Origin of the sequence: Yoonia sp. 67-2 (assembly GCF_035117555.1) — a bacterium.
Classification (GTDB): domain Bacteria; phylum Pseudomonadota; class Alphaproteobacteria; order Rhodobacterales; family Rhodobacteraceae; genus Yoonia.
Genome location: NZ_JAYKPK010000002.1, coordinates 352,364 through 408,791 on the forward strand (window position 1 = coordinate 352,364; position 56,428 = coordinate 408,791).

Annotated in this window: 57 protein-coding genes and 1 tRNA gene (2 of these 58 cut by a window edge); 31 read left to right on the forward strand and 27 right to left on the reverse strand. The window is 59.5% G+C overall.

Annotated features, from left to right (window positions below):
- On the forward strand, positions 1-442 hold the 3' portion of the coding sequence (locus VOY09_RS04975) for a heme biosynthesis protein HemY (protein ID WP_322893285.1). The gene continues 1,001 nt to the left of window position 1, outside the view; the window shows 442 of its 1,443 coding nt (coding positions 1,002-1,443); the start codon falls outside the window, past its left edge; the stop codon is at positions 440-442.
- Positions 443-486: 44 nt separating this feature from the next.
- A tRNA-Thr gene (locus tag VOY09_RS04980) sits at positions 487-562 on the forward strand.
- Between the two features lie 248 nt (positions 563-810).
- On the opposite strand, the gene clpA is transcribed toward VOY09_RS04980, so the two are convergent.
- Positions 811-3,132, reverse strand: coding sequence for an ATP-dependent Clp protease ATP-binding subunit ClpA (gene clpA, locus VOY09_RS04985; protein ID WP_322893286.1), 2,322 nt, complete (start codon positions 3,130-3,132; stop codon positions 811-813).
- A 180-nt stretch (positions 3,133-3,312) separates the two neighbouring features.
- On the reverse strand, positions 3,313-4,089 hold the full coding sequence (gloB, locus tag VOY09_RS04990; protein WP_322893287.1) for a hydroxyacylglutathione hydrolase: 777 nt from the start codon (positions 4,087-4,089) through the stop codon (positions 3,313-3,315).
- 61 nt (positions 4,090-4,150) lie between these two features.
- On the opposite strand from gloB, the gene VOY09_RS04995 reads away from it, so the two are divergent.
- Genes VOY09_RS04995 through VOY09_RS05005 form a run of 3 tightly spaced genes read left to right on the forward strand, consistent with a single transcriptional unit; the run spans position 4,151 to position 6,517 of the window.
- Positions 4,151-4,915, forward strand: coding sequence for a class I SAM-dependent methyltransferase (locus VOY09_RS04995; RefSeq protein WP_322893288.1), 765 nt, complete (start codon positions 4,151-4,153; stop codon positions 4,913-4,915).
- Between the two features lie 32 nt (positions 4,916-4,947).
- A complete protein-coding gene (locus tag VOY09_RS05000) occupies positions 4,948-6,051 on the forward strand; it encodes a class I SAM-dependent RNA methyltransferase (protein ID WP_322893289.1) in 1,104 nt (367 codons plus the stop codon).
- 19 nt (positions 6,052-6,070) lie between these two features.
- Positions 6,071-6,517, forward strand: a complete 447-nt coding sequence (locus tag VOY09_RS05005; protein WP_322893290.1) for a GNAT family N-acetyltransferase — start codon at positions 6,071-6,073, stop codon at positions 6,515-6,517.
- Between the two features lie 104 nt (positions 6,518-6,621).
- On the opposite strand, the gene VOY09_RS05010 is transcribed toward VOY09_RS05005, so the two are convergent.
- The 8 genes from VOY09_RS05010 to VOY09_RS05045 form a co-directional block, all read right to left on the reverse strand.
- Positions 6,622-7,638, reverse strand: a complete 1,017-nt coding sequence (locus VOY09_RS05010; RefSeq protein WP_322893291.1) for a P1 family peptidase — start codon at positions 7,636-7,638, stop codon at positions 6,622-6,624.
- On the reverse strand, positions 7,622-8,359 hold the full coding sequence (locus VOY09_RS05015; protein ID WP_322893292.1) for an SDR family oxidoreductase: 738 nt from the start codon (positions 8,357-8,359) through the stop codon (positions 7,622-7,624). Before VOY09_RS05015 ends, VOY09_RS05010 begins: the two co-directional genes overlap by 17 nt.
- Before the next feature lie 4 nt (positions 8,360-8,363).
- Complete coding sequence (locus VOY09_RS05020; protein ID WP_322893293.1) at positions 8,364-9,806, reverse strand: aldehyde dehydrogenase family protein; 1,443 nt, start codon at positions 9,804-9,806, stop codon at positions 8,364-8,366.
- Complete coding sequence (locus tag VOY09_RS05025; RefSeq protein WP_322893294.1) at positions 9,787-11,382, reverse strand: dipeptide ABC transporter ATP-binding protein; 1,596 nt, start codon at positions 11,380-11,382, stop codon at positions 9,787-9,789. The genes VOY09_RS05020 and VOY09_RS05025 overlap by 20 nt, the downstream gene beginning before the upstream one ends.
- A complete protein-coding gene (locus VOY09_RS05030) occupies positions 11,379-12,194 on the reverse strand; it encodes an ABC transporter permease (protein ID WP_322893295.1) in 816 nt (271 codons plus the stop codon). The genes VOY09_RS05025 and VOY09_RS05030 overlap by 4 nt, the downstream gene beginning before the upstream one ends.
- Complete coding sequence (locus VOY09_RS05035; RefSeq protein WP_322893296.1) at positions 12,194-13,138, reverse strand: ABC transporter permease; 945 nt, start codon at positions 13,136-13,138, stop codon at positions 12,194-12,196. The genes VOY09_RS05030 and VOY09_RS05035 overlap by 1 nt, the downstream gene beginning before the upstream one ends.
- Before the next feature lie 7 nt (positions 13,139-13,145).
- Positions 13,146-14,621: an ABC transporter substrate-binding protein gene (locus tag VOY09_RS05040; RefSeq protein ID WP_322893297.1), complete on the reverse strand. Its 1,476-nt coding sequence runs from the start codon at positions 14,619-14,621 to the stop codon at positions 13,146-13,148.
- A gap of 80 nt (positions 14,622-14,701) precedes the next feature.
- The gene (locus tag VOY09_RS05045; protein ID WP_322893298.1) at positions 14,702-15,982 is read right to left on the reverse strand and encodes an acetylornithine deacetylase/succinyl-diaminopimelate desuccinylase family protein; all 1,281 of its coding nucleotides are present in this window, start codon (positions 15,980-15,982) and stop codon (positions 14,702-14,704) included.
- Positions 15,983-16,222: 240 nt separating this feature from the next.
- Between VOY09_RS05045 and VOY09_RS05050 the strand changes: the two genes are divergently transcribed.
- The 4 genes from VOY09_RS05050 to VOY09_RS05065 are packed head-to-tail and all read left to right on the forward strand — an operon-like array spanning position 16,223 to position 20,370.
- Positions 16,223-16,831, forward strand: a complete 609-nt coding sequence (locus VOY09_RS05050) for a CDP-alcohol phosphatidyltransferase family protein (RefSeq protein WP_322893299.1) — start codon at positions 16,223-16,225, stop codon at positions 16,829-16,831.
- A 12-nt stretch (positions 16,832-16,843) separates the two neighbouring features.
- On the forward strand, positions 16,844-18,043 hold the full coding sequence (locus tag VOY09_RS05055) for an ABC transporter substrate-binding protein (protein ID WP_322893300.1): 1,200 nt from the start codon (positions 16,844-16,846) through the stop codon (positions 18,041-18,043).
- A gap of 4 nt (positions 18,044-18,047) precedes the next feature.
- On the forward strand, positions 18,048-19,742 hold the full coding sequence (locus VOY09_RS05060; RefSeq protein WP_322893377.1) for an ABC transporter permease: 1,695 nt from the start codon (positions 18,048-18,050) through the stop codon (positions 19,740-19,742).
- The gene (locus VOY09_RS05065; protein ID WP_322893301.1) at positions 19,735-20,370 is read left to right on the forward strand and encodes an ATP-binding cassette domain-containing protein; all 636 of its coding nucleotides are present in this window, start codon (positions 19,735-19,737) and stop codon (positions 20,368-20,370) included. The genes VOY09_RS05060 and VOY09_RS05065 overlap by 8 nt, the downstream gene beginning before the upstream one ends.
- A 9-nt stretch (positions 20,371-20,379) precedes the next feature.
- Here the strand turns inward: VOY09_RS05065 and VOY09_RS05070 are convergent, their stop codons facing one another.
- From VOY09_RS05070 to crtD, 3 genes are read right to left on the reverse strand one after another with little or no spacing between them, the layout of a single operon-like run.
- Positions 20,380-20,715 (reverse strand): VOC family protein, encoded by a 336-nt coding sequence (locus tag VOY09_RS05070; RefSeq protein ID WP_322893302.1) that lies wholly within the window; start codon positions 20,713-20,715, stop codon positions 20,380-20,382.
- Between the two features lie 60 nt (positions 20,716-20,775).
- The gene (gene crtC, locus VOY09_RS05075; RefSeq protein ID WP_416236731.1) at positions 20,776-21,645 is read right to left on the reverse strand and encodes a carotenoid 1,2-hydratase; all 870 of its coding nucleotides are present in this window, start codon (positions 21,643-21,645) and stop codon (positions 20,776-20,778) included.
- The gene (gene crtD / locus VOY09_RS05080; RefSeq protein ID WP_322893304.1) at positions 21,600-23,162 is read right to left on the reverse strand and encodes a 1-hydroxycarotenoid 3,4-desaturase CrtD; all 1,563 of its coding nucleotides are present in this window, start codon (positions 23,160-23,162) and stop codon (positions 21,600-21,602) included. The genes crtC and crtD overlap by 46 nt, the downstream gene beginning before the upstream one ends.
- An 89-nt stretch (positions 23,163-23,251) precedes the next feature.
- Between crtD and VOY09_RS05085 the strand changes: the two genes are divergently transcribed.
- From VOY09_RS05085 to VOY09_RS05155, 15 genes are all read left to right on the forward strand, one after another.
- Complete coding sequence (locus tag VOY09_RS05085) at positions 23,252-24,133, forward strand: polyprenyl synthetase family protein (protein WP_322893305.1); 882 nt, start codon at positions 23,252-23,254, stop codon at positions 24,131-24,133.
- Positions 24,133-25,272 (forward strand): methyltransferase, encoded by a 1,140-nt coding sequence (locus VOY09_RS05090; protein ID WP_322893306.1) that lies wholly within the window; start codon positions 24,133-24,135, stop codon positions 25,270-25,272. Before VOY09_RS05085 ends, VOY09_RS05090 begins: the two co-directional genes overlap by 1 nt.
- Positions 25,273-25,390: 118 nt before the next feature.
- Positions 25,391-26,329, forward strand: coding sequence for a chlorophyll synthesis pathway protein BchC (bchC, locus tag VOY09_RS05095; RefSeq protein WP_322893307.1), 939 nt, complete (start codon positions 25,391-25,393; stop codon positions 26,327-26,329).
- Entirely contained in the window at positions 26,326-27,330 is a 1,005-nt protein-coding gene (locus VOY09_RS05100) for a chlorophyllide a reductase iron protein subunit X (protein ID WP_322893308.1), read from the forward strand. The genes bchC and VOY09_RS05100 overlap by 4 nt, the downstream gene beginning before the upstream one ends.
- Positions 27,317-27,457 carry a hypothetical protein gene (locus VOY09_RS05105; RefSeq protein ID WP_322893309.1) on the forward strand — a complete coding sequence of 47 codons (141 nt, stop codon included), beginning with the start codon at positions 27,317-27,319 and terminating at the stop codon, positions 27,455-27,457. Before VOY09_RS05100 ends, VOY09_RS05105 begins: the two co-directional genes overlap by 14 nt.
- Entirely contained in the window at positions 27,447-29,033 is a 1,587-nt protein-coding gene (gene bchY, locus VOY09_RS05110; RefSeq protein WP_322893310.1) for a chlorophyllide a reductase subunit Y, read from the forward strand. Before VOY09_RS05105 ends, bchY begins: the two co-directional genes overlap by 11 nt.
- A gap of 82 nt (positions 29,034-29,115) precedes the next feature.
- On the forward strand, positions 29,116-30,576 hold the full coding sequence (bchZ, locus tag VOY09_RS05115) for a chlorophyllide a reductase subunit Z (RefSeq protein ID WP_322893311.1): 1,461 nt from the start codon (positions 29,116-29,118) through the stop codon (positions 30,574-30,576).
- Positions 30,573-30,797 carry a cytochrome PufQ gene (pufQ, locus tag VOY09_RS05120; RefSeq protein ID WP_322893312.1) on the forward strand — a complete coding sequence of 75 codons (225 nt, stop codon included), beginning with the start codon at positions 30,573-30,575 and terminating at the stop codon, positions 30,795-30,797. The genes bchZ and pufQ overlap by 4 nt, the downstream gene beginning before the upstream one ends.
- 144 nt (positions 30,798-30,941) lie before the next feature.
- The gene (pufB, locus tag VOY09_RS05125; RefSeq protein ID WP_322893313.1) at positions 30,942-31,097 is read left to right on the forward strand and encodes a light-harvesting antenna LH1, beta subunit; all 156 of its coding nucleotides are present in this window, start codon (positions 30,942-30,944) and stop codon (positions 31,095-31,097) included.
- 17 nt (positions 31,098-31,114) lie between these two features.
- Positions 31,115-31,267 carry a light-harvesting antenna LH1, alpha subunit gene (gene pufA / locus VOY09_RS05130; RefSeq protein WP_322893314.1) on the forward strand — a complete coding sequence of 51 codons (153 nt, stop codon included), beginning with the start codon at positions 31,115-31,117 and terminating at the stop codon, positions 31,265-31,267.
- 125 nt (positions 31,268-31,392) lie between these two features.
- Positions 31,393-32,226 (forward strand): photosynthetic reaction center subunit L, encoded by an 834-nt coding sequence (gene pufL / locus VOY09_RS05135; RefSeq protein ID WP_322893315.1) that lies wholly within the window; start codon positions 31,393-31,395, stop codon positions 32,224-32,226.
- A 13-nt stretch (positions 32,227-32,239) separates the two neighbouring features.
- Entirely contained in the window at positions 32,240-33,166 is a 927-nt protein-coding gene (pufM, locus tag VOY09_RS05140; protein ID WP_322893316.1) for a photosynthetic reaction center subunit M, read from the forward strand.
- A gap of 11 nt (positions 33,167-33,177) precedes the next feature.
- Complete coding sequence (pufX, locus tag VOY09_RS05145) at positions 33,178-33,417, forward strand: RC-LH1 core complex protein PufX (protein WP_322893317.1); 240 nt, start codon at positions 33,178-33,180, stop codon at positions 33,415-33,417.
- 181 nt (positions 33,418-33,598) lie between these two features.
- Positions 33,599-35,533: a 1-deoxy-D-xylulose-5-phosphate synthase gene (gene dxs / locus VOY09_RS05150; RefSeq protein WP_322893318.1), complete on the forward strand. Its 1,935-nt coding sequence runs from the start codon at positions 33,599-33,601 to the stop codon at positions 35,531-35,533.
- Between the two features lie 112 nt (positions 35,534-35,645).
- On the forward strand, positions 35,646-35,903 hold the full coding sequence (locus VOY09_RS05155; RefSeq protein ID WP_322893319.1) for a PepSY domain-containing protein: 258 nt from the start codon (positions 35,646-35,648) through the stop codon (positions 35,901-35,903).
- 85 nt (positions 35,904-35,988) lie between these two features.
- On the opposite strand, the gene VOY09_RS05160 is transcribed toward VOY09_RS05155, so the two are convergent.
- From VOY09_RS05160 to VOY09_RS05215, 12 genes are all read right to left on the reverse strand, one after another.
- The gene (locus VOY09_RS05160) at positions 35,989-36,288 is read right to left on the reverse strand and encodes a hypothetical protein (RefSeq protein ID WP_322893320.1); all 300 of its coding nucleotides are present in this window, start codon (positions 36,286-36,288) and stop codon (positions 35,989-35,991) included.
- A complete protein-coding gene (ctaD, locus tag VOY09_RS05165) occupies positions 36,285-38,816 on the reverse strand; it encodes a cytochrome c oxidase subunit I (protein WP_322893321.1) in 2,532 nt (843 codons plus the stop codon). Before ctaD ends, VOY09_RS05160 begins: the two co-directional genes overlap by 4 nt.
- On the reverse strand, positions 38,813-39,469 hold the full coding sequence (locus VOY09_RS05170; protein ID WP_322893322.1) for a cytochrome B: 657 nt from the start codon (positions 39,467-39,469) through the stop codon (positions 38,813-38,815). The genes ctaD and VOY09_RS05170 overlap by 4 nt, the downstream gene beginning before the upstream one ends.
- Positions 39,466-39,972 carry a CopD family protein gene (locus tag VOY09_RS05175; RefSeq protein WP_322893323.1) on the reverse strand — a complete coding sequence of 169 codons (507 nt, stop codon included), beginning with the start codon at positions 39,970-39,972 and terminating at the stop codon, positions 39,466-39,468. The genes VOY09_RS05170 and VOY09_RS05175 overlap by 4 nt, the downstream gene beginning before the upstream one ends.
- Complete coding sequence (locus tag VOY09_RS05180) at positions 39,969-40,685, reverse strand: cytochrome c oxidase assembly protein (protein ID WP_322893324.1); 717 nt, start codon at positions 40,683-40,685, stop codon at positions 39,969-39,971. Before VOY09_RS05180 ends, VOY09_RS05175 begins: the two co-directional genes overlap by 4 nt.
- Before the next feature lie 358 nt (positions 40,686-41,043).
- Entirely contained in the window at positions 41,044-42,003 is a 960-nt protein-coding gene (locus tag VOY09_RS05185; RefSeq protein ID WP_322893325.1) for a PRC-barrel domain-containing protein, read from the reverse strand.
- 205 nt (positions 42,004-42,208) lie between these two features.
- The gene (locus VOY09_RS05190; RefSeq protein ID WP_322893326.1) at positions 42,209-42,388 is read right to left on the reverse strand and encodes a PLD nuclease N-terminal domain-containing protein; all 180 of its coding nucleotides are present in this window, start codon (positions 42,386-42,388) and stop codon (positions 42,209-42,211) included.
- Positions 42,389-42,462: 74 nt separating this feature from the next.
- Positions 42,463-43,815: an NADP-specific glutamate dehydrogenase gene (gdhA, locus tag VOY09_RS05195; RefSeq protein ID WP_322893327.1), complete on the reverse strand. Its 1,353-nt coding sequence runs from the start codon at positions 43,813-43,815 to the stop codon at positions 42,463-42,465.
- Between the two features lie 116 nt (positions 43,816-43,931).
- Positions 43,932-45,308 (reverse strand): ferric reductase-like transmembrane domain-containing protein, encoded by a 1,377-nt coding sequence (locus VOY09_RS05200; RefSeq protein ID WP_322893328.1) that lies wholly within the window; start codon positions 45,306-45,308, stop codon positions 43,932-43,934.
- A 47-nt stretch (positions 45,309-45,355) separates the two neighbouring features.
- Positions 45,356-45,856, reverse strand: a complete 501-nt coding sequence (locus tag VOY09_RS05205) for a DUF2231 domain-containing protein (RefSeq protein WP_322893329.1) — start codon at positions 45,854-45,856, stop codon at positions 45,356-45,358.
- Between the two features lie 4 nt (positions 45,857-45,860).
- A complete protein-coding gene (locus VOY09_RS05210) occupies positions 45,861-47,609 on the reverse strand; it encodes a sensor histidine kinase (protein ID WP_322893330.1) in 1,749 nt (582 codons plus the stop codon).
- Positions 47,610-47,654: 45 nt separating this feature from the next.
- Complete coding sequence (locus tag VOY09_RS05215; RefSeq protein WP_322893331.1) at positions 47,655-47,828, reverse strand: NepR family anti-sigma factor; 174 nt, start codon at positions 47,826-47,828, stop codon at positions 47,655-47,657.
- Between the two features lie 176 nt (positions 47,829-48,004).
- Here VOY09_RS05215 and VOY09_RS05220 point away from each other — a divergent pair, with 176 nt between their 5' ends.
- The 3 genes from VOY09_RS05220 (at position 48,005) to VOY09_RS05230 (ending at position 49,665) form a co-directional block, all read left to right on the forward strand.
- A complete protein-coding gene (locus VOY09_RS05220; protein WP_323811266.1) occupies positions 48,005-48,823 on the forward strand; it encodes a response regulator in 819 nt (272 codons plus the stop codon).
- A 144-nt stretch (positions 48,824-48,967) separates the two neighbouring features.
- On the forward strand, positions 48,968-49,141 hold the full coding sequence (locus tag VOY09_RS05225) for a DUF1328 domain-containing protein (protein ID WP_322893333.1): 174 nt from the start codon (positions 48,968-48,970) through the stop codon (positions 49,139-49,141).
- A 26-nt stretch (positions 49,142-49,167) separates the two neighbouring features.
- Complete coding sequence (locus tag VOY09_RS05230; protein ID WP_322893334.1) at positions 49,168-49,665, forward strand: DUF2383 domain-containing protein; 498 nt, start codon at positions 49,168-49,170, stop codon at positions 49,663-49,665.
- 57 nt (positions 49,666-49,722) lie between these two features.
- Here VOY09_RS05230 and VOY09_RS05235 read toward each other — a convergent pair whose 3' ends face one another.
- Positions 49,723-51,105, reverse strand: a complete 1,383-nt coding sequence (locus VOY09_RS05235) for a PAS domain S-box protein (RefSeq protein ID WP_322893335.1) — start codon at positions 51,103-51,105, stop codon at positions 49,723-49,725.
- Between the two features lie 80 nt (positions 51,106-51,185).
- On the opposite strand from VOY09_RS05235, the gene VOY09_RS05240 reads away from it, so the two are divergent.
- Complete coding sequence (locus tag VOY09_RS05240) at positions 51,186-51,467, forward strand: hypothetical protein (protein WP_322893336.1); 282 nt, start codon at positions 51,186-51,188, stop codon at positions 51,465-51,467.
- Positions 51,398-52,531 carry an AI-2E family transporter gene (locus VOY09_RS05245; RefSeq protein WP_322893337.1) on the forward strand — a complete coding sequence of 378 codons (1,134 nt, stop codon included), beginning with the start codon at positions 51,398-51,400 and terminating at the stop codon, positions 52,529-52,531. The genes VOY09_RS05240 and VOY09_RS05245 overlap by 70 nt, the downstream gene beginning before the upstream one ends.
- A 224-nt stretch (positions 52,532-52,755) precedes the next feature.
- On the opposite strand, the gene VOY09_RS05250 is transcribed toward VOY09_RS05245, so the two are convergent.
- Positions 52,756-54,048 carry a DUF2254 domain-containing protein gene (locus VOY09_RS05250; RefSeq protein ID WP_322893338.1) on the reverse strand — a complete coding sequence of 431 codons (1,293 nt, stop codon included), beginning with the start codon at positions 54,046-54,048 and terminating at the stop codon, positions 52,756-52,758.
- Between the two features lie 331 nt (positions 54,049-54,379).
- Between VOY09_RS05250 and VOY09_RS05255 the strand changes: the two genes are divergently transcribed.
- The gene (locus tag VOY09_RS05255; RefSeq protein WP_322893339.1) at positions 54,380-55,000 is read left to right on the forward strand and encodes a hypothetical protein; all 621 of its coding nucleotides are present in this window, start codon (positions 54,380-54,382) and stop codon (positions 54,998-55,000) included.
- Between the two features lie 326 nt (positions 55,001-55,326).
- Positions 55,327-56,428 carry the 5' portion of an ABC transporter ATP-binding protein gene (locus tag VOY09_RS05260; protein WP_322893340.1) on the forward strand. It continues 656 nt past the right edge of the window, so 1,102 of the gene's 1,758 nt are visible here — the first part of the coding sequence; it begins with the start codon at positions 55,327-55,329; its stop codon lies beyond the right edge, outside the window.

The following is a 56,428-nucleotide window of genomic DNA, read 5'->3' on the forward strand; positions in this document are numbered from 1 at the left end:
CACACCTGACGATCCTGAAACCAAGATGCTGATGGCCGAATTACATATCGCGGCAGAGGATTTTCCCGCCGCACGCCGCGACATTGCGGATCTGGTTGAAAGCGATCCGACCGCGCGCAGCCTGACCTTGATGGCCGCGATTGAACGGGGTGCCGGGGCAGATGATTTCACCGTGCGCGGCTGGCTGACCCGTGCTTTGGGCGCGCCACGTGGCCCGCAATGGATTTGTGACAATTGCCAGCATATCCACGCCAATTGGGGGCCCACCTGCCAGAATTGCGCATCTTTCGACACGCTGTCCTGGAAAAGACCGCCTGCCGGCGAAACCTCCATGCCTGCGGGTGCTGAAATGCTGCCGCTGATTGTCGGGCCAGCCCCTGTCGCAGCTGAAGACACCATGATTGCTGATGCCGAAACGGTCACGCCAAGCGACGAAAAATAGCACTTTCCGGGACGGAATGACGGTGCTATCACCCGCCCCGGTACGCCGCTGTAGCTCAGCTGGTAGAGCACGTCATTCGTAATGATGGGGTCGGGGGTTCGAGTCCCTTCAGCGGCACCAGATCACTTTTCGGAAAAGTAAAAAATGACAGCCCGGACTGAATGGCGCTGATGCCATTTCGCGCTGTGATGTCCAACTGCTGGATAAAGCGTGGGCACAGTCGCCTTGCCCATAATCGGGGCGACGCCCTCGGTCAAAAGCCACCAATCCATTGTGTCACGATAAAATCTTAGACCGTTTGCACATGAAATTGATGTCTGAAGCTTCATGCCCCCGCCACGGCATAGCGTGGCGGGGGCAAAAGACGTTTATTCCGCTGTCAGCAACGGTGGTTTGTTGCTGCCGGTGATGCGACCTTGTTGTGGGGCCTCGAACGTGAGGTCCAGTTCGCCGTTCTTCACGCCGACCTTGACCAGCCCGCCTTTGACCAGCTTGCCGAACAGCAATTCTTCGGCCAGCGGCTTTTTGATATGTTCCTGGATCACGCGGCCCAGCGGGCGCGCGCCCATTTTCGCATCATAGCCTTTGTCGGCCAGCCATTCGGACGCCGCTGCCGTCAGTTCGATATGAACATTACGGTCGATCAACTGCGCCTCAAGCTGAAGCACGAATTTTTCGACAACCCGCATGATCACCTCTTTCGGCAGGGCGCCAAAGCTGATGATCGCATCCAGACGGTTACGGAATTCCGGCGTGAAGATCCGCTCAATCGCCGCTGTATCTTCACCCGTGCGCGAGTCCCGGCCAAAGCCAAGCGCGTTCTTCGACATTTCCGAAGCACCGGCGTTGGAGGTCATGATCAGGATCACATTGCGGAAATCCGTGGTCCGGCCATTGTGATCGGTCAGTTTGCCGTGATCCATCACCTGCAACAGGATGTTATAGACATCCGGATGCGCCTTTTCCATTTCATCGAGCAACAACACGCAGTGCGGGTTCTGATCGACACCATCGGTCAGCATGCCGCCCTGATCAAACCCGACATAGCCCGGAGGCGCGCCGATCAGCCGTGAAACGGCATGCTTTTCCATATATTCGGACATATCGAACCGCAGCAGTTCAACACCCAGCGAATCCGCCAGTTGCTTTGCCACTTCGGTTTTGCCGACACCGGTTGGCCCGGCAAACAGGTAATTGCCGATCGGCTTTTCCGGTTCACGCAGACCAGCGCGCGCCAGTTTGATCGCCGAGGCCAGCGCCGTAATCGCCTGATCCTGCCCGAAAACCACGCGTTTGAGCGTTTTTTCCAGATCTTTCAGCACTTCGGCATCGTCCTTGGACACGTTCTTCGGCGGGATGCGGGCGATTTTGGCGACCACAGCCTCAATTTCCTTGGTGCCGATGGTTTTGCGGCGTTTGCTTTCGGCGACCAGATGCTGGGCGGCACCGGCCTCGTCAATCACGTCAATCGCCTTGTCAGGCAATTTGCGGTCGTTGATATAACGCGCCGACAGTTCCACTGCAGTCTTGATCGCCTCTGCAGTGTATTTGATGTTGTGGTGTTCTTCAAAATACGGCTTCAGCCCTTGCAGTATCTTGATCGAATCCGGCACGGAAGGTTCATTTACGTCGATTTTCTGGAACCGCCGCGACAGCGCGCGGTCCTTTTCGAAATGCTGACGGAATTCCTTGTAAGTCGTGGACCCCATGCAGCGCAGCTTGCCGCCCTGCAGTGCAGGTTTCAGCAGGTTCGACGCGTCCATCGCACCGCCAGATGTGGCACCGGCGCCGATGACCGTGTGGATTTCATCAATGAACAACACGGCATCCTTGTGGTTTTCCATCTCGGTCATCACGGCTTTCAGCCGTTCTTCGAAATCGCCACGATAGCGGGTGCCAGCCAGCAATGCGCCCATGTCCAGCGAATAGATCGTCGCACCGGCCAGCACCTCTGGCACCTCTTTGTTGACGATCTTATAGGCCAGACCTTCGGCAATGGCGGTCTTACCCACGCCCGGATCACCCACCAGCAGCGGGTTATTCTTGCGGCGGCGGCACAGGACTTGGATGCAGCGTTCGACCTCATGCGCGCGACCGATCAGGGGATCGACATCGCCCTTTTTCGATTTTGCGTTCAGATCGACGCAATATTTGGCCAAGGCGCTTTCTTTTTCCGGGTCAGCGCCGGTTTTCTGTTCGGTTTCTTCCGCCGCAGCACCGGTCACGGGGCGCGTTTCACCAAAGGCGGGGTCTTTCGCCACGCCATGGGCGATGAAATTCACCGCATCATAACGGGTCATATCCTGCTCTTGCAGGAAATAGGCGGCATTGCTTTCGCGTTCGGCAAAGATCGCGACCAGCACATTGGCACCGGTCACTTCGGACCGGCCGGAAGATTGCACATGGATCGCGGCGCGCTGGATCACCCGCTGGAAGGCCGCCGTTGGCACCGCTTCGGAGCCTTCGACATCGGTCACAAGGGTGGACAGGTCATCGTCGATGAAATCTTCCAGATCCTTGCGCAGATCGTCCAGATCAACCGAACAGGCGCGCATGACGCGCGCGGCATCGGGTTCATCAATCAGGGCCAGCAAAAGATGTTCCAATGTGGCCAGTTCATGCTTGCGTTCATTGGCCAGCGCCAAGGCGCCGTGAATGGACTGCTCGAGTGTCGTTGAAAATGATGGCACGTCTGTGCTCCTTCACATCGGGGGTCGGCCAGCGTTTCAAGCTGATCCCACCGTGGCCTCTATCTCTTAAAGTTTGGTTTTCTTTTCCAACCTTCAAGGACTTTTTTGGTTTTGGTCTTCACAAATGATGTGAAGATCGAAATATCGCCTGCTTCTTGTCAAAGCGCTGCAAGTTCGTGATTAAAAGTTGTCTTTGCTTGCGCGGATCTGCGCAAACACCTGTTCGTCGGGCGCCTGCTGCATGTCCATATGCGCCTTGAGGCCCGCATCATCGGCACGCAGAAAGGGGTTGGTTTGCCGTTCTTCATCAAGACCGGATGGCACTGTCGGTTTCCCCGCCGCACGTGCCGCGTCAATTGCCCTGACACGTAACTTAAGCGCTGCATTCTCCGGGTCAAGGGAGGTGGCGAAACGCGCGTTCGATTCTGTGTATTCGTGACCGGAACAGATCAATGTGTCACCCGGCAGGGCGCGCAGTTTCAGCAGGCTTTGCCACATCTGCGTGGGCGTGCCTTCAAACAACCGACCGCAACCCAAAGCCATCAGGCTGTCGCCGGTAAAGGCCAGCCCCGCATCGGGCATGTGAAAGGCGATATGGCCGATGGTATGCCCCGATACGTCGATGACATGCGTCGTTTGCCCGCAGATATGCAGCAGATCGCCTTCGGACACGGCCAGATCCAAGGGCGGCAGGCGGTGTTCATCCGCCTTGGCGCCGATCACCCTCGCCGCGCCGCGCAGGGTTGCCAGACCGCCGACATGGTCATCATGATGGTGTGTGATCAGGATATCACTCAGCCGCCAGTTCCGCCGTGCCAGTTCCGCCGCGATGGGTGACGCTTCGGGCGCGTCGATCAACGCGGTGTCGCCAGTGGCATGGTTATGCACCAGAAAGGCATAATTGTCGCGCAAACAGGGCACAGTGACCAGTTCGACAGGGGATGATGTGTTTGTCATGGCAATGCTGCCTTTCCTTGATATGGTTTGCAAAGTCTCGTCCAAGGAGGACTGAACCGCAATGCACCTTGATGTGCTGGACCTGCGAAATTTCTACTACCGCAGCACGCTGGGTCGCGCCGCGCAAAAGGTGATCCGCGACGAACTGACTTTGCTTTGGCCAGAGGCAAAGGGGCAAAACGTCGCCGGTTTCGGTTTTGCCGTGCCCTTGCTGCGCCCCTATCTGAAAGACGCGCGCCGGGTGATTGGCCTGATGCCCGGCCCGCAAGGTGTGATGCCATGGCCGCCAGAGGGGCGCAATGTCAGTGTGCTGTGCGAAGACACGCTTTGGCCTCTGGAAACCGGGCATCTGGACAAACTGGTGGTGATGCATGGGCTGGAAACCTCGGAACATCCTACCGCACTATTGGATGAAATCTGGCGCGTGCTTGGCCCCGGCGGGCGGGCGGTGTTTGTGGTGCCTAATCGTGCTGGCCTCTGGTCGCGGACCGACAGCACGCCTTTTGGCTATGGTCGGCCCTATTCGCTGTCGCAGCTTGACGCGCAATTGCGCAAACATCGCTTTGTCACTGAACGCACGCTGTCCACCTTGTTCCAGCCGCCTTTGCGCAACCGTTTCTGGCGCAAATCCGCGGGCATGTTTGAACGGATCGGTCATAAGATCCCGGTGGTGGCCGCAGGCGGTGTGTTAATGGTGGAAGTGACCAAACAATCCGCAGCACCGACCCGTCCGGGCTTGAAAGAGGCAGTGCGCCGTCCGCTGAAAGCGCTCGAAGGCATCGCCAAACCGGTGCCGCAACCCGATACGGCGCGTCAAGCCACCTAGCCAGCGCCCCGCAAAATGCCTAAGCCATCTGGATGACACAGACATTTGAAATTTTCCTGACCGGGACCCCGGGTTTTGAGGCTGCCTTGCTGGCCGAGGCGCAGGCGAACGGCTTTACTGGTGCGGGCATGACCCAAGGCGGCGTGACCCTGACGGGCGGCTGGCCTGACGTCTGGCGCGCCAATCTGGTCTTGCGGGGTGCGACCCGCGTGCTGGTGCGGATCGGCAGCTTCATGGCGTTCCATCTGGCACAATTGGACAAGCGCGCGCATAAATTCCCGTGGAGCGAGATTTTGCGCCCCGATGTCCCGCTGCGCGTCGAAGTGACGACGAACCGCAAATCCAAGATATATCACGCCGGTGCAGCGACCCAACGGATCGAAACTGCACTCAAGGCCAATGGCTATCAGATCAGCGCCGAGGCGGAACTGGTCCTGAAACTGCGCATCGACGACAACCGCGTGACGATCAGTATCGATACATCTGGCGAAAGCCTGCACAAACGCGGCCATAAACAAGGCGTCGGCAAAGCGCCGATGCGCGAAACGCTGGCCTCCCTGTTTCTGCGCGACTGCGGCTATCAGGGCACGGAACCCGTGCTGGACCCGATGTGCGGATCGGGTACTTTTGTGATCGAGGCCGCCGAGATTGCCGCAGGGCTTCACCCCGGTCGCAGCCGCAGCTTTGCCTTTGAACGGCTCGCCAGTTTCGATCCTGCGGCTTGGGACGCGATGCGTCATCATAAAGCCCAACCCACCGACCTGCATTTTTACGGCAGCGACCGTGATGCTGGCGCGATCCGCATGAGCCGCGATAATGCGGATCGCGCCGGTGTGACGGACCTGACGACGTTCGACACCTTGCCCGTCGATGCGCTGACCCGGCCTGATGGCCCGCCCGGTCTGGTGATCTGCAACCCGCCCTATGGTGACCGGATCGGCAATCCAAAACTGTTGTTCGGGCTCTATGCGTCTTTGGGCGAGACCCTGAAAGCCCAGTTCGCAGGCTGGCGCGTCGGCATCGTCACAAGTGACGCAGCCCTTGCCAATGCAACCAAGTTGCCATTCAAACCCAAAGGCGCGCCGGTGCCACATGGCGGGCTGAAAGTCTGGCTGTTCCAGACCGGCAAGTTGTAACATTTGGTCCCATAGGAGCATGCCGATGCAAGTCACAATCCGCCCGCTGCGCGCCACAGACAAGGCCGAATGGTCGGAACTCTGGCGCGCCTATCTCGCCTTCTACGAAACGGACCTGTCGGATCAGATCTACGACACCACCTTCGCCCGGTTGACTGACCCCGCACACAAAGCCCAATTCGCCTTTGTCGCAGAGCAGGATGGAAAGCTGACTGGCCTCGTCCATGCGATCCTGCATCCACATAACTGGCGGATCGAGGATGTCTGCTATCTGCAAGACCTGTTTGTCGCACCCGTTGCCCGTGGCACCGGAACCGGACGCGCCTTGATAGAGGCAGTATATGCCGCCGCCGATGCCAATGGCACCCCAAGCGTCTATTGGATGACGCAGGATTTCAACGCCACGGCGCGGCAGCTATATGACCGGATCGCCAAGGTGACACCGTTCATCAAGTACCAGCGCTAGAGCATGCCACCTCTACGGCGTTTCAATAAACCATGAAACGACTTAGTGCTTTGATATAAAACAAAATAATGCCGAGTTGCCAATTGGCAATCGCGGCCCGCTTGTCACGGCGCGCGATAGGTCGGCAGAATATCCCCGTTCGCCGGTGTCGCCTCATAGACCGCACGCGCAATTGCGCGGCTCAGGCAGACAGCGGCAGCGGCGTTGATGTCGCGCAGGATTTGCGGAGTGGGCGCATGGCCTGTCCCCGTCGCAACGCCAAACACCAGATCGCCATCCAGCGGTGTATGTGACGGCACAATCGCGCGGGCCATGCCGTCATGCGCAGTGACGGCCAGACGGTGGCATTGCACCTTGGTCAGCGCTGCATCTGTCGCAACAATCGCGATGGTTGTGTTGGCCCCATCTGTCGCCTGCATCTGCATCGCCTGTTCCTTACGGCTAGGCTCCGGGCTGACCAGCCTGCCGCGTGGGTCAGGCCCTGCGCCGCCGAATTCGCCGTCGATCTCGAACGGGGCGGCCCAGAAATGCCGGTCGCCCGGTGTCGTGACGCTGCCCAAAGCATTGACCACAACCAGCGCGCCTACGGTGGTGCCATCCGGCAGCACCAAGGAGGCCGACCCAAGCCCGCCCTTTTGCATCGCCGCAAGCGCACCGGTGCCTGCACCTGCCGTGCCGAGCACGAAATCAGAGGTCGCTGCCTCTAGCGCCGCACGGCCCAAGGCGCGATAAGGATTATCGTCCCAATCCTTGGCCCCACCATTGATCAGATCAAAGATGATCGCCCCCGGCACGATCGGTATCCGCATCGGCCCTACGGCAAAACCGCGCCCCTGCGCGCGCAACCCGTCCATCACGCCGGAACAGGCATCCAGCCCGAACGCCGACCCGCCAGACAAAGCCAAAGCATCGACTTGCTGCACGGTCTTGTCGGGCGCGAGCAGATCCGTCTCTTTCGTCCCAGGTGCGCCGCCCATGACATGGACGCTGGCGGTAAAGGGGGCGTCGGCGACCAACACCGTGGTTCCGGTCTTGATGTGGTCGTCCTGCGCATTGCCAACGCGCAGCCCCGCGATATCGGTGATCAGATTGCGGGGACCCGGCTTAAATGCAGCGGCCACCGTCCACCTCCATCGCGACACCGGTGATCATGCTGGCCTCATCTGAACACAGAAAACAGGCGGCATTGCCCATATCCTCTGGCGTGGAAAACCGGCCCAAGGGGATCGAGCCGAGAAACTTCGCCCGCACTTCCGGCGTATCCTCGCCCATGAAGGACTTGAGCAAAGGCGTCTCCCCCGCCACCGGATTGATTGCATTGACCCTGATGCCATGCGGCGCCAGTTCCACCGCCATGGTCTTGGTTGCCGTGATCATCCAGCCTTTCGAGGCGTTGTACCAATTCAGCCGCGGCCTTGGTGATACCCCAGCGGTCGAGGCGACGTTCAGCACCACCCCGGCCTGACGCGCCTTGAAATGCGGCACAAAGGCGCGGGCGGTCAGATAGACCGATTTCATATTCACCCGGAACACGCGGTCGAAATCATCTTCGCTGACATCTTCCAGCCCGCAGGGCAGGTGGGTGATGCCTGCGTTATTGACGAGAATGTCCAGTGGCCCGGCGGACAGGATCATTTCTGCCATATCCGTGACCGATGCCCCGTCGCCGACATCGCAAATGACACCAACCCCGCCGATCTCTGCCGCGATCAGTTGCGCGGCTTCTCCATTGATATCAGCGCAGAACACCCGCGCACCTTCGGCTGCGAATTTGCGCGCGATCCCTGCGCCAAAGCCGGACCCGGCCCCTGTCACCAATGCTGTCTTGCCTTGCAGTCTCATCCCATCACCCATGCCATGCGGCCACGGTTTTCAGGGTTGAGAAGCTATAAAGCGCCTCAAACCCCTTTTCGCGACCGTGCCCCGATTTGCCGACACCGCCGAAGGGCAATTCGACCCCGCCGCCAGCACCGTAATTGTTGATAAACACCTGCCCCGCATGCAAGGCGCGCGCCAGCCGCATTTGCCGCGCGCCATCCCGCGTCCAGATTGCGGCGACCAGCCCATAGGCGGTGCCATTGGCGATGCGCAGCGCCTCGGCATCGTCCTCGAACGGGATCAAAACCTGCACGGGGCCAAAGATTTCATCCTGCGCCAGCACATGATCCGGTGGGACTTCTGCGAATAATGTGGGCACGACGTAATGGCCCGCAGCATCCGTGACGATCTGCCCTTGTGCCGCCACAGTCAGGTCAGCGCCTCGCGCGATGAAGCCGGTCACAATGTCCTTTTGCCGGGCCGAGATCAGCGGGCCAAGGTTCAGATCATCCAACGCCGGACCAACGCGCAGCGCGTTATAGGCTTCCACCATCCGGTCGCGCACCTGATCATAAACCCCGCGCTGCACCAGAATACGGCTCGACGCCGAACAGGTTTGCCCGGCGTTCTGTACCCCGGCATTCACCAGAAACGGCAGTGCGCGGTCCAGATCGGCATCGTCGAACACGATCTGGGGTGACTTGCCGCCCAGCTCTAGGGTCACCGGGATCACGTTTTTCGCTGTTGCGGCCTGTATTGCCTCGCCCGTCCGGACCGATCCGGTAAAGGACATATGCTGCACGCCCGGATGGCTGGCCAGCGCCGCGCCGGCCTCGGACCCCAAGCCTGTCACGACATTCAGCGCGCCCGCTGGCAAGCCCGCTTTCTGCGCAATCGCGGCAAAGGCGAGGGCGGTCAGACAGGCATCTTCCGCCGGTTTCAGCACGCAGGCATTGCCCATGGCGAGCGCCGCCCCGACCGAGCGACCGATGATCTGCATCGGGTAATTCCATGGGATGATATGGCCGGTGACACCATGCGGTTCGCGCAGCGTGTAAACCGTGTAGCCATCCAAATAGGGGATGGTTTCCCCCATGATCTTGTCGGCGGCACCGCCGTAAAATTCCATATACCGCGCCAAGGCGACGGCATCGGCGCGCGCTTGGGTGAGGGGTTTGCCAACGTCCTGTGCCTCAACCCGGGCAAGCGTTTCGGTATGATCCAGCACAGCCTGCCCGATGCGGGCGAGGATGCGGCCACGTTCAGTCGCCGTCATCCGCCCCCAGTCACCCGCGCGGGCGACCTGCGCCGCGGCTACAGCCGCATCGATATCCGCCGCCGTGCCGCGCGCGATCTGGGTCAGTGGCTGGCCGGTGGACGGGTCTGTCACCTCTATCGTGGCATCGCTGCGAATCCAGTCCCCGCCGATCAGATTGCTCGCGGGCGGGATATCAAAGGGCGTCAGCGGCATGGGCAAGCTCCGGCAATTTGGGGGCGGCGGCGATCAGGCTTTTTGTATAAGGATGCTGCGGATTGGCAAAAACAGCCTCGGTTTCACCTTGTTCCACGATTTTCCCCGCCTGCATGACCATCACCCTGTCAGTGATAGACCGCACAACCGACAGGTCATGGCTGATGAACAGATAGGCCAGCGGACGCTTGCGACAGAGGTCTGCGATCAGATCCAGCACCTGCGCGCGCACAGAGACGTCCAGCGCCGAGACCGCCTCATCAAAGATGATCAGATCAGGTTCCACGATCAGCGCGCGGGCAATCGCAAGTCGCTGGCGCTGACCGCCAGAAAATTCGTGGATATATTTGCCCGCCGCCTCTGCCGGCAGGCCGACATCGGTCAAGGCCTTGGCGATGGCCTGATCCCGCGCGGCACCCTTGGGCGGATTGTCCAGCAGGAAGAACGGTTCGGTGATCAACCGGTCCACCCGGTGGCGCGGGTTGAAACTGCCATAGGGGTCCTGAAACACCACCTGCATCTTGCGGCGCAGCGCGAGGTCGGCCTTGCCGCCTTGCAAGACAGGCGCGCCGTCCAGCGAGATGCTGCCACCTTGCACCTGCTCAAGGCCCAATATCGCCCGTGTGAGGGTCGATTTTCCACAACCGCTCTCGCCGACCAGACCAATGCGTTCGCCACGCCCGACGGTGAAGCTGACATCATCTAGGGCGCGAAACAGAGGGCGCGGGCCGAACAGGGAAACACGTTTGACCGGATAATCCCGCACCACGTTCTGCACCTGCAACAGCGGCTCATCCACCTGCGCCTCGGGCAATTGGACCGCATGGGTCGAGGCCGCGAACAGCGCCTTTGTATAGGGATGGCGCATATTGCGCAAAAGGTCCGCCGTGGCACCGGTTTCCACGATCCTGCCATGCTGCATCACGGCGATCTGGTCGGCGACATCGGCAACGACCGCCAGATCATGGGTGATCAGCAGCAGCCCCATGCCGAATTCATCCACCAGCCCTTGCAGCAGCTCCAATATCCGCGCCTGCGTAGTGACATCCAGCGCCGTTGTCGGTTCATCCGCAATCAGCAGCTTGGGCCGCATCGCAATCGCCATGGCGATCACCACGCGCTGACGCTGACCGCCGGACAGTTCATGCGGATAGCGGTGCGGGCCAACCTGCAGCCCGACACGTTCCAGCATGGCGCTTGCACGGGCGCGGGCCTCTGTCTTGGCTACTTTCTCATGAATCAGGATCGTTTCGGCCACCTGTGCGCCGATGGTTTGCACCGGGTTCAGCGTTGTCATCGGTTCCTGAAACACCATGCCCATCGCATTGCCGCGCATCCGGCAAAGGGCCGCCTCTGGCGTTTGCAGAATATCGGTGCCGTCCAGCACGATCTGGCCCTGCGCCACAGCGCCTTGTGGCAGCAGGCCCATCACCGCCAAGGCGGTCATCGATTTGCCCGACCCACTTTCCCCGGTGATCGCGGTGATCTGACCTGCGGCGATCTCCAGATCAATGCCTTGCAAGACGGGCGTGCCGCCGATCTGCACCGACAGGTCTTTGATCGATAGCAGGCTCATGTCCGCACCACCCGGATCCTTGGATCAAGCCAGTCGCGCAAGCCGTCGCCCAGCAGGTTCAGCCCCAACACGGTGAGCAGAATCGCGAAGCCGGGGATCAGGGCCACATGCGGCGCAAGGCTGACCAAGGTCTGCGCATCCGCCAGCATTCGCCCCCAACTTGCGGTGGGTGGCTGTGCGCCAAGACCGATGTAGGACAGCGCAGCCTCAGCCAGGATTCCGAGGCTGAACTGGATCGTTCCCTGCACGATCATCAGATTGGTGATATTGGGCAGGATATGTTCAGCCGAGATCCGCGTGGATGATTTGCCACAGACACGCGCCGCGCGGATGAAGTCACGCTCCCACAAAGGCAGGGCCGCGCTGCGGGTCAGGCGTGCAAAGACGGGGATGTTGAAGATCCCGATGGCGATGATCGCATTGACGGCAGAAGGGCCGAAAACCGCCGTGATCAGGATCGCGATCACCAGCGACGGGAAGGCGAATACCAGATCATTGCCGCGCATGATCAGATCATCCAGCAGTGACCCATGCCGTGCTGCTGCCCAAAGGCCCAAAGGCACACCCAGGCCCATGCCGATGCCGACCGCGACCAAGGCCACGGCGATGGATGTCCGCGCGCCCATCATGATCATCGACAGGATGTCGCGCCCGAAATGATCGGTGCCGAGCAGATGCGCGCCGCCCGGGCGTAGCAGGCGGTTGGGGATATCCAAAACTTCGATATCATAGGGCGTCCAGAGGAAGGACAGCGCGGCAAGGGCGGTGAAAAACAGCGTCAGACCCGCGCCGATGATCAGATTGCGCGACATCAGGCGCGCACCCGCAGACGGGGATCAACGGCGGCATAGGTCAGATCGACGATGAAATTCACCATGATCACGGTGAAGACCAGCAACATCACCACGCTTTCCACGACGATCAAGTCACGCGCGCTGATCGATTGAAAGATCAGCCGCCCCAGACCCGGCAGGAAAAACACCTGCTCGATGATGATGCCACCTGCCAGCAGAAAGGAGAACTGCAGTCCGATGATCGTCAGCACCGGGATCAGCGCATTGCGCAGCGCGTGCCGCCACAGTGCTTGGCGGCGGGTCAGCCCCTTGGCCCGGGCGGTGCGAATGAAATCCTCGCCCAGCATATCAAGCAAGGACGACCGCATCACCCGCGCCAGGATCGCCGCTTGCGGCAGGGCAAGGGCGACAGCAGGCAAGGTCAGCGCCTTGATCGCGGCCAATGGGTTGCCCCAGCCCGGAAACCCACCAGCGGAAAACCAGCGCAGATTGATTGCGAAGATCAGCACAAGGATCATCGCGAACCAGAAATTCGGGATCGCGACGCCCAGTTGCGTAGCCCCCATGATCGCCGTGTCACCGGCGCTGCCCCGGCGGCTGGCCGCATAGATCCCGGCGGGGAAGGCGACGATGGTGGACAGGATCAGCGCATAGATTGCCAAAGGCAGCGACACCCAGACCCGGTCGCCGATCAAATCGGCAACCGGCGTTTTATAAGTCCATGACATCCCGAAATCGCCCTGCAGCATGCCGCCGACCCAAGCCAGGTAGCGGGCGATCAGCGACTGATCCAACCCCATCTCGGCCCGCAGCGCCGCGATCGTGTCAGGCCGGGCATTGACGCCCAGCATGAAGGCGGCGGGATCACCCGGGATCACCTCGACCACCGCGAAGATCACAATCGATGCGACGATCAGGCTGATGACAAGCGAGGCGAACCGGCCAAGGGCATAACGGATCATGCCCTGCTCAATTCCCCCAGGAAACGCCGGTCAGATCGACCGCAGCGGTCGGCTGGTTCACCCAAAGCCCGGTAATCTCGGCCCGTGCCACCGTCGCCACCGCCAGCTGGAACAGATAGGCGTTGACGTAATCCTCGGAAATGATCGTCTGCGCTTGGGCCAGCAGGGCAGAGCGGCCGTCGGGATCTGTGGTCGCGTTCAGCTCATCCAGAACGGCGCGGAAATCCGGGTTGTCATATTGGAAATAATAATCCGGATTGGCGTAGATGTTGATGTCCATCGGTTCGGTATGGCTGATGATGGTCAGGCCGAAGTCCTTGTTGGTGAACACTTCTTCCAGCCATTGTGCCCATTCCAGATTGGTGATTTCGGTCTCGATCCCGACAGCGCGCAACTGGCTGGCGATAATCTCACCGCCGCGCCGGGCATAGGAGGGCGGCGGCAGTTTCAGGGTCACTGTAAACCCGTCCGCCATGCCAGCCTCTTCCAGCAGGGACCGGGACAGGTCGGGATCGAATTGCGAATTGGCCAGAAGATCGACGTAATCGGGGTTGTGCGGCGCGAAATGAGTGCCAATTGGCGTGCCATAGCCGAACATGGCCCCGTCGATGACCGCTTGGCGGTCAATCGCATGGGTCACAGCCTGCCGGACGAGGATGTTGTCGAAAGGCGCCACCTGATTGTTCATCGCCAGAATGGTTTCGCCTTCAGTGCTGCCATCCAGTACCTGAAACCTTGGATCAGCCTCGAATTGCGGGAGGTTTTCGGGGGCAGGGTAGCCTACGAACACATCCACATCCTCGGCCATCATCGCCGCAAAAGCGGCGGTCGGGTCAGAGATAAAACGGAACGTCGCCGTTTCCAGCGCGGGTGCTGCCCCCCAGTAGGTTTCGTTGCGGGTCAGGTCGATGCGGTCGCCCTGCGCCCAATTGGTAAAGGCAAAAGGCCCGGTGCCGATTGGGTTGGTGGCGATAGTCTCAATGCTTTCGGGTGCCACGATCACCGCATCACCCCAAGCGAGGTTGAACAGGAACATGCCGTTGGGCTGGGCGAGTGTGACCTGCACGGTCAGCGGGTCAACCGCGGTGACATCAGCGATATCTTCAAACAGCACCTTTTGCGCATTGGTGCTGTCCTCCGCCCGGGCGCGGTCGAGGCTGAATTTCACATCCTCGGCGTCCATCGTGGTGCCGTCGTGAAAGGTCACACCAGCGGCAAGGTTGAACGTGTAGACGAGCCCATCGTCAGAGATATCCCAGCTTTGCGCCAGTCCACGGACCACCGCGCCATCGGCGTCAAACCGGGTCAGCCCTTCAAACACATTGGCGTAAAGAACGGAATCGACTGCCTGCGCGGCACCGCTGGTGGGGTCAAGGTTCGGCGGCTCAAGCTGGATCGCGACGGTGATACTGTCTTGTGCCAACGCACCGGCGGCGCAGAGCACGATGGCAGTCGAAGCGGCAAGGCGTTTGAAATGATGCATGATAGCCCCCTGTTGTTATGCGTAGTGTTCACCCAGCCTTGGGTGTAATGCAAGCGTGGTGTGGCGGGCTGAACCCCGCCCTACGGCAACAAGATCGCACCGAGCCCCCGGGCCATGACCTGCGCGCTGTCGATCATGTCATCTACGCCGATGTACTCATCGGGTTTATGCGCCAGTTCCAGCAGCCCCGGCCCGTAAGCGATGCAATTCTTCAGCTTGCCGATCCGGTCGATATGTTTCTGGTCATAAGTCCCGGGCGAGGCCACGAATTGCGCGGGCCGCCCCAGCACTTTCTCGATTTGCGCGGCAATCACCTGCACGACCGGCGCTTCGCGGTCAGTCATGCTGGGCAGAACCATGTTGATTTCGCGCAGGTCATACTCAAAACGGTCGCGGCGGGCTTTGAGGTCTTCCAGCAGCGCTGTCACCTCGCCGCGTACCTGATCGATGCTTTCCTCGGCCAGAAAGCGGCGGTCGATCACGATGCGGCATGAATCGGGCACGCAATGGGCGGGCAGGCTGGTGTCGTCTGCGGCCTTTTCCGGCTGGCCGCCATGAATGGAATTGATATTCATCGTCGAGGAACGCGCGCCATCGGGGACCACCGGCATATCGGTATGCCGCGCGGCCATGGCGGGGTAGAGCGTGGTTTCAAAGGCATTCAGCACCGCCCCCATGTGCCGCACAGCGCAATCCCCCAGAAACGGCATCGCGCCATGCGCGATTTCACCGTGGGTTTCAATCTCGGCCCACCACCCGCCGCGATGGCCCAGACAGACGCGGTCTTTATGCAAAGGTTCGGGGATGATCACATGCTGCACGCGGGCGGCGTCGAAATAGCCCTGTTCAGCCAGATAGGCGACACCGCCATAGCCGCCTGATTCTTCATCCGCCGTGCCGGAAATCTCGATCGCACCGGCGAAGTCGGAATGGGTCGCGATAAACGCCTCTGCCGCGATGATGGAGGCCGCCAGCCCGCCTTTCATGTCGCAGGCACCCCGGCCATAGATCTTGCCATCAATCAGCGCGCCGCCGAACGGGTCTTGGGTCCAGCCATGCCCGACCTCGACCACGTCGATGTGGCTGTTGAAATGCACGCAATCGCCCGCCCGTGTGCCTTCACGGCGCGCCACAATGTTCCAGCGGGGGTATTTGTCACTGTCGCCCGGCGTGCCATGGGCGCGGATCAATTCGGTCTGAAACCCCGATTTGCGCAGCCGCCGGTCGAGGTATTCGCAGATTTCGCGATAAAGCGCGCCGGGCGGGTTCAGCGTCGGGATACGGATCAGGTCTTGCGTCAGCGCGATCAGGTCATCGCGGCGGTCAGTGATGGCAGTCATCAAGGCATGTTGATCAGTCATGCGCAGACTAAAGTCCAAGCCGGGTGATCCTGCAAGAGGAATGAAACAGTGCCATGGCGGCGCTGGAGTCGGTTTGTGCTGGATGCCTGATTGATCAGCGCTTGCAACACCCATTTGGCAAAAGGCGACCGCGCAAAGGCAGTCCATGTATTGCGGTTGGCGAAACGCTCACTTTCCTGTCACAGCGATTGCGCGGCGCGGCGCGATCAAGGACAAGGACATAACGCTCTGGATTGCATGATGCTTGACCGCCACCTTCGCCCGCTGATCGACCCGCCGCTGGACCGGATCGGGCAGAGCCTTGCCCTGCGCGGAGTAACGGCCAATGCGGTGACCCTGACCGGGCTGGGGCTGGGGCTGATCGCGGCTGTGGTGATCTGGCTCGGCGCGCCGCTTTGGGCGCTGATCCCGCTGCTGGCAAGTCGGCTGGCTGATGGGTTGGACGGTGCCGTCGCGCGGGCCACCCGGAAAACCGATTTCGGCGGTTATCTGGATATCGCTGCTGATTTTCTGTTCTACGGGATGATCCCGCTGGCCTTCGTGCTGACCGACCCCGCCAGCAACGGCGCGGCGGGGGCTTTCCTGCTCGCGTCCTTCTATTTCAACGGCACCAGTTTTCTGGGCTACGCCATTCTGGCCGAAAAACACGGGCATAAGACGACCGCCCAAGGGCAAAAGTCGCTCTATTATTCCAACGGCATCTTGGAAGGGACCGAGACGATTGTCTTTTTCATCCTGCTCTGCCTGTTTGAAACTTACTTCGCTCCATTGGCGTGGATTTTCGGAACCTTGTGTTTTGTGACCGCTGCCTTGCGGATCTACGCCGCCTCGCGCATCTATACCTTTTGAAGGAATTCGTTGATGAAACACCTCGCCATTCTCGCCGCTTTGTTGGCTCCAATGCCTGCCTTGGCCGACATCGATCCCGCGAATTGGGAAGCGGTCACGGCAGAGGCCGAGGGCCAGACCGTTTACTGGAACGCCTGGGGCGGGTCCACCACGACCAATGATTTCATCGCCTGGGTCGGGTCCCGCGTGGCCGAGGATTACGGTGTGACCCTCGAACATGTCAAACTGACCGACACCGCCGATGCCGTCACCCGCGTGCTGTCGGAAAAGCAGGCCGGGCAGGATGACGGTAGCGCGATTGACCTGATCTGGATCAACGGCGCGAATTTCGCGGCGATGAAAGAAGCGGATCTGCTGTTCGGCCCCTATGCCGAGGATCTGCCGAACTGGGCCTTGGTTGATTATGAGAATAAGTCGGTGCAAACCGATTTCACCGTGCCGGTCGACGGCTATGAAAGCCCTTGGGCGATGGCGCAGGTTGTCTTTATCCATGACACGGCGCGGATGCCCGATGCGCTGGGCTCGATGCAGGTGTTGCTGGATTGGACGCAGGATAATCCCGGACGCTTTACCTATCCGCAGCCGCCGGATTTTCTGGGGGCGACTTTCCTCAAACAGGTCTTGGTCGACATTCTGCCCGATGCATCGGTGCTGGCAGAGCCTGCGACGGATGACAACTACGACGACGTGACCGCCCCGCTTTGGGCGTATCTCGACACTTTGACGCCAAACCTGTGGCGTGAAGGTCGCGCCTATCCCGCCACGGGCCCGGCGCAATTGCAACTGATCGCGGATGGCGAGGTTGATCTGGCGATCTCTTTCAGCCCGGGCGAAGCGACGGCGGCGATTGCCAACAACCAATTGCCCGATACGGTCCGCACCTTCGTGCTGGACAAAGGCACGATCGGCAACGCGTCTTTCGTCGCGATCCCTTATAATGCCAGTGCAAAGGCAGGGGCGATGTTGGTCGCCAATTTCCTGATGTCGCCAGAGGCGCAGGCGCGCGCGCAGGACCCTGATGTGTTGGGCTACGGCACGGTGCTGGCGATGGACAAGCTGGCGGCGGATGACCGCGCCTTGTTCGATGCGCTCGATCTTGGCATTGCGACGCTGACACCTGCAGAGCTTGGCACGGTGCTGGCGGAACCGCATCCCAGCTGGATGACCCGGATCAGCGACGATTGGATGACCCGTTACGGCGTTGCCCAGTAAGATCGTGCCGCGCCGCCGCCTGTTGCCGCTTTTGCCTGCGCTGACTTTGCTGGCTTTGCTGGGGCCGGTGGCGGCTGGTTTGTGGGGCACGATCATGCCCGCCTTTGGCCATCTGCCTGCGGCGGGGCTGGTGGGGCCATCGTTCGCGCCGTTCCGGGACCTTTTCGGTTGGGCGGGGCTGCCGCGCGCGGCGATGCTGTCGCTCTCTACCGGCATTCTGGCGACTGTCATTTCGCTGGCTATCGTTATGCTGGTCACCGCAGGTTGGTCCGGCACGCGACCGTTTCGCATGCTGGAAAGGGCGTTATCGCCCTTGCTTGCCGTGCCACATGCGGCGGCGGCATTCGGGCTGGCCTTCCTGATCGCACCGTCGGGGTGGCTGGCGCGCATCGTATCGCCCGGATTGACCGGCTGGGACCGCCCGCCTGATCTCCTGATCGTGCAGGATAGCTGGGGTCTGGTGATGACCGCCGGGTTGATCGTCAAGGAAGTACCGTTTTTGTTGCTGATCACGCTGGCCGCCCTTGGGCAGGCCGATGCGCAACGCAGTGTGCGTGTGGCGCAGGCTTTGGGGTATGGGCGGCTGACCGGCTGGCTCAAGACTGTTTTCCCGCGAGTCTATGCCCAGATCAGGCCGCCGGTCTATGTCGTGTTGGCCTATGCGATGTCAGTCGTCGATGTTGCGGTCATTCTGGGGCCGAATACGCCGCCATCCTTATCCGTGCAGATCGTGAAATGGATGTCCCACCCGGATCTGTCGATGCGGCTGGAGGCGGCAGCGGGGGCCTTGTTGCAACTCGCACTGGTGATCGGTGCGCTGGCCTTGTGGCGGATCGGTGAGATCATCATCGCTGCCCTTGGTCGGCGCTGGATCGCGTCAGGCGCGCGGGGCAGGGCCGATCCCGTGGTCGCGGGAGTCGCGCTATTTGCCGGGGCCGTGTCGGCGCTCGCGGTGCTTCTGGGGCTGGTCGTGCTGGCGATCTGGTCGTTTGCGGGGTTCTGGGCCTTTCCAGACGCCCTGCCGGACGCGATGACGACGAGCAATTGGCTTCGCTTTGGACCCGGCACTTTGCATGCTTTGGGCGAGACCGCCCTGATCGCTGTCACCACAGCCGTGATCGCGCTGATCCTGACCATCGGCTGTCTGGAGGCGGAGTATCGCCACAAAATCCGTGTCAGCCAGCGGGCCATCTGGCTACTTTATCTGCCCCTGCTGATCCCGCAGACGGCCTTTCTGCCCGGATTGCAGACGCTGATGCTGAATATCGGGGCCGATGTCGGGCGGGTCCCGGTGATGCTGGCGCATCTGGTGTTTGTGCTGCCTTACGTGTTTTTGTCGCTCAGTGATCCGTTCCGTGCTTGGGATAAAAGGATCGGGGTGATCGCCGCTGCTTTGGGCTCTGGCCCCGACGGCGTGCTTTGGCGGGTGCGCCTGCCGATGTTGTTGCGCCCGATCCTGACGGCGCTGGCGGTGGGGCTGGCGGTGTCGGTCGGGCAATATCTGCCGACTTTGTTGATCGGTGGCGGGCGCGTGGCGACCCTGACGACCGAGGCTGTCGCATTGGCTTCGGGTGGAGACAGGCGGGCGATTGGCGTTTACGGGCTGATGCAGACGGGTGCTGCACTGGTGCCCTTTGCGCTGGCCCTGCTGATCCCGGCGCTGGTCTGGCGCAACAGGAAAGGATTGCGGCATGGATAGGGGATTGTCGCTGCGTGATGTGGTGGTTTTCAAGGATGAAGTCCCGCTGATCCGGGTGCATTATGACATCGCCCCCGGCGCGGTGCTGACCGTGATGGGGCCGTCCGGGGTCGGCAAATCGACCTTGCTGGCCTTTATCACTGGCACGCTCGCCCTTGATTTTCGCGCGACGGGCGCGGTCTGGCTGGATGGCCACAACATCACCCATGCAGCGCCGCACCAGCGCCGTGTCGGCATCCTGTTTCAGGATGATCTGTTGTTCCCGCATCTGTCGGTCGGGGCTAATCTGGCCTTTGGCCTGCCGCCCGGCGGGTCGCGCGCGGCACGTCACACGCGTATCAATGAGGCCTTGGCCGAGGTCGGTCTGGACGATTTCGCCGACCGCGACCCCGCCACCCTGTCCGGCGGTCAGAAAGCCCGGGTTGCCCTGATGCGGATGCTGTTGTCAGAGCCTTGCGCGCTGCTGCTGGATGAGCCGTTTTCCCGCCTTGACGCTGCCCTGCGCGCGCAGGTGCGCGAGATGGTCTTCGACCGCGCCCGTGCCCGCGCCTTGCCGGTGCTGCTGGTCACGCATGACGCAGATGATGCTGCCGCTGCAGGTGGCGATATCATCACGCTGGGTGATTGACCGCGCCTGTCAGCTTTCGGACCAGACGCCCATATCCGTGCCGCCCGGTTCGCGGAATTCAAACCGCCTGCCACCGGGGAAATCGTAAATCTCTTTCGTGATCTGTGCGCCTGCTGCAACCACCTGATCATAGGCTGTTTGCAGGTCATCTGTGCGCAGAATGATCAGCGGTGCCTTGGCAGCGCTGCGTTCAATCCCGCCGCCTGTGCCAGCACCCTGAATATCGCGGTAATCCGGGCCATAGTCGATGAAATTCCAGCCAAAGGCCTTGGCGAAGAACCCTTGGGTCGCTTCCATTTCTACGCTGTAGAATTCGATATAGTCGATTTTCAGGGACTGGTTCATGGCGAATCCTTTTGCGATACGCGACCACAGTTCATATTTTGTTCTATCCTGTCAAGCGCCTCAGAACCGCCATCCGCTCCGCCTTGGCACGCGAAACGCCAGCATCGCCTTGACGATGGGCGCGGCATAGCGATCCAGATCCAGCGCTTCATGCACGCCAGTCACCACTTCTCCACCCAACTGGGTCTGCACGGCAGAGCGTGAGTAGAACGGCGCATCCAGCATCCCCAGCACCTGTGTGGGCACAACACCCGGATCAGCGCGGGTTTCACGTTTGATCCGCCAGCCAGAGCGTTTGAATGGCACGCTTGGCGGCGCGCTGACGATGCTGGCCTGACCGTGATGGTCAAAGGCAAACACCGTTTCCAAGGTTGATCCATCGCGCCGGATCGCGTCATAGATGCAGGTCGCCCCAGTATTGGTTGGGTAGCGGCCCCATGTCCAGAATTTGAAATCATCCTCTAGCGGGCGGGTCCCGAAATTGGCGTCGAAATAGCCATGGCCCGACCATTGCCAGCCCTTTGCTGCCAGATCGACCTTGATGTCAGATGAGGGCGCGAAGGGTCGCCAGATATGCGCGCCATCCGGCGTCAGCGGCAATTCGACCGAAGTGAGCGCGCGCGGAGTGATCGTGATCTGCCCCTTTACCCGGCTGATCACAGGCAGGCCGCTGATCTCGTTGATATCAATCACCAGCTCACGCCCGTTCCAATGCATCGATGACGGGCCAACCTGCAAAGTATCGCTGCTGGTGCGCAACGCTGTGCGCCCCCGGTCAGTCATGGTGAACCGCCCGCCGGGGCCATAGGTCGCGACGTTGATGCAGCAATGATTGGCCGGATCGCCGCGCCCGGACCACGCATACCAAGGTGAAAAGACCGACCCTATGAACCCGATGACACTGACCGCTTTGGTGCCACAGTTGCTGATCCCGTCGATATACCACCATGCATAGCCGCCGGGCGGGACGTCGAGCGCGAAGCAAGGTCGCTCAAGATCGCCGCGGCCGCGTGCTGACCGGAGAGCGTCGCCATCGGCACGCCCGCCCCCGGATGCACCCCGCCCCCCGCCAGATACAGACCCGGCATCGCCGTTCTGACTGTGGGACGCTTGAAGGCGGCTGTCATCCCATGTGGGCTGCGCCCGTAAAGTGAACCGAGGCTCGCCGGAAACAGCGCGTCGAAGCCCGCCGGTGTCGTCAGCGTCTCGGGCCCCGGTTGCGGGCTGAAGCTCAGACCGAACTGGCGCAAGCGGTTGAAGATGAGGGTCTGACATTGGGCTTTTTCCTTTTCCGCATCACGCAGGACGGCAGGGGCGTTCATGATGATCTCGAACCGTTGCAATGCATCATGGGCGACACTGCCGTGATCCTGCGCGCATATGTATAACGACGCATCAACGGGCATTTGGTTACGGGCGAGGGCTGCAAATTCCGCCTTTGGGTCGTGGCCGAAAAACACCGTATGATGCGCCAGATCGACACCATGCGGGATTGCCGCGAAAGCATGCATATAGGCGGACAGGCTGCGTGGTTCCGTTCTTTTGGTCTTGACCACCGGTTGCGGGCCTTCACCCAGCAGTCCCGTGGCCAAGGCCCGTGGGTCGCCGTTGAACAGAACAATGTCACCGGCAAAATGCCCCTTGGTGGTCTCAACACCGCTGATCTGGCCGCCTTGCTTTGTAATCCGCAGGGCGCGGGTGTCGTAGTGGAACTGCACACTGTGCCTTGCGGCGAGCGCGGCAATTGCCTGCGCCAATTGCTGCATCCCGCCTTTGACGGCCCAGACCCCCTGCGCCTCCGCCTGCCAGATGAGCGACAGGATTGCGGGGGACTGATAGGGCGAACCGCCGACGTAAGTTGCGTAGCGCCCGAAAAGCTGCGCAAGGCGCGGATCGCTGAAGCTGGATCGCAGCATTCCCGCAAGCGACCGATGCGGGGCCATATCGGCGATAATTTGCGGTTGACGCAAGACTGTGCGCGCGACGGCCATCTGGTCTGGTGCGGCGCTTTGCATCATCGGCCCGTCAAAGGCATCAAACAGCCGTTTGGCGCGGGCGGAGAAGGCGGTGAATTCGGCAGCGGCCTTGGGGCCGAACGCGGCGTGAACATTGGCGAGGCTCGCCTCTGGGTCGGCCATCAGGTCAAGGCTTGCACCATCATCCCAGAAATGCCGCGCCAGCGTCTGCAGCGGCGTCAGCGTGACATGATCGGCCAGGTCCGCGCCAACATCGGCGAACAGCTTGTCGAAAACCCCACGCATCGTCAGCACAGTCGGACCCGCATCGACAGGCCCAACCGCAGACGGCACCTGCCGCATCTTGCCACCCGGGGCGGCATGCATATCGACCACGGTCACATCACATCCGGCGTGAGCCAGCCGCAAAGCTGCAGCCAGCCCGGCGATGCCAGCGCCGATGATCACGATCTTTGCTTGGGCTGCGGTCACTTAGCGACGGTCCTCAACTGTATCGTTTGATTTACATTGACATATGTAAACTAAAATAGACAGTATGGAAGGCAGATAGGACATATGCCATGAAAATTGCCGACCGGATCGAAACCACGATGTCTGCCGCTATCGCGCAAGGGCAGGGCGGGCTGGCCCCGCCAAAGCTGGCCGCCGCGCTGAATTACGCGGTGACACCGGGCGGTGCGCGGATCAGGCCGACGATTCTGCTGTCGGTCGCGATGGCCTGTGGCGATGACCAGCCCCGCTTGACGAATGCGGCGGCTGTGGCGCTGGAGCTGGTGCATTGCGCCTCTCTCGTCCACGACGATCTGCCCTGTTTTGACGATGCTGATATGCGGCGGGGCAAGCCGGCGCTGCATCGCGCTTATTCCGAACCGCTTGCCGTTCTGACGGGCGATAGCCTGATCATCATGGGCTTTCACGTGCTGACACGCGCGGCGAGCGCTTCGCCCCTGCGCGCGATTGCCTTGCTCGATATCCTTGGCACCCGCAGCGGCATGCCCTTTGGCATCTGCGCCGGGCAGGGCTGGGAAAGCGAAAGCCAGATTGATCTGTCCGCCTACCATCAGGCCAAAACCGGCGCTTTGTTCATCGCCGCGACCCAGATGGGTGCTGTGGCTGCCGGGCAAGAGGCAGAGCCTTGGGGCGAACTCGGCGCGCGGCTGGGCGAGGCGTTTCAGGTTGCCGATGACCTGCGCGATGCGCTGTGTGATGAGGCGGCGCTGGGCAAACCTGCCGGGCAGGACGATCTGCATGGACGGCCCAATGCGGTCGCTTCTTATGGCGTGCGGGGTGCAGTTCAGCGGTTTGACGATATTTTGGCAGGCGCGATTTCATCTATCCCCGCTTGCCCGGGCGAGGCGGCTTTGGCCCAGATGGTCCGCGCCTATGCTGACAGGCTGGTGCCCGCCGGTGCGCGCGAAAGCCGGACTGTGCCGGGCGAATAATGACGGATGCGGCTGTGACTTTACCGGGTTCTGTGCCCGCATCTGACCAGCGCAAGGCGTCACGCCTGACACGTCTGATCGCCAACCCTTCCTTTCAGAAATGGGCCGCGAAGTTTCCGCTGACCCGGCCTTTCGTCCGGTCCGAGGGGCAGGCGATGTTCGATCTTGTCGCCGGGTTCTGCCATTCGCAAGTGCTTTCTGCATTGGTCGAACTGGATATTCCCCGCAAATTACTGGCCCATGAAATGCCTCTCACCGCGCTTGCGCATCAGGGGCGTATGACGCCAGAGCGGATGTCGGTTCTGCTGTCTGCGGCTATATCGTTGGGGCTGCTAAAGCAGCGCAAATCAGGGTTTTATGCGCTGACAATGCGCGGCGCGGCGCTTGCCGGTGTGCCGGGTCTTGATGGCATGATCGCGCATCATGATGTGCTTTACCGTGACCTCGCCGATCCGGTGGCTTTCTTTCGGGGTGAGGTTGAGACGGAGCTTGCCGCTTTCTGGCCCTATGTCTTTGGTGCCGGTGGCGCGACTGATCCCGCCACCACCGCGCAATATTCGCGCCTCATGGCTGACAGCCAGTTGCTGGTCGCCGATGACACGCTCGCCACCGTTGATTTTCGGAATGTGCAAAGGCTGATGGATGTCGGCGGCGGGACAGGTGCGTTTCTCACGGCTGTCGGTGCTGTCTATCCGAAACTTAACCTGACCCTGTTCGATCTGCCCGCTGTCGCGCCAGCAGCACAGGACAGATTCGCCGCCGCTGGCATGGCGGATCGCGCGCAGATCGTTCCCGGGTCGTTCCGTGATCAGCCGCTGCCGCAGGGCGCGGATATGATCAGCCTGATCCGCGTGCTTTACGATCACAGCGACGACACTGTGGCAGATTTACTTGCATCTGCTCATGCGGCTTTGCCGCCCGGCGGGCGCATCCTGATTTCTGAGCCGATGACGGGCGGTGCCAAACCGCAGCGCGCCGGTGATGCTTACTTTGCCCTCTATTGCATGGCGATGCGCACAGGCCGCGCGCGGTCGGCCGATCAGATCACCGCACTGATGCGCAAAGCCGGGTTCAGCAATATCCGCGCGCCGCGCGCCGCGCGTCCTTTCATTACCTCTGCGATCGAGGGTGTAAGGTAAAGTTTACACATGTGGTGTCTAAATGAATTGACACACGTCGCCAAAAAGTTACACTGAACATAACAAGACGCGCTGCACAGAGGTCGCTCCGACCAGACGCAGCGCAAGGGGAGAGACCGTGCAAACAACCGCCGTCATATTATCAGCGCCCCGCCAACTGGGACTTGATACGGTGGTAATCACGCCACCCGCGCATGACGATGTCGTTGTCGAGATCCGCTATTCCGGCATTTCCACCGGGACCGAGAAATTGTTCTGGTCCGGTGAGATGCCGCCATTTCCTGGCATGGGCTATCCTCTGATCCCCGGTTATGAGGCTGCGGGCGAAATCGTCGAAGCAGGCCGCGACAGTGGTTATCGCGTTGGTGAACATGTCTTTGTCCCCGGCGCAAATTGCTATGAAGGGGCGTTTGGCCTGTTCGGTGCTGCCGCCCAGACCATCGTGACCAAAGCATCCCGCGTCACACGCATCGACCGTGGCCTCGGGGCTGGCGGTGCGCTGCTGGCGCTGGCTGCGACCGCGCGGCATGCCATGGCTGGCCCGAACAAATCGGTGCCGGATCTGATTATCGGTCACGGTGTTTTGGGTCGCTTGCTCGCCCGCCTGACCATCGCGGCTGGCGCGCCTGCGCCGACAGTTTGGGAAGTCGATCCAATCCGCATGACCGGCGCTGAAGGTTATCAGGTGCTGACTCCTGAAACCGACAGTCGCCGCGATTACACATCCATCTATGACGCTTCCGGCCGTGGCGATCTGCTGAACGACTGGATCGGCCGCATCGCCAAAGGCGGCGAGATTGTTCTGGCGGGTTTCTATACCGCACCGCTGCAATTCGCCTTTCCGCCCGCTTTCATGAAAGAGGCGCGGTTCCGCATCAGCGCGGAATGGACCGCTGACGACATGACCGCCACCCGCGCCTTGGCCGAAAACGGCACCTTGCTGTTGGGCGATCTGATCACACACGAACAATCCGCCGCGACCGCGCCCGCCGCCTATGAGACGGCGTTCAGCGATCCGGCCTGCCTGAAAATGATTTTGAACTGGGGAACCGCATGAAAGATGAAATTCCAAACCTGAAGGATTTCGATCAGCGCCTACGCGATGAAGCCCATGAGGAAATCACACTGGAAGTGCCGCAAGGCGAACCCACATCCAAAACTCAGATCATCGCGATCTATGGCAAGGGCGGGATCGGCAAATCTTTCACGCTTGCAAATTTATCCCACATGATGGCCGAGATGGGCAAACGTGTCCTGCTGATTGGCTGTGATCCGAAATCAGATACCACAAGTCTGCTGTTTGGTGGGAAAGCCTGCCCGACGATCATTGAAACATCCGCCAAGAAGAAGCTGGCCGGCGAAGAAGTCGCCATTGGCGATGTCTGTTTCAAACGCGGCGGTGTTTTCGCGATGGAACTCGGCGGGCCAGAGGTTGGCCGCGGTTGCGGTGGGCGCGGGATCATCCATGGGTTCGAGCTCTTGGAAAAGCTCGGGTTCCATGATTGGGACTTCGACTATGTCCTGCTCGATTTTCTGGGTGACGTGGTCTGTGGCGGCTTCGGCCTGCCGATTGCCCGCGACATGGCGCAGAAGGTGATCCTGGTTGCCTCGAACGATCTGCAATCGCTTTATGTCGCCAATAACGTCTGCTCTGCCGTGGAATATTTCCGCAAGATGGGCGGCAATGTCGGTGTCGCGGGTCTGGTGATCAACAAGGACGATGGCACCGGAGAGGCGCAGGCCTTCGCCGAAGCCGTCAAAATCCCAGTGCTGGCCGCGATCCCGCAGAACGACGATCTGCGCAAGAAATCGGCGAATTATCAGATCGTTGGCAGCTATGACAGCGAATGGGGTCCGATGTTTGCTGGCCTTGCCGATGCTGTCGGCATCGCACCACCCGTGCGCCCGACACCGCTGGATCAGGACGGTCTGCTGGGTCTGTTCGACAGCAAGGACACCGGCGGCGATTACAAACTGGTGCCCGCCACCGATATCGACATGCGCGGCAAGAATGCCGCCCCGAAAGAGACGCTGGAGGTCATTTATGATGACGCCTGAGCCAACCCGCCAAGTTCGCGAAGACGTGCGCCAGATGCTGGCCACAGCTCGCCCCGACCAATTGCAACGGCTGCTTGCCGATATCGCCCGCGTTCCGGTGAAGGAGGCGCAGAAATATGACGCTTGATCACCAGAGCCAAGGCTATGAAGTCGGATATGACGAAGCCGGACAGGTCCGCATCATCGAAGGCGCAGAACGTGCCGCAACGCCGGAAGTCGCAGAAACGACGCTGGCTGGCGGCTGTTCTTCCGGTGGGACGATGCAGGAGGCGGCGCGCGCGGCGGGCAAATCCGATATTCTGGACCAATATGCCAAGGACTATCCGCAAGGACCCCATGACCAGCCACAATCCATGTGTCCTGCCTTCGGATCTTTGCGCGTCGGCCTTAGAATGAAACGTGTGGCTACTGTTCTGTCTGGCTCGGCGTGTTGTGTGTATGGCCTCACGTTCGTTTCTCATTTTTACGGTGCCCGCCGGTCGGTTGGTTATGTGCCGTTCAATTCCGAAAGCCTTGTGACAGGTAAGCTGTTCGAGGATATTCGCGAAAGCGTCCATGAAATGGCCGATCCTGATCGCTATGACGCGATTGTGGTGACCAATCTTTGCGTGCCGACCGCTTCCGGCGTACCGCTGCGGTTGCTGCCGCGTGAAATCAACGGCGTGCGGATCGTCGGCATCGATGTGCCGGGGTTCGGTATACCGACACATGCAGAGGCCAAGGATGTGCTGGCCGGGGCGATGCTGAATTACGCCCGTGAAGAGATCAAGGCAGGCCCTGTCGCCCGGCCCGTTGGCGGCAAATCCGACCGCCCGTCTGTTGCCCTGCTGGGCGAGATGTTCCCCGCTGACCCGATGATGATCGGCGCGATGCTGGCCCCGATGGGTCTGGCCGTCGGTCCTGTGGTCCCGACCCGCGAATGGCGCGAGCTTTATGCCGCCCTTGATTGCGGTGTCGTGGCGGCGATCCATCCGTTCTACACTGCGTCGGTGCGTGAATTTCAGGTGGCTGGCCGCAAGGTCATAGGTTCCGCCCCTGTCGGCTATCATGGCACCGCCGCTTGGCTCGCTGCGATTGGTGAGGCCTATGATGTGCCTGCTGCGCAGATTGCTGCGGCACAAAACGCTTTTCTGCCTGCGATCACCGCCGCTCTTGGCAGTGCGCAGATCAAAGGCACTGTGACTGTGTCGGGCTATGAAGGGTCTGAATTACTGGTCGCGCGTCTGCTGATCGAAAGCGGCGCGGATGTACCCTATGTCGGCACCGCCTGTCCGAAAACGCCCTGGTCCGCCGAGGATGCCGCTTGGCTGGAAAGCCGCGGTGTGAAGGTCAAATATCGTGCTTCGCTGGAGGATGATCTGGCCGCTGTCGATGCGATCAACCCTGATCTGGCGATTGGCACCACGCCTGTCGTCCAGCACGCCAAGGAACGCGGTATTCCCGCGCTTTATTTCACCAACCTGATTTCTGCGCGTCCCCTGATGGGGCCAGCTGGTGCCGGATCGCTGGCGCAGGTCGTCAATGCGGCGATTGCGGGCAAGGAAAAGATGGATACGATGCGCGCCTTTTTCGAAGGTGTGGGTCACGGCGATACCGCCGGTGTCTGGGAAGGGTCGCCCAATCTCCGCCCTGATTTCCGCGCGGCGCATCAGAAAAAGCTCGACAAGCAGGCGCGTGCGGCTGCGGCGGAGCAGATGATATGATGGTGTTTGCTGGATATGTTGCAGGGGGCGCTGCCCCCGCTGCGCTCCCCCGGAGTATTTTGAACAAAGCGAGGCGCGGATCATGCTGATTATGGATCATGATCGCGCGGGCGGCTATTGGGGTGCGGTTTACGCGTTCTGTGCTGTCAAAGGATTGCAGGTCGTCATCGACGGGCCTGTGGGTTGTGAAAACCTGCCGGTGACTTCTGTGCTGCACTACACCGATGGTTTGCCGCCGCATGAATTGCCGATAGTCGTCACTGGTCTGGGCGAGACCGAAATGGGTGAAGGCACCGAGGTCGCGATGAAACGCGCCTGGGATGTCCTCGATCCGGCTTTGCCAGCGGTCGTCGTGACCGGGTCGATTGCCGAGATGATCGGTGGCGGTGTCACGCCGCAGGGCACCAATATCCAGCGGTTTTTGCCGCGCACGATAGATGAAGATCAATGGGAAGCCGCGGATCGCGCGATGACCTGGATCTTTACTGAATTCGGGATGACCAAAGGCCGGATGCCGCCCGAGAAGAAGCGCGTTGATGCCGATGCACCGCGTGTGAATATCCTTGGTCCGATGTATGGCGCCTTCAACATGCCATCCGATCTGGCTGAAATCCGGCGCCTGATCGAAGGCATCGGCGCCGAGGTGAATATGGTGATGCCGCTGGGTGCCCATGTCGCCGAGATGCGGAATCTGGTGAATGCGGATGTAAATATCTGCATGTACCGCGAATTTGGCCGCGGCCTGTGTGAGGTGCTGAACAAGCCCTATCTGCAAGCGCCCTTTGGGATCGATTCCACCACCAAATTCCTGCGCAAGCTGGGCGAGTTGACGGGGCTGGACCCCGAGCCCTTCATCGAGCGTGAAAAGCATTCCACCATCAAACCCGTCTGGGATCTGTGGCGGTCGGTCACGCAGGATTTCTTTGCCACGGCGGAATTCGCCATTGTCGCGAATGAAACCTACGCCCGTGGCATCCGGCATTATCTAGAGGGTGATCTGGGCTTTCCCTGCGCCTTTGCTGTCGCGCGGTGTCGCGGCAAGAAAACCGACAATGACGAAGTGCGCCGCTTATTGCATACCAAACGCCCGCTGATCGTCATGGGGTCGATCAATGAAAAAATGTATCTGGCCGAAATGAAGGCCGGACACGGGCCAAGCCCGGTGTTCATCCCCGCCAGTTTCCCCGGTGCCGCCATCCGGCGGGCCACGGGCACGCCGTTCATGGGCTATGCCGGGGCGACCTATGTCCTGCAAGAGGTCTGCAATGGCCTGTTCGACGCACTGTTCCATATCCTGCCGCTGGGCACCGATATGGATGCAACCGATGCCACGCTGACGCCACTGCGCCGCGACTTCCCCTGGGATGCCGATGCTCAGGCCAAGCTGGACGAGATCGTGGCGACACACCCGATCCTGACACGTATTTCTGCTGCGAAATCTCTGCGCGACGCCGCAGAGCGCGCGGCACTCGATGCCGGCAACGACAGGGTTGTGCTGGAAACCGTCGAGACTCTGCAACCATCCCCTGGAGGACGCAAATGACTGATTTCACCACAGACGCCCCGATTGTCCGGAGCAGGAACGCAGCCCCTAAACGTGAGTATTACGCCTATTTCGGGGTGATCTTTCTGGCAACGCTGCCACTGGCGATCCTGACATGGGTGCTGTTCGCGGCGCGCCGGATGGAATGGCCCGAACATGGACCCATCGCCAAAGCCTGGACCCAGGCGCGTATCATTACGCCGCATATCTTCAACGGATAATCGCGGCACGACATTTGCCCCACATGGGCAAAAAAGAATTCGTCATTCCCCCCCGGGATGACGGAATGGGACAGAAGAAGAGCTTCTGTCGTAACCCGGCCGCGGGGGATGCGCGGTGTCGGTATTTATTTTTGGAGACAAAACATGGCTGACAAATCTGACCTTTCGTTCACAGGTCTCACTGATGAGCAGGCCCAAGAGCTGCACGCAGTATATATGAGCGGCTTCACGATCTTCACGATCGTTGCTGTCGTCGCGCATATCCTGACGTACATCAAGCTTCCTTGGTTTAACTGGTAAGAGAAGGAACACACAAAATGGCACAATTTTACAAAATCTGGCTGATCTTCGATCCACGCCGCGTTTTCGTGGCACAGGGCGTGTTCCTTTTCCTGCTGGCTGTGATGATTCACCTCGTCCTGCTGAGCAATGAAAGCACCAACTGGTTCCAGCGCGCCTTTGGCGGCTGATCTGCGTTTTCACATGATATCGCTCCGGGCGGGGTTTTGATCCGCCCGCAGCAAACATCGACATTGACGCTCACAGGGCGCAGCCGAACGGGCATGCAGGGCCTGTAGACATATGGAGTATGAAGATGGCACAGCTCAGCTTCGAAAGAAAATATCGGGTCCGTGGCGGGACCTTGATAGGCGGAGATCTGTTCGACTTCTGGGTGGGGCCATTTTACGTTGGCTTCTTTGGAGTCGTGACGTTCTTTTTCGCCGTCCTTGGGACGATATTGATATTTTACGGGGCCAGCCAAGGCCCCACATGGAATCCCTGGCTGATTTCCATCAACCCGCCGCCGCTTGAATACGGCCTTGGGGTCGCGCCTTTACTGGACGGCGGGCTGTGGCAAATCATTACGATCTGCGCGGTTTTCGCCTTTGTCGGCTGGATGATGCGTGAAGTCGAAATCTGCCGCAAACTGGGCATCGGCTATCACGTGCCCTTTGCCTTTGGGGTTGCGATCTTTGCCTATGTCACGCTGGTCATCATTCGCCCGGCCTTGATGGGTGCCTGGGGTTACGGATTTCCTTACGGGATTTTCAGCCACCTCGATTGGGTGAATAACGTGGGCTATGCTTACGGCAACTTCCACTACAACCCAGCGCATATGGTCGCGATCAGTTTCTTCTGGATCACGGCTGTGGCCTTGGCTTTGCACGGGTCGCTGGTTCTGTCGGCGGTCAATCCGTCGAAAGGGTCCAAGACCATCGCATCGCCGGATCATGAAGACACCTATTTCCGCGATCTGATCGGCTATTCGGTCGGTCCACTGGGCATCCATCGCCTGGGCCTTTTCCTGGCATTGATGGCCGGGTTCTGGAGCGCGGTCTGTATCGTCATCTCTGGCACGATCTGGTTCGAAGAATGGATCGTCTGGTGGGATTGGTACTATGAACTGCCTTGGTGGGTAGACCTGTAGGAGGGTATGAAAAATGGCTGAATATCAAAATATCTTCACACAAGTCCAGGTACAGGGCCCCGCCGAAATGGGGGTGATGGCAGATGCCACCACGATGAGCGAACGCACCAAAAGCGCCCGTTTCTCGACCCTGTTCGGCTTGTTTGGTAACGCACAGGTAGGTCCCGTCCATCTTGGGTCCTACGGATTGGTCGCTGTTGTCGGCTTTGCGGCATGGTTCTTCATCATCGGGATGAATTTCTGGGCGCAGGTCGATTACAGTCCTGGTCTGTTCCTGCGCGATCTGTTCTGGCTGTCGCTGGAACCGCCATCGCCGTCTTACGGGCTGGGCTTTGCGCCGCTGGACGAAGGCGGATGGTGGCTGATCGCCAGTTTCTTCTTCCTGGTTGGCTGCTGTGCCTGGTGGATGCGCACCTATAACCGCGCCAAGGCGCTGGGCATGGGTCTGCATGTGGCTTACGCTTTTGCCGCGCTGCTTTGGTTGATCTTCGTGCTGAACCTGATCCGTCCGATCCTGATGGGATCATGGAGCGAGGCTGTCCCTTATGGCATCTTCTCGCATCTTGACTGGACCAACCTGTTTTCGATCACGCATGGCAACTTGTTCTATAACCCGTTCCACGCGCTTTCGATTGCCTTCCTTTATGGCTCGGCTCTGCTGTTTGCCATGCATGGGGCGACGATCCTTGCAGTCAGCCGCTTTGGCGGTGAACGCGAGATCGAACAGATCGTCGACCGTGGCACGGCATCGGAACGGGCCGCTTTGTTCTGGCGCTGGACCATGGGCTTTAACGCCACGATGGAAGGTATCCACCGCTGGGCCTGGTGGTTTGCAGTTCTCACTCCGCTGACTGGCGGGATCGGGATCCTGCTGTCGGGCACCGTCGTGGACAATTGGTTCGTCTGGGCACAGATCCACGGCTATGCGCCCGTAAATTAAGGAGAGAGATGATGAAAAACGACAACATCCTCGACATGAACAGCAAAAGCAGGCTGACCGCCGACATCACCTTTCTGATGCTCAAAGGTGCAGGTTATGCGGCTCTTGTCGTGGTGGCGATCTGGTTCTTTATCGGTGCTTTTGCCCTGATCGGCGGGGCCTTGCCCGAAGAAAGCCGGATGGCGCCGGACCCGATTAACCGGCCAGCGCCGGTTGAGGAACCTGCGGCTGACGCTGCCGTCGCTGAATAATACACCATTGGATCAGGCATAACGCGACGCCTTGCCTGATCCTTCGCTGTCGGATCACCCTTCCCTGGTCGATCCGTCATTGGGGCCCAAAGCTCCAGTTCCCTTCCTGTTGGCTACAGGAGATGAGCGTCGCAAGCGGGTCACCCCACTTGCGACGTTTTTTTTATAGCAAAGGTGCATCATGACACATCGCCCTCATACCCCGTTCCTGGATTCCATCGCTGGCCCCGCCGATTTGCGACGGATGAGCGATGCGGCCCTTGCCAATCTAGCCGATGATGTCCGCACCGAAGTGATTTCCGCCGTGTCAGAGACGGGCGGCCATCTGGGATCATCCCTTGGTGTGGTCGAGCTGACAGTTGCCATTCACGCCGTGTTCGACACGCCGCGCGATAAATTGATCTTTGATGTGGGCCACCAATGTTATCCGCATAAGGTGCTGACCGGCAGGCGTGACCGTATCCGGACCCTGCGGCAGGAAGGTGGCCTGTCCGGTTTCACCAAACGCGCGGAAAGTGAATTTGACCCTTTCGGTGCCGCGCATTCCAGCACCTCGATTTCCGCCGCACTCGGGTTCACCGTGGGCCGTGATCTGGGTATGCCAACCGGCGATGCGATTGCCGTGATCGGCGATGGGTCGATCAGCGCCGGTATGGCCTATGAGGCGATGAACAACGCAGGCTCCGAAGGGCGGCGGCTGTTCGTGATCCTGAATGACAACGAGATGTCGATTGCGCCCCCTGTCGGCGCGATGTCGAAATATTTGTCTGGCCTCTATGCCTCGCCTTTGGGCGATCTGCACAAGATGGCCGAAGGGTTTGAATCCGTCCTGCCCGGCCCGATCCGCGACCATGCCCGCCGCGCGCGGCAATTGGTGACAGGTGTGCAATCAGGCAATGCGGGCACTTTGTTCGAAAGCCTTGGCTTTTCCTATATCGGCCCGATTGATGGCCACGATATGTCTCAGCTTCTGCCGGTGCTGCGCGCGGCGAAAACCCGCGCCACTGGCCCAGTGCTGATCCATGTCTGCACGAAAAAGGGCAAAGGCTATGCTCCCGCCGAGCAAAGCGCCGACAAATACCACGGTGTCGCGAAGTTCAACGTGGCCAGCGGCGAACAGGCCAAATCGCGCCCCAATGCGCCAAGCTATACCAAGATTTTTGGGACTGCTCTGACCGTTGAGGCGCAGCATGACCCGCGTATCGTTGCCGTGACTGCCGCGATGCCCAACGGCACCGGCGTTGACATCATGGGCCAGCGGTTCAAGAACCGCGTGTTCGATGTGGGCATCGCCGAACAGCATGGCGTGACCTTTGCCGCGGGGATGGCGGCCAGCGGCCTCAAGCCTTTCTGCGCGATCTACTCGACCTTCCTGCAACGCGGCTATGACCAGATTGTCCATGATGTCGCTTTGCAGAACCTGCCGGTGCGTTTCGCGATTGACCGCGCGGGGCTGGTCGGTGCCGATGGGCCGACCCATGCGGGGTCCTTCGACATCGGCTATCTGTCCGCCCTGCCCAATATGGTGGTGATGGCGGCGGGCGATGAACTGGAACTGATGCATATGGTCCGCACTGCTGCGGATTATGACGCTGGCCCTATCGCCTTTCGTTATCCCCGCGGGGAAGGTGTCGGGCTGGAACTGCCTGACCGTGGCGAGATCATCGAGATCGGCAAGGGCCGCATCCTGCAAGAAGGCAGCGACATCGCATTGCTGTCCTTTGGCGCGCATTTGGACGAATGCCGTAAAGCCGCCCGTCAGCTGGAGGCGCAGGGCCTCAGCGTCACCATCGCCGACGCGCGTTTCGCCAAACCGCTGGACCGCGCGCTGATCCGGCAATTGCTGCGCCATCACAAAGCGCTGGTCACGGTGGAACAGGGCGCGCAGGGCGGTTTCGGTGCCATGGTCCTGCATGATCTGGCGAATGACGGCCTGCTTGATGGACGTTGTCAAATCCGCACCATGACGCTGCCGGATCGGTTCATCGACCATGCCGCACCGGATGTGATGTATGCCGAGGCCGGGCTGACAGCGGTGGATATTGCCGCGACGGCGATGCAGGCGGCGAATGTCAGTTTCCGCAAAACCTCTGACCCGGTCACCGGACCGCGATAAGACGCGCGAAACTGATGACGTTTGTCAGGCCAACAGGCGCAGAAATTCGCGTTCGAGTTGAAACCTTTTCGTGGGCTCCGTGTTGGTCCGGCGCAACCAAGGAGAAAAGCCTATGAAAAACACCATCCTGACGACAACCCTCTTTGCCACATTCACCGCAGCACCTGTCTTTGCCGATACGCCGCCACCGGCGAATGCGCTGCCGCTGTCCGAAATCATCGCTGTTGTCGAACAGTCCGATGACATCCAGTATATCGATCAGATCGACTGGGATGACGACGGTTACTGGGAGGTTGAATATTACACCGCCGACGGTCGCAGCGTCGACGTGGATATCGACCCGCTGACCGGCGCGCCATTGATGCGTTGACCTGATCTGGCCGGGGCGCTGCACCATCGCCCCGGCCGTTTTCAAAGATTCTATCAATAAACCTGTGCTGGTCCTGCCAGGCGGATCAGCAGCTTGTGGCAATGGCCGTTGGAAACAACGTATAAATCGTCGCCACCAGACCGATCCACGTACCATAGCGCGGGAGGCGGTCGGTCAAAGCATCGCCTTCGCGCAATGCCATGAACAGCGGCACGAAGGCTGCAAGACCCAGCGCCCAGCTTGCAATCAAAACGAGGCGCGCGGTCAAACTCAACCCCTCTGGCCCGGCAACACCGGCACAGAGCACGCCGTGCATACCATAGACCAGCGTGAAGGCAGCGGCCCAGATCATCGGACCGGCAAGGGTGAGGGCGAGCCATCTCATGCGAAAGCCTGCGCCAGCAGGATCACCATCGCCAGCAGCGCGGTCGCGGCGGTGAAGCCCTGCCATGCCCGCCATGCCGGATGCGCGCCGCGGGTGACCTGGTCTATTTCGCCCCTTGCGTGCTGATTGGCGACAAAAGCGGCAAGGCCTGTGGCGACGATGATATGCAAAGCAACATAGCCTGCAACCACCGCGCGCAAGGCATCGCGCGCGTGGCCAGTCGGATCATCCATCTGCGTCCATTTCAGCCAGATCAGCACGAGAATAGCAGCAAGGTTCACCGCCACCCCGATCATCGCGGCCATGCGTGTCATCCCCCTTGCGGCCCAGGCGGCGATCACCAGCAGGGCGGCAATGATCCCAATCCCGACCAGCGTTGCGAAATTTTCCGCGCCTGCGATCCCGGCAGCGGGGCCTTGGGTGACCACCGACAAAAACGCCAGACCAAAGATCAAGGACCCGAACAAAGTGCCATCCGCGACCAGCAATGCGACCAACCCGCTTTGTCCCAAACTCTGTTTGGCACGGTGATGCACGGGCAGAATGGTGCCGGGCGCAATTTCGACCGGGGACAAATCGCCGACCGGGCTCATGCCCCGCCCCCAAAGCCAGATGAACGCAGCCACAGGGATCAAGGCAAAGGCAGCAACAAGATAGAGGCTCGCCAGCATCAGCAGGACAAAGGCGCAGATGCTCGCCGCCAAAACCAGCGGCAGGGCGGTATTGCCTGGCAGGATTGCCACATGATCAGGCTCTGCCCCTATGGCGCGGGTGACGAGCAGTTCACGTCTGCCACGTGGCGCGCCGGGTAGGGCACCTTCACCGCGCGCCAGCGGCATGATCACATCCCGCGCCGGTCGGTCCAGATGGCGCAGTGTCGGCAATGAGGCGTAATTGTAATTCGGCGACGGCATCGGCATCGCCCAGTCCAATGTTGGTGCAGCCCATGGATCACGCTTTTCGCGTTTGCCCAAGGTGATCTGGAGCAGCAGATCCAGCGCGAACATCGCAAAACCGATGGTCAGCACAAAGCTGAACACCGAACTGGTCAGGTTCAGCCAGATCCATTCGGGATTGTCAGGATAAACATCGATCCGGCGTGGCATGCCCAATAGCCCGGTCAGATGCATGATGAAAAACGTGCCGTGAAAGCCGATGACGATGACCCAGAAGGCCGTCTCACCCAGCCCCTTGATCCGTGATCTGCCGGTGATCAGCGGCATCCAATAAGTCACTGCCGCCATCATCGGGAAGACGAAGCCACCGATCAGCACGTAATGCAGGTGGGCAGTGACAAAGGCGGTGTCATGCGCCTGCCAGTTGAACGGCACAATCGCCAGCATCACCCCGGTCAGCCCGCCCATCACGAAGGTCAGAAAGAAACCAAGGATATGATACATCGGCAGGTGCAGCTGCGGCTGGCCTTTCCACATCGTCCCGATCCAGGCAAAGACCTGCACCGCGGTCGGCACCGCGACCAAAACCGAGGCCGCAGAAAAGAACGCCAGCGCCATATGTGGGATGCCGACGGTGAACATATGATGCACCCACAGACCGAATGAGAGGAAGACGAGGCCGAGCACGGCGGCAACAATCGCGCCATAGCCAAGGATTTTCGTTCGGCACATCACCGGAATGATCATCGACATCGCACCGGCAGCGGGCAGAAAGATGATATAAACCTCCGGATGCCCGAACAGCCAGAACAGGTGCTGCCAGAGCAGTGGATCGCCGCCGCGCGCGATATCGAAAAACGGCCAGTCAAAGGCGCGTTCCAGTTCCAGCAGGATCGATCCCGCGATCAGTGGTGGAAAGCCTACCAGCATCATCGCGCTGGTCCCCAGCATATACCACGCGAACAGGGGCATTTGCGTGAGCTTCATCCCCGGTGCGCGCTGTCGCAGAATGGTCACGGTGATTTCGACGGCGGCGGCGATCGCGGAAATCTCGACAAAAGTCACGCCCAGCAACCAGACATCGGCATTGATGCCGGGGCTATGGGCTGCGCTGGATAGCGGCGTATACATGAACCAGCCATCGCGCGGGGCGACGCCGAACAGCAACGCGGTCAGCATGATCAGCCCACCGAAGAGATAGCACCAATAGCCAAGTGATGTCAGCCGGGGAAAGGCCATGTCGCGGGTGCCGAGCAGTTTTGGCAGCAGCCAGATCGCCAATCCTTCCAGCATGGGAATGGCGAAGAGGAACATCATGATGCTGCCATGCATCGTGAAGATCTGGTTATAGATCTCGGTATCCAGAAACGCGCCATCATGGGTGGCGAGCTGCGCGCGGATCAGCATCGACAGGATACCACCGATGGCAAAGAATACGAAAGCCGTGGCCATGAACCGCAGCCCCAGCGTGGTATGGCTGACGGCGGTGATCTGACCCCAGAGCCCTTTGTCATTCGCCCAGACCCGCGACAATTCGCGATGCAGGGGCAGGGCGCGTTGGGCTGGGTTGCGTGCAATATCGACGGCGGTGGCGCTACCCTCTTCGGTGGCGGCATAAGTTGTGTCGCTCATTGCGCTGCCTCGCTCAGGTCCGGGGGCCAGTTTTCATGGGCCTGCACCGAAAACCGCATGAAGGCGTGATCCAACCCACAAAATTCCGCGCAAAGCCCGTCATATTCGCCCGGTGAATCTGCCACCAGCCGTGTGCGGTTGGTGCGCCCGGGGATCGCGTCCATCTTGCCTGCAAGCCTCGGCACCCAGAAGGAATGGATCACATCCTCTGCCGTGATCAGCACATCGACTGGGCGACCGGCGGGGATATGCAGCAGATCACTGCTTGCGATCATGTCACCATCCGGCCCTTCATGGCTGAATTCCCAGCCCCATTGGAACGCATGGGCACGCACGATCACCGCCTCATCATCACGCGGCTGAATCCGTTCCCCGACCCAAAGGCCAGCGCCGAGCAAAAGCGTCAGCACAATCATCGAAAACCACAGCCCCATGCCATGGGTCCAGAAACGCGCATTGGTTTCGGACGGGCGGCGAAAGGCGAGGATGATCAGCACGATCACAAGCGCTGTGATCAGACCAGCGCCAACCAGCATGACCCCCCAGAGCCAGGCGATATCGCTGGCGACTGGCCCTGCTGGGGCCAACGTTGATAGGGGTGAATCACAACCCGCCACCAGCAGCGCTGTTGGAAGGGCAAAGACGCGCTTCATAGCGGGTCCCATTGCGCTGGGATCTGATTGCCGCGCGGTTCCTGCAGGAATTCGGGGAATAAGGCCGAGATATCCTGCAGTCCGGGCTTTGCCAGCACCAGCCATAGAACCACACCAATCAGCGGGATGATCCCGAACAGGGCCAGCCCCGCTGGTGGTAACCGATAGGCCCCGCGCAATTCGCCAGAATGCACGATCAGATGACCCAGCCATGCATGCAGCAGGACCATGCCTGCAACAGCGACCAGCTTGGCCATCATCCAGACATCCAGCACCTCCACCGCGAAAATCAGGACGGTGCCAGCGGCAACGGCGATCACTGCGGCGGGCGACACCACGACAGTATAGCTGTAATGCGTCAGCCAGCGGAATTCGGTGAAACCTGCCTGCGTCTTTATTTCGGCGCGACGGCCGTAGATCTGCATCATGACCGGCAACAGGATCAATCCGGCGCACCATATTGTCAGCGCCGAAATATGCAGCGCCTTGATGATGGCGATCATGCGTGCAGCCTTTCGTGGAACAGCCGCCACGCCAGCAAAGCCGCGACAATCGCGACTGGCACCATGCCGGGAACCCACATGATCAACCCGGCAAGCTGCTGGTCTTCCAGCGCGCTCAGCCCGAAACGCTCGGCATGGGCGAGATGTTCAAGGTAAAAAGGATATTGCGCAAAGGTCAAAAGCGCCCCCAGCAGACCCATCTGCCCGACAAGGGCGATCAGCCAGACGACGACGCTGTGGTCACGGGCACGCAAGACCGCAGACCAGAAGGCCCAAGCAGGCAGGATAAATGCGATCTGGAGCAGCCAGTAAACCGATATCGATTCCCACGCGGCGCTGTAGATTGCTGGCACATGCCATAGCCACAACACTACTGACAGCGCCACAAAGGCGGGCATCATTGATATGCGGCGCAGCGAAAACGCGATTGCCAGTGCGGGGGCCAGCGCGCCAAAGATGATCAGATGATGAATGGTCCGCGCGGAAAACAACGCCACCGTCATCGCGCAGAGCGGTGAGACAAATGCGATAACCGCCGCAAGACCGGCCAAGGCGAAGGCGTTTTGCCGTTTTCTGTCGCTGCCGCGCAGCAGCAGCGCACCGGAGACAAAAATGATCACCAAAGCGGTGATCAGGAACGGGTCAAGGTTCCATGCCCCAAGCCAGTCGGCAGGGTTTGGCGCGGGGCCACAATAAGGCATCTGATTTTGCATAGCACCGTCCACAGCTAACGCCTCAACGCATGCACCCCGCGGTTGGTTCCACGGCGACCAGATTTTTTGACATGCGCGCACAAGAAAAAGGCGCAAGACCTGAGGTCAGCGCCCTTCCTGATAACAATCGATGTTCAGAAAATACCGAACAGGAACAAAAGAATAATGATAGGGATCGGAATCCCGATAAGCCAAAGAAGAATGCCACGCATTTTCATTTCCTTTCATGATCAAGCATTTTTATCTGTATCTGAGTAATAAACGCGTGATCACATAAATTGTTCCCGAAAAAGTAACAGTGGGCTGAATTGAAAAAGGCCCGCCTGATGGCGGGCCTTCATTCTGTTCGTTCAAAGAATTAGCCTTCGTGTTCAGGCATTGCTTCCAGCTGTTCCTGTGTCGCGTTCACTTGCACACGCACGTCATCGCTTTCAGCGTTCCACATCACTTCAACTTCGTTGATGTCGAGGGCGACGGTGTAGGACCCGAGGCCCAGGAAGCCACCGACATCCATCACCGCATGGGTGATTTCGCCATCGTCACCCAACACCAGATCATCGACCGTTGCGATGTTGTCACCAGCAGCGTCATAGGCATTGGCGCCCAAAAGCTGTTCTGCAGTCAGTTCTTCAACTGGGATCGCTGCATAGCCTTCCATCGCATCATCACCGGTGGTGTCCATCGCGGTGCCATCGGCTGGTGCCACGGCAGGATCTGCTGGCGTAGCGGCAGTGTCATCCATCGGTGTCATTGCAGCATCGTCCGATGGCTGCACGGTAGCATCGTTGTAGCCAGTCGCAGCAAAACCAGTGGTCAGCTGTGCTTCATCCCATTCCGGCAAGCTTTCCAGCTCTTCACGAGTCATCGTGGCCACAACTGAAAAGTCGCTCAGATCTTCGGCTGCAGTTTCATCAGCGACGAAATAGAGATCATCAAGATCAACCATCACTGTGCGTGCACCAATGCCCAGGAAACCACCGACATCGACCAGCACACCGCGCAGTTCACCGTCTTGTGTCAGGACAACGTCATCGATGTTGCCGACATTTTCCCAAGTGTCGCGACCGGCAGCGAATGTTTCAGAGCTCTCCCAGCGCACGCTTTCGTCAGTCGCGCCTGTTTCGCCCAGCGTCCGTGCTTCTTCGGAGTCGAAGGTATTCAGGCTTTTGCCGGTGAAGTTGGTCACCAGAAACGCAGGTACATTCGCGCCCGTGTCGGCCATTTCAGCATCTGCAGCTGGTGTGGTCGCTTCGGTCTGTGCAAAAGCGCCCATCGATGTCGCAGCAACAAGTGCGGTCGTCAGCATAAGCTTTTTCATCATAATCTCCTATATATCATCAGGCTTTTCAGCCTCTCTGATAGTGAAACGTCGAATTAGGAAATCGGTTCCGGAAAATATACTTGCCGTCGGGTAATTATAAATTAGATCAAAAAACTTCAAATACTCAGAATAGCAAAAGCCCCGACAGATCTGTCGGGGCTTTTGATGCCGGCATGACGAAGTATCTGATCGTTAATAAGTGTCAGGCCTTCTTGGGTCCTGCAAGGAACCAGATGATCAGGCCGACCACCGGGAACACCAGCACGAGCAAGATCCACATCACCTTATAGCCCTGCGTGGCGGTCGAGCCAATTATTGAAACCGCCGCCCAGACGACCAGCGCGAGGTGGATGAGACCGAGTAAACCTGTGTAATCTGCCATTGTACCATTATCCTATCTTTACTGTTACCGAGCCAACGCCCCGACCGCAATTTTGTTCCCGGCAAAGCATGCGGTCAGATTGCACCACCATCAACAACTGCCTGTGCCAGCTTGCGATAGGCGGCGACATTGGCGGCCCGGCGGTAGTCGATCTGGCCAGTTTCATTGCAGCAACTGCTTCGCTCTGCTTTCAGTCTTGCGTGGATATCGCACATGATATCCTGCAATGCGCTATCGACACGTTCGGGCGACCACCGTTGAAACCCGGCGTTTTGTTGCATCTCCAGACCGGATACCGCGACGCCCCCGGCATTCGCGGCCTTGCCGGGCGCTTGTGTGACACCTGCTTTGTCCAGATGCGCCTCGGCCTGTGCGGTCAGGGGCATATTTGCGCCTTCGGCCAGAAAGCGGCAACCGCTGTCGACCAAGGCTTTGGCATCTTCCAGTTCCAACTCGTTCTGGGTGGCGCATGGCAGGGCGATATCGGGTTCCAGTCCCCAAGGGCGGGCGTTTTCAATGAAGGTCACGCCAAGATCCTTTGCTGGGGTCAACGCTTTGTCACCTGCGCTGTTCAGCACCCAATCAAGCGCATCTGCGGTAAATCCATCCGGTGCGTGCCAGGTTCCGGCACGGCCTGACAAAGTGATCACCTTTGCCCCCATCCGGATCGCCTTTTGTGCCGCATGGCTGGACACATTTCCGCGCCCTGACAATGCGATGCGTTGACCGTCCAGCTCTTTGCCTTGCTCGGCCAGCATCGCCGCTGTGAAATAGATCAGGCCATAGCCTGTCGCCTCTGCCCGGATATCGCTGCCACCCAGCGACAAGGGTTTGCCGGTCATGGCACCGCCCCAATGCCGGGCGTATTGCATATAGGCCCGCTGCATCAGCCCGATTTCCACACCGCTGACGCCGATATCACCGGCAGGTACGTCACGATCAGGGCCAATATGCGCTGATAGTTCCGCCATAAAGGCCAGCACGAAACGTTCGATTTCGCCCTGTGACCGGCCCGTGGGATCAAAGTCAGCGCCACCTTTGGCCGCACCCAGGGGCAGGCCGGTCAGCGCATTCTTGAACGCCTGTTCAAAGGCCAGAAATTTCAGCACCGATGGTTTCAGGCCCGGCACCCAGCGCAGCCCGCCTTTGTAGGGGCCAAGCAGGTTTGAATGCTGCACGCGCCAGCCGCGGTTAATCTGCACATCGCCTGAATCATCACGCCAAGTGATGCGGAAACTGATGATCCGGTCCGCCTCACACAGACGCTCCAGCACGCGGGCGGCGGTAAAGGCGCTGCTCGCTTTCTCGATGGTCAGCACGTCACCTGCGACCTCTTTGACGGCTTGAAGGAATTCATCCTCGCCCGCGTGGCGGGGCGTGATCTGGTCCATGAACTGGTCAAGCAGGGTTGTTGCGCGAATATTCATAATCGTCCTTCCAGGAAAACTTGGTCAGGAAAGGATGTAGGCCAAACCCAGCGCGAGCAAAGCCGCAAGTAACGTGAGGGAAACAGCAAGGATCAGGGCAAGTTTCGGGCGCATCATCAGACCAGTTCAAAAATTTCATAATCGATATGGCTGTCGGCGACGCCCATTTCTTTCAGACTGGCGGTCAGCGCTGCGATCATCGGGCCGGGTCCACATAAGAGATGGGGCCAGTCGCGCGTGTGATCAGGCAATTGCCGGGCCAGCGTTTCATCATCGATCTTGCCGGTCTCGCCGTCCCAAAGGTCTGGTGGATCATCCAGCACATGCACCACTGTCAGGTCCAGCTTTGCCTGCATCGCTTCCAGTTCTTCGCGAAAGCTGATCTCTTCCCAAGTCGGATTTCCGTAAAGCAGGATCACCGGGCGTTGGTCGCCGCGTGCGTCCAATGCATGCAGGTTGGCGATGATCGGCGTGATCCCGACACCGCCAGCAATCATGACGATGCCTTCGGCCTCGGCCAGCCGGTCGATGGAAAATGCGCCATAGGGGCCATCAACATAGGCCCGCGCGCCCACCGGCGTCTTGGCCAATGCGCTGCTGTGATCACCCAAAGGTTTGATCGAAAATGCGATATTCGGGCCTTTTTCGGGTGCGGTCGAGATCGTGAAAGGATGTTCAATCAGCGAATAGGGCGATCTTTCCACCTTCAGCCAGGCAAACTGGCCGGGTTTCCAGTGGTGCAGACCGCGCCCTTCCGGGGCAAGTTCAAGCGTATGCACACCGCCGCGCTGTTCGGTATTGGCGACCACGCGCCATGGGTTGCGGGCCTGAAAACCAGGACGCAGGATGTGCGTATAGACCAGTATGCCCATGAACCCGGCGGTCACCCCCAACCACAGCGCTCGTTTACCTTGCGTATCGGTCAGATTGCCGACACCCAGCACATGCGCAATGGCGGCAATCATCCCGACCACGGCCAGCGTCAGATGCAGGGCGCGCCACCATTCATGGCGCAGATGCAGACGTTTGCGAAATTCCGATGTCATGATCAGCGCCAGAAAGCAGATCATGGCAAGGCGGGCCGATGTCAGTTCCCACCGCGCCTCAAGCGGGTTCAACACGCCAAGCGCGGGCTCGTGAAAGACATAAAGAAGTGCAAAATGACCCATCATCAACAAGATCGCCCCCCAACTCAGGTAGCGATGCGCGAGATAGACGATGTCAGCCCCGAAAGGATGGGTGATCCAGCGCAGGCGGCCTGTCATGAAGAATTGCAGCGCCAGTAAAGCCAGCGCGCCAAAGCCCAACCCCATGCTGAAATCCCAGATCGGCCCGCCAGACGGCGGGCGCGCGCCGGTCAATATGACGGCAAAAGGGGCGACGACAGCCGCGACAGCGATCAGAATGATCACCGTCCCATGGGCGATCACGGCCTGCGGTTTGTCATGAGTGGGTTGGTGCGCCTTTGCGATGTCGGCTGAATTGTCGTTCATGGCCACTCAACATCGCAAAGATCGGGATTGTTCCCACGCTGCCTGAATTAGTCAGGCCGCTTGGTGCCGATCTGATAATCGAACACCAGCTTGCCACCGTGCCAGCCTGTCACTGCAGTAAACCCCGCCGCCACGACCGACATCATCAGACCCAGGGGCAGGACAGCAGCCTCGTAATCCCCGATACGCCAGGCCCAGTTCATGCCCAGAAGCGACAACAACATAACCGCCAGGATAAAATGGGTCCAACTGGCTGACCGGTTGCGGATTCCCTGCACCGCCAGCAACTCGACCGTGCCGGTGATGCCCGCGACCACGCCGATCAGGAATGCGCCAAAGGCGGCCCAACCGGCCGCGCGCGCCCAGAATGCATCGCCCGTCCACCAGTACAGCAAATCGGCACCCAGCACCGACATCGTCAACGCAATCGGAAAGGCCACCAACATGGCATGCAGCGGATGCCCCGCAACGGCGATGCGGGATTCGGTGGTATGCAGCGCGCGATGCTCCTCTACCGGGTCAATCAGTTCGTTTTTTGACTTTGTCATGGCGTCACCTCGTGACTGGGGCAGATTGCGGCCCTGATGGGGGAGTGCCGGGATTCATCCCGGCATCATCGACGCGCAGCCGGATCTCCCAGCCCGGTCCCGCCTCATCATCAACTGGGCCAACATCAAGCTGCGCGCCGATCTGCAAGGCAAATGCGGTCATCAATTCGCTCCCCAAACCTTTTTCGGTCTCTTGCACGCCCTGTTGTGCCAAGGAATTACGCACCCGCAATTCAACCGCTCCATCCTTGGCGCTGATGCTTGCAACAATGCGCGGGGATTCATCCCCGTCAGCTACGGTCGCGTATTTGAGCGCGTTGGTCAGTGCCTCTGCAAACAACATCGCGGCGGGGATGATCTTGTCTGCGGGTAAGGCGACGGGTTGAAACTGCGTCTCGATAACCAGCTTGTTGCGATCAGCACCTGCCATGGCCAACGTGTCTTGCAGGATGCTTTGCAGAAACGCTGTTGCATCAATATCCGACACGCGGGTCTCTTCGTAAAGCGCGCGGTGGATCGACGCCAACGCCCGCACCCGTGCCTGCACTCCTTTGAGGATTGCGCGCGCCTCGGGGTCGGTCATGCGGCGCATTTGCAGATTCAGGATAGAGGCAATCAGTTGCAGATTGTTTTTGACCCGGTGATGGACCTCCATCAGCAGCACGGTCTTTTCGCGCAATGCCTCTTCCAGTTCGTCCTCATCACGCCGGATCAGGCGGGCCATCTTGGAAAAGGTCGAGTCGATCTCGCGCAACTCGGTCGGTGCGTCTGAGGGCAGGCGCGCAAAATCACTGCGATCGCCCAAGGCAAAGCGGCGCAGTTGCGCGTTTAGCTGCCGCAGGTGGCGGACGACCATGTAGTGGATCGACAGCATCAGCACCCCGACCGAAGCGATCCACATCGCGACCGGCAAGAGCAGCCGCGTGTAATCAGGGCGCAGCAGAGCCCTGACATTGTCCGGTGACCAACTGCCCAAAGCAAAAAGCTGGCCGGGCATCAGCGTGGCGATGGTGAACACGCGGTCATTCCCGTTCAGGCTGGTCCCGTTAAACAAGCCGTCGCCTTGGGCGATCAGCTGCTGCAATTCCGTCTCGGACGGCAACAAATCAGCGGCAGCGGGATCGTTGGAATAAGTCAGCGTGTTGCCGCGGCTGTTCACCAGATACACGATCTTGGGGTCTGTGCTCGGGTTTGGCCGGGTGGCGATCAGATCCAGCGTGGCGCGCGTTACCGAAATGGTCAGAAGACCCAGTAGTTCGTCGCCGTCAAAGACTGGCCGGTTGACCAAAACGACCGGCAGGCCGGTCACCCGACCGGATTCCTGAAATCTAAAATTGGTTTGTGTCTGGCTCATGCTCAGCGCGAAATTTTCACTGTCGCCCAAATCAGCGCCACTGCCTTCGGACGCGCAGACCAACATGCCATCGACATTTATGAACCCGGCAAAGGCGAAAAAGCTCGATGCGCTGACGTAGTCCGCAAGGAAGGCAGAGCAGGCCTCTGGATCGCCCAACCGATCAACTACACGCGGTGCCAAAGAGGCCGATTCCTGGGAAACACTGGCAAGTAGCGCGCGCTGCCCCGTCGTCGCATCGACGGTCCGGGCGATCAATTGTGATTCATTGGCCTCGGCTTGGGTATTCCAACTGGAATATTCAGAATACAGGGCGAGTGACCCGAGCGGCACAATAGCCAGCGTCAGGATTACCGCAAGCCGCGCGGCCAGTCTATTGCTGAAAATCTGCTTGGGCACGCTGTGCTAACATCCTCTCGGCTGTCGCCCGCGCGACGCCGGTTTTTATCGCGACTTTGCTTCTTTCTGGCGCAAGGCATCAAGCAATTGCGTCAGGCTTTCAGGCAAAGAATCAGAGGCCTGATCGGCGTAAAGCCGCTTGAGGTTCTCATCAATCTGGCGCGCGACCTCACGTGGCACTCTGTTTCTGCGCTGTTCATTTTCACCATTCATCGTCATATCAACCTACTCTCATCGTTCTATCATGCTGTGTCCCATTTGCCTGCGCAACATCAGAGAATACTTTTCCATCAGGGAACTAAACGCAGCGGATCGCGTTAGGTTCCCGATCAGCAAAGATTTTCTTTGACCTTTCGCGGATCACAAACAATGTAACGGTGGAGAAGAAAAACACTATGCAAGCCGTATTGGGAGAAGAGATGTCGATGTCTTTACAGGTCGCAAAAGAGCTGCCGTTTCTGCGCCGCTACGCGCGTGCGTTGACCGGGTCACAGCAAACCGGCGACCGCTATGCCGCCGCCACACTTGAGGCTATTTTGGAAGATCGTGCGCTGCTTGATACGGGCATTTCGCCCAAACTTGCTTTGTTCAAAGCGTTCCATTCGGTGTGGCAGACCACCGGCGCACCTGTCGCCGCCGATGCCGTCGACGGGATCGAGGCGCGTGCACAAAAATTGCTTGCTGGCCTGACGCCCAACACACGCGAAACACTTTTGCTGCGTGCCTTGGAAGAGTTTTCATATGACGATATCGCGCAGATCATCATGGTCAGCGAAGATGAAGCACGTGAATTGCTGGCGATTGCCTATCGCGAAATGTCCAAATCCGTGCAGGGCCGCATCCAGATCATCGAAGACGAGCCACTGATCGCTCTGGACATCAAAAGCATCGTCACCGAAATGGGCCACGACGTGACGGGTATCGCCCGTACCCATACCGAAGCGGTGGCACTGGGTGCCCGCGAACGCCCCGATCTGATCCTGGCCGATATTCATCTGGCCGATAATTCGTCGGGCGTGGATGCCGTGGTCGAACTGCTGCGCGAATATCCTGACACCCCGGTGATTTTCATCACCGCCTATCCGGAGCGGCTGTTGACGGGTGAAAAACCGGAACCGGCGTTCCTGATCCCCAAGCCCTTTGACGAAGAACAGGTCCGCTCTGCCGTGTCGCAGGCTATGTTCTTTGCATCCACTCAGACGCTAAACGCCTGATAGCAAAGATATTTTGTAGTGCTTGAAAACCCGCGCCCTGCGCGGGTTTTTCTTTGCCCTCGCCGCTGTCCCGGAACCTTTGCCGCCCTTGGTGGTTTCTAAACCAATAGTTGCTTTGCAACGCTCAAATTGAAAGGAAATATCATGCTTGGATGGGCTTTAACATTTCTGATCGTGGCGCTGATTGCAGCGGCACTTGGCTTTTCTGGCATTGCCGGTGCCGCATCGTCGATTGCGCAGATTCTGTTCATTGTTTTCTTGGTCCTGTTCGTCGTGGCGATGGTCGCCCGTGCGGTCCGTGGCCAGCCACCGGTCTGACAGGCCGCTATTGAAGGAGCATTGCGATGCATCCCACTGAGTTCAAAAACCTCCAACCGCAAGCCGCTGATGACAGCGCCCTGCGTCCTGCAGGTCCACAGCCGGAGCCGCATGACGAACGGCTTGACCTGATCGCGAAGGTTTATACCAGCGTGCTCGACACGATCAGCGGTTTTGACAAGCTGGTCGAAAAAGCAGAGCCGTCGTTCAAACCCGCCGCGCAGGAATTCCTGACGATGCACAGCCGTCATGAAGGTGTGCTGGCCGCCTACTTGGCGCAGGCCGGGCGTGTGCCGGATGATGACGGGTCGTTCTTCGGCACAATCAACCGTGCCGTGATCGAGGCCCGGTCGTGGTTTGAAGATGTCGACCGCGATGTCATGGACCGGGTCGCGGAAGGCGAAGAGCAAGTTCTTGAAACCTACGCCGAGGCCCGCGATGTCGGCCAGACGATCGAAGCGAATGCAATGCTGACCGATCAGATGGCAGAAATTACAGCCTTGCTGCGCAAGAACGGCGTCTAAAATAGATAACGTGGCCGGGCCTTTGATAGGCCCGGCCACGTTACTATGGGGCCGCCGCTATTCTTTTTGCGGCTCATGCGCCAGCATCGCTTCAACCGGGCATTGTAACGTCCAGACTACGCCCGATGGCAGATAGCTGATTTGCGTAGTGGCACCCAGCGCCATGGTCAGCATGTCTTCCAGCACCACAGTACCGAAACCTTTGCTAATAGGTGGGACAACGTCTGGCCCGCCGCTTTCTTGCCATGTGAGGGAAAACATGCCGTTCTCGATTTGCCAGGATATATCGATCTGTCCGGTCGTATTGGACAAGGCACCATATTTCCCGGCATTCGTCGCCAGTTCATAAATCGCCATTCCAAGGCTTTGCGCGACTTCGGATGAAATGCGCATCGCGGGGCCAGACACACGCAGACGGATACCGCTGAGCTGAGCGAAATAGGTCAGTTGGGTTTGCACCAAAGCGGCCAATTCGGGACTGTCGTCAGAAGAATTGACCAGCAGATCCTGACCATTCGCCAAAGCCCGCAACCGTGCGCCGAAATCACGCACGAACTGGTCAACATCATTGGGTCGCATCTGGCGCAGAATGGATTGTACCACTGCCAGCATATTCTTGGACCTGTGATTGACCTCGCGCATCACAAAGGCAAGCTGTCCCTCGCTGCGTTTGCGGTCGGAAATATCAAGGCCGGATGGCACCAGCAGTTCGACATTGCCGTCGTCGTCAAATACCGGCGACAGCATGAAATCAAGCGGCATCAAAGTGCCATCTTCGATCCGTACTGCCGTATCATAGCGCTGCTGCTGGCCTGTGGCCGCCAAAGCGATGGCAGACTGAAGTTCTGCCATGATGGCAGGATCATAGGACCACCAGAAGCAATCCCAGAATTTCTTGCCCACCACATCCGCACGGCTCAGCCCGGCTACCGCCAAAGCTGGTTTATTGGCTTCGATCAGCGTGCCATCAGGTTGCATCACGCCGATCAGCGCGACGGTATTGTCAAGGATCTGACGCAGTCGGGCTTCGCTCGCGCGGAGTTTCCTTTCGGCAATCACCCGTTCGGTGATGTCGATAAAGATACCTGTCGTCCCGGCATAATTCCCCTCGGCATCGTAAAGGGCGGCAAGCGATCCGCTGACATGAAATGCGGTATTGTCGGCGCGGCAAAAGGCGAGTTCGGTCGCGATATGGGGTGTGCCTGCCGCAAGCGCCGCCATCGCAGCATCGTAGCTTTCGGCGCTGGCAGGTGCGACGATATCAGCCAAAAGCTGGGCTGTGCCCCAGTCGCCATCCGTGCCGCGCAGGTCTTGCCAGCGCGGGTTGGTAAAGCTGATCGCACCGGATGCGTCGACCTCAACAATCGCCGCAGGTGACAGGTTCACAAGCCGGCGAAGACGCGCGAATTGATCGCCCGCCTGTTGCGCATCGGTCGCCATCATCGGTCCCGTGGCCGAGGGCTTATCAGCGTTATCACGCAACTTCGATGAACCCTCGTAAACAGATCTGATGTTCACTTATGATTGTTTCAGCCGCAGGGAAGTTCAACTGCTATTATTATCTGACGCTGGGTGAAGTTGCTGGATTCCGGCCATTTTTTGGACTGACGCTCAATGACTGGCAGGTTCTTGCTGATGCTGCGCCGTCGCGACCGTTTTTTTGCGGGAAGCGGGAACTTTTTGCCCTGCGCAAGGTTAAGGAAGTCGTCCCTCGATTTGACTGGAAAATAATTTGTCTGACCTCCCGCCCGTTGAAAGCGCGCCTCGGCGCGCCGAACCTTTTGCCTCTGCGAATGTACTGATCGCGCCGGCGTTGACGGGCATTCTGATTATTCTCAGCTTGGGTGCCATCCATTACGCCAAACAGTTTCTGGTACCCGTGGTGCTGGCGGTCTTGTTGTTTTTTGTCTTCATGCCGTTGCAGCGCCGCATGCAACGCTTTGGGATCAATAGTCATCTCGCCGCTTTTGCACTTGTCTCTAGCCTGCTGATCGGGATCGGCGCGATCTTTTTCCTGCTCAGCGGACCGGTTGTCGAAGTAGCGCAGAACCTGCCTGATATCATGAGCGACATCGCCCTGCGCCTAGAAGCCGCGCGCGACGTGATGGTTGCCGCTGGTGATAGTTTCCGAAGCAGCGCGACCACCGAAATGCCCGACTTGCGCAGTGCCGCTGGGGCGGACAGTGAAAGCGACGGCGAAATGATGGAAAGCGATATGTTGCTGAGCACTGCCGGCAGTGTGCTGCTTTATCTGTCAGAGGCGCCTGCCGTTGTTGCGCAATTGTTCTTTGCCATCATCTTGTTGTTTTTTCTGCTGTCGTCCAGTGACGTCATTTATCTCAAGACAATCCAGAGCTTTGATGGCTTCAGCGACAAACGCACGGCGCTGGCCGCGCTGCGTGAGGTCGAACAAAAGCTGGGTGGCTATCTTGGCACAGTGACCTTGATCAATGCGGGCCTTGGCGTCTGTGTCGGGCTGACAATGTGGTGGTTGGGGATGCCGGTGCCATTGCTGTTTGCGGTGCTGGCCTTCGTGCTGAATTTCATCCCCTTCATCGGGGCTGTGATGGGTGTGGCCCTGTCCGCCGCTGTCGCGTTGCTGTGGTTCGACACGTTGTTCGACGTCGCTTTGGTCGCTGGGGCCTTTCTGCTGCTGACCGCGATTGAAGGCCAGCTGGTCACACCCGCGATGCTGGCGCGCCGCTTGCAGATGAATACCGCGCTGGTGGTGCTGTGTATCGCATTCTGGGCATGGATGTGGTCATTCATGGGGATGGTCATCGCCGTGCCGATGCTGGTCGCGGTCCGTGTCATGGCAGAACAGATCCCAAGCTGGCGCAAATTCGCGAACCTTTTATCTGCTTAGTGGTTAATTTCTCCGGAACAATCTTTAGTAGAACGCCCTGGGGAGGTAATCCAATTCCCTGCGGTCGGTCTCAGCGTGGCACAAACCTACCCCGTTTCACAAGAGATGTGCAAACCCAACACCCGATGCTATTTTGCAGCGGGTGTGGGCCATTTGTAGCTTGAAGCGACGGCATTTTGTCATCGTCTATTCGCATCTGGCCGACTAACCCGCGCCGCCCGTTGTCAGACCACGGCGGGCGGTTCGTCGCCGGTGACCGCCGCTGAGACTTTGCGGGCGATGGCGCGGATTTCATCCTTTTCCGATTGCAGCGTCAGATGCGCCTCTGCCCGTTCCAACGCCTCGCGCGACTGGTGAAGCGCTGCGCGCGCAAACACATCACGGCGAGATCGGGCCAGATCATAAAGCACCGATTGCAGCACATGCTGCACTTCGACAAAAGCCGCCCCGTCGCGGGCGATCGGGCGGATCAGGTCGCGCAGAAAATCATCGGCCTGCAAGCCGGGCACCCAGATACGATCATGCACGACCTGTGGCGTGGCACTGTCTTCCCAGCACAATAGCACCCGCAGGGCGCGGCGTAAGACGTCAATCGCCGTGCCGGGGTCGTTGACCGCCGGCGACAGCGCCCGCGCTGCCGTTTCGGACAGCATGATCATGCCGAATTGCGGATCCTGCTGAATGGTCCGTTCCGGCCCGATGGTGAAACAAAGCATCAGCTTGCGCAGCGCCGCGTGATCAGGGTCAGACGCCTTGACGCGGACATAGGCAAGCGGATGGCTGGCTGAGGCGAATTGCCCCGGAACGCGATCAACGTAGATATCGATATCCAGCGCTGCGGCGTATTTTTGCAATTCTCCGACATCGATATTCTGGACAAACCCCACCCGTTCCGCATGCAAAGAGATCATACCGCTGCGATCAACTTTTGATAGGTCGAGCGGGTGGCAATCCAGAAATGGATGATCCAACCGCTGCTTTAGCGCGTCTTCGGCAGAATTTTCGATCCGCGTCAGCGTATCCGGGATCCGGCCAAAGCTGCGCAGCAGATTGACCCATCGGATAAAGGCGACATAGATCAGGAAGATTACGCCAATCGTGACCGCCAGCAGGATGATCCGCCCACCCTGTTCGTAAATTCCGATCTGCAGGGCGATGATGCCGACCAGCGAAAAGCTGAACGCGCCGAGGAACGTCGCCAGCGCATTCTGCGATACGCCGTCTTCCAATAGCAGCGCTGTGGCACGCGGTGTCGCCCCATTGGCCGCGCTGGAAATCGCACTGGCCATAATGCCGAGCGAAAACGTGGCCACCGTCAGCATCGACGTGGCGATGATGTCGAGTACCGTTTCAACAGCATCCGCGCCCAGATCGGCTTCCAGCGATTCCGGGATGAAGCCGCGAAACAAAACAGCAGCCAATGCCGTTGCGACTGCGAGCAGCGAATAAACTGTGACCTTGATCCAGATTTCCGACAGCAACCGCTGCAAACGAAAGAAAAACGCGGATTTAGGCATGGATTTTCCCCAGTCACGGCACAAAAAAGATGCCGTTGCCGTTATCGGTTCAAGCACGCGGCGATGCAATGGATTGCGCAGCGTTCGGGCATGGACGCTGCTTCATTGGAAGATGCCACGCCCTGCGACAGCCTATGGATTTCCCTATACTGGCCCGTCAGTTGAGTGCGGCCCATATCGTTAACCATTTAATTTAATTGTATTTTTGCCGCAAATCAGAATGTCGCAAACACCTGAGAACCCTCAGCTTTTGCTACCATATGGTAGTTCTCCTGCACGGCAGGACACGGCAATCAAAAAGCGGATACTAGAAAAAATTGAAGGGTTGGACATGAATAAGCGGATCTCAAAATTGGTTGTTTCTGCCGGTGCGACAGCATTGCTGGCCGCATGTGGCGGAGGCGGGTCTGGCAGCGGTCCCGATGTGCCACCTCCGACCCCCGCCCCCGATCTCCCGCCGCCGAGCTTTGTTGAGCTTGAGGACCAGACTTTGGCGATGGCCGCGATTTATGACCTTCAAAGCATCAACGATCCTCTGACTTTGCCGGTCAGCGGATCAACTGTCTATGCGGGGGGTATGCATCTGCAAACCCAAAACGACAGTTTCAGCATTGCTGGGCAGATGCAGTTGAATGTCGACTTCAGCACTGACAGCCTGTCAGGTAACGTCCGCAATCTGGTCGATTCTCAAGAAACAAGATATCAAGGCATTCTCACGATCGGGGCCGGCCAGATTGACCGCACGACAATTCCGGCCAACAACGAGCCGACTTTCTCTGCGCCGCTGACGGGCGATGTTTCCTCTGATGTCGTCGCGATCAATGTCGATGGGACGATGCAGGGGTATTTCATGGGGCCCGACCACGAAGCGGCCTATGGGTTCGTCACCGGCACGATTTCGGCACCGAATGATACCGCGCCTCTGGTCGGTGGTTTCATCGGAACGCGGTGACCTGTGTTTAGAGAGAGATCGCGCCGTTAAAAGCATTCTTAATCGACCTGGGCATCTGCGGCGGGTCGATCATGACGCAACATTCGCGTAAGTTGTGCTTGACTGAACCAAAGTTCAACGCTACCCCGACATTGATGACACACCTTGTTAGGAGGATGCATATGACTATCGCTTATCGCTTCCTCCCGGGACGCAACCGATCTGATGCGTCCTTCACCTGACACGCTGAGGCGGTTTTCGCCAGTTCGTCAGGTCAGTTTGTCCCCGCTGTGGACCTCCCCCTAAGTTTCTTCGCAAGGCATAGCTGAACAGGCTGTGAGTTATCCATGTCATTAATATCCACCAACGGCGCCTTCGCGCGTGTTTTCTCATTCACTTTTGGGTTGTGGCTGCGCAGGCGCGGCACGGTCCTGACAATCCTGTTGCTGGTTTTGATCTCGACGGCAGCCGACATCGCGGTGCCGGTTGTCACGGGCCGGCTTGTCGATGCTGTCGCCGGTGGGCAAACGCCTTGGGCCGCCTTTGCAGCTCTGCTCGTTGCCGGAGTTGTGTCGATTGCCGCCAAGATCCTGAGCTACTTTTCTATCATCGCACTGACCATTCCCACCATGCGCACCGCCGAGGCGGAAGCCTTTGCCCATGTGCAACGCCTGCCTGCAGATTGGCATGCGAATGCCTTTGCCGGGTCCACCGTGCGCAAGATCACGCGGGGTGCCTGGGCCTTGGATGACATGGGCGATGTGCTGTTTCTGGCGCTGCTGCCTTCTGGCCTGATCCTGCTCGGCACGATCGGCACGCTGACCGCCTTCCGCTGGGAGGTGGGGCTTGTCGCCGGTCTTGGGGCTGTTGTCTTTCTGGGGCTGTCTCTGACCCTGACCTTGTTCTGGGTGGCACCTGCGGCAAGGCTGGCGAATGCGCAGGACAGTCGTGTGTCGGGTGCCTTGGCTGATGCGATCACCTCGAACTCTGTTGTCCGCGCCCATGCCGGCGAAGCGCGCGAAGACGCGCGGCTCGACCTGGTCCTTTCCAAATGGGCGCATCGCACCCGGCGCACATGGCGGCGGGGTACATGGTCTGGTCTATCTCAGGATGTCACAATCTGGGGGCTGCGGGCGGCTGTGCTTGGTGGGGCGCTGCTGGCCTATACTCGCGGGCTGGCCAATGCGGGCGAGATTGCTTTCGTCGTCTCTGCGCTCGGCATGTTGGACGGCTATCTGCGCCAGATGGGCAACCATGTGCGCAGCCTGCAGCAGGCTGTGAACGATGCCGAAGAACTGGTCGAACTCATGGCAGCCAAGGCAGAGCAATCGGTCGCAAAAGGCCCGGAAGCAGCCTTGCCACCGCGCGCGGCAGCTTTGGCCTTCGATCAAGTCCACTATGGCTATGCGGGCGCGGCGACACCGCTGTTTACCGATCTGCATGTCGCCA

What these genes read in the sequence shown, in the direction of transcription:
- VOY09_RS05020 (WP_322893293.1), bottom strand. Translation starts at nt 9,806, where the DNA reads ATGCCGCTGACGCCCTTTGATATCCCGCCCGCGAGCAATCTGATCGGC.
- VOY09_RS05220 (WP_323811266.1), top strand. Translation starts at nt 48,005, where the DNA reads ATGCAAGCCGTATTGGGAGAAGAGATGTCGATGTCTTTACAGGTCGCA.
- VOY09_RS05100 (WP_322893308.1), top strand. Translation starts at nt 26,326, where the DNA reads ATGAAAGATGAAATTCCAAACCTGAAGGATTTCGATCAGCGCCTACGC.
- VOY09_RS05030 (WP_322893295.1), bottom strand. Translation starts at nt 12,194, where the DNA reads ATGTCGCGCAATCTGATCATCGGCGCGGGTCTGACGCTGTTTTTCACC.
- ctaD (WP_322893321.1), bottom strand. Translation starts at nt 38,816, where the DNA reads ATGAGCGACACAACTTATGCCGCCACCGAAGAGGGTAGCGCCACCGCC.
- VOY09_RS05240 (WP_322893336.1), top strand. Translation starts at nt 51,186, where the DNA reads ATGATTGTTTCAGCCGCAGGGAAGTTCAACTGCTATTATTATCTGACG.
- pufB (WP_322893313.1), top strand. Translation starts at nt 30,942, where the DNA reads ATGGCTGACAAATCTGACCTTTCGTTCACAGGTCTCACTGATGAGCAG.
- VOY09_RS05215 (WP_322893331.1), bottom strand. Translation starts at nt 47,828, where the DNA reads ATGACGATGAATGGTGAAAATGAACAGCGCAGAAACAGAGTGCCACGT.
- VOY09_RS05200 (WP_322893328.1), bottom strand. Translation starts at nt 45,308, where the DNA reads ATGAACGACAATTCAGCCGACATCGCAAAGGCGCACCAACCCACTCAT.
- VOY09_RS05170 (WP_322893322.1), bottom strand. Translation starts at nt 39,469, where the DNA reads ATGAAGCGCGTCTTTGCCCTTCCAACAGCGCTGCTGGTGGCGGGTTGT.
- VOY09_RS05105 (WP_322893309.1), top strand. Translation starts at nt 27,317, where the DNA reads ATGATGACGCCTGAGCCAACCCGCCAAGTTCGCGAAGACGTGCGCCAG.
- bchY (WP_322893310.1), top strand. Translation starts at nt 27,447, where the DNA reads ATGACGCTTGATCACCAGAGCCAAGGCTATGAAGTCGGATATGACGAA.
- VOY09_RS05185 (WP_322893325.1), bottom strand. Translation starts at nt 42,003, where the DNA reads ATGAAAAAGCTTATGCTGACGACCGCACTTGTTGCTGCGACATCGATG.
- VOY09_RS05045 (WP_322893298.1), bottom strand. Translation starts at nt 15,982, where the DNA reads ATGACTGATCAACATGCCTTGATGACTGCCATCACTGACCGCCGCGAT.
- VOY09_RS05160 (WP_322893320.1), bottom strand. Translation starts at nt 36,288, where the DNA reads ATGAGATGGCTCGCCCTCACCCTTGCCGGTCCGATGATCTGGGCCGCT.
- VOY09_RS05250 (WP_322893338.1), bottom strand. Translation starts at nt 54,048, where the DNA reads ATGCCTAAATCCGCGTTTTTCTTTCGTTTGCAGCGGTTGCTGTCGGAA.
- VOY09_RS05205 (WP_322893329.1), bottom strand. Translation starts at nt 45,856, where the DNA reads ATGACAAAGTCAAAAAACGAACTGATTGACCCGGTAGAGGAGCATCGC.
- VOY09_RS05015 (WP_322893292.1), bottom strand. Translation starts at nt 8,359, where the DNA reads ATGAGACTGCAAGGCAAGACAGCATTGGTGACAGGGGCCGGGTCCGGC.
- pufL (WP_322893315.1), top strand. Translation starts at nt 31,393, where the DNA reads ATGGCACAGCTCAGCTTCGAAAGAAAATATCGGGTCCGTGGCGGGACC.
- VOY09_RS05225 (WP_322893333.1), top strand. Translation starts at nt 48,968, where the DNA reads ATGCTTGGATGGGCTTTAACATTTCTGATCGTGGCGCTGATTGCAGCG.
- pufQ (WP_322893312.1), top strand. Translation starts at nt 30,573, where the DNA reads ATGACTGATTTCACCACAGACGCCCCGATTGTCCGGAGCAGGAACGCA.
- VOY09_RS05235 (WP_322893335.1), bottom strand. Translation starts at nt 51,105, where the DNA reads ATGGCGACCGATGCGCAACAGGCGGGCGATCAATTCGCGCGTCTTCGC.
- VOY09_RS05040 (WP_322893297.1), bottom strand. Translation starts at nt 14,621, where the DNA reads ATGCATCATTTCAAACGCCTTGCCGCTTCGACTGCCATCGTGCTCTGC.
- bchZ (WP_322893311.1), top strand. Translation starts at nt 29,116, where the DNA reads ATGCTGATTATGGATCATGATCGCGCGGGCGGCTATTGGGGTGCGGTT.
- VOY09_RS05000 (WP_322893289.1), top strand. Translation starts at nt 4,948, where the DNA reads ATGACACAGACATTTGAAATTTTCCTGACCGGGACCCCGGGTTTTGAG.
- VOY09_RS04995 (WP_322893288.1), top strand. Translation starts at nt 4,151, where the DNA reads ATGCACCTTGATGTGCTGGACCTGCGAAATTTCTACTACCGCAGCACG.
- VOY09_RS05230 (WP_322893334.1), top strand. Translation starts at nt 49,168, where the DNA reads ATGCATCCCACTGAGTTCAAAAACCTCCAACCGCAAGCCGCTGATGAC.
- pufX (WP_322893317.1), top strand. Translation starts at nt 33,178, where the DNA reads ATGAAAAACGACAACATCCTCGACATGAACAGCAAAAGCAGGCTGACC.
- gdhA (WP_322893327.1), bottom strand. Translation starts at nt 43,815, where the DNA reads ATGAATATTCGCGCAACAACCCTGCTTGACCAGTTCATGGACCAGATC.
- VOY09_RS05180 (WP_322893324.1), bottom strand. Translation starts at nt 40,685, where the DNA reads ATGCAAAATCAGATGCCTTATTGTGGCCCCGCGCCAAACCCTGCCGAC.
- VOY09_RS05175 (WP_322893323.1), bottom strand. Translation starts at nt 39,972, where the DNA reads ATGATCGCCATCATCAAGGCGCTGCATATTTCGGCGCTGACAATATGG.
- VOY09_RS05255 (WP_322893339.1), top strand. Translation starts at nt 54,380, where the DNA reads ATGAATAAGCGGATCTCAAAATTGGTTGTTTCTGCCGGTGCGACAGCA.
- VOY09_RS05050 (WP_322893299.1), top strand. Translation starts at nt 16,223, where the DNA reads ATGCTTGACCGCCACCTTCGCCCGCTGATCGACCCGCCGCTGGACCGG.
- VOY09_RS05055 (WP_322893300.1), top strand. Translation starts at nt 16,844, where the DNA reads ATGAAACACCTCGCCATTCTCGCCGCTTTGTTGGCTCCAATGCCTGCC.
- VOY09_RS05190 (WP_322893326.1), bottom strand. Translation starts at nt 42,388, where the DNA reads ATGGCAGATTACACAGGTTTACTCGGTCTCATCCACCTCGCGCTGGTC.
- VOY09_RS05070 (WP_322893302.1), bottom strand. Translation starts at nt 20,715, where the DNA reads ATGAACCAGTCCCTGAAAATCGACTATATCGAATTCTACAGCGTAGAA.
- VOY09_RS05025 (WP_322893294.1), bottom strand. Translation starts at nt 11,382, where the DNA reads ATGAGCCTGCTATCGATCAAAGACCTGTCGGTGCAGATCGGCGGCACG.
- gloB (WP_322893287.1), bottom strand. Translation starts at nt 4,089, where the DNA reads ATGACAAACACATCATCCCCTGTCGAACTGGTCACTGTGCCCTGTTTG.
- VOY09_RS05005 (WP_322893290.1), top strand. Translation starts at nt 6,071, where the DNA reads ATGCCGATGCAAGTCACAATCCGCCCGCTGCGCGCCACAGACAAGGCC.
- pufM (WP_322893316.1), top strand. Translation starts at nt 32,240, where the DNA reads ATGGCTGAATATCAAAATATCTTCACACAAGTCCAGGTACAGGGCCCC.
- pufA (WP_322893314.1), top strand. Translation starts at nt 31,115, where the DNA reads ATGGCACAATTTTACAAAATCTGGCTGATCTTCGATCCACGCCGCGTT.
- VOY09_RS05035 (WP_322893296.1), bottom strand. Translation starts at nt 13,138, where the DNA reads ATGATCCGTTATGCCCTTGGCCGGTTCGCCTCGCTTGTCATCAGCCTG.
- VOY09_RS05085 (WP_322893305.1), top strand. Translation starts at nt 23,252, where the DNA reads ATGAAAATTGCCGACCGGATCGAAACCACGATGTCTGCCGCTATCGCG.
- VOY09_RS05090 (WP_322893306.1), top strand. Translation starts at nt 24,133, where the DNA reads ATGACGGATGCGGCTGTGACTTTACCGGGTTCTGTGCCCGCATCTGAC.
- VOY09_RS05065 (WP_322893301.1), top strand. Translation starts at nt 19,735, where the DNA reads ATGGATAGGGGATTGTCGCTGCGTGATGTGGTGGTTTTCAAGGATGAA.
- VOY09_RS05155 (WP_322893319.1), top strand. Translation starts at nt 35,646, where the DNA reads ATGAAAAACACCATCCTGACGACAACCCTCTTTGCCACATTCACCGCA.
- dxs (WP_322893318.1), top strand. Translation starts at nt 33,599, where the DNA reads ATGACACATCGCCCTCATACCCCGTTCCTGGATTCCATCGCTGGCCCC.